The organism is Bacteroidota bacterium (assembly GCA_021300195.1).
Taxonomy (GTDB): Bacteria; Bacteroidota; Bacteroidia; order J057; family JAJTIE01; genus JAJTIE01.
On the sequence record JAJTIE010000003.1, the window covers coordinates 56,981 to 114,651 of the forward strand.

General features: G+C 57.2%; 44 protein-coding genes and 2 tRNA genes (1 of these 46 cut by a window edge). 25 read left to right on the forward strand and 21 right to left on the reverse strand.

Going from position 1 to position 57,671, the window contains the following annotated elements:
- A protein-coding gene (locus LW884_01035) for an ABC transporter permease (protein MCE3006921.1) crosses the window boundary here: on the reverse strand, nucleotides 1-152 show its beginning. Its footprint begins 955 nt before the window's first position; only the first 152 of its 1,107 coding nucleotides appear in the window; it begins with the start codon at nucleotides 150-152; its stop codon lies beyond the left edge, outside the window.
- Nucleotides 139-420: a hypothetical protein gene (locus tag LW884_01040; protein MCE3006922.1), complete on the reverse strand. Its 282-nt coding sequence runs from the start codon at nucleotides 418-420 to the stop codon at nucleotides 139-141. The genes LW884_01035 and LW884_01040 overlap by 14 nt, the downstream gene beginning before the upstream one ends.
- 166 nt (nucleotides 421-586) lie before the next feature.
- Here LW884_01040 and LW884_01045 point away from each other — a divergent pair.
- The 9 genes from LW884_01045 to LW884_01085 all read left to right on the forward strand — a co-directional run bounded on the left by LW884_01045 (nucleotide 587) and on the right by LW884_01085 (nucleotide 17,479).
- Nucleotides 587-663: transfer RNA gene (locus LW884_01045), tRNA-Lys, on the forward strand.
- A 197-nt stretch (nucleotides 664-860) separates the two neighbouring features.
- Entirely contained in the window at nucleotides 861-1,529 is a 669-nt protein-coding gene (locus LW884_01050) for a response regulator transcription factor (protein ID MCE3006923.1), read from the forward strand.
- Complete coding sequence (locus LW884_01055; GenBank protein ID MCE3006924.1) at nucleotides 1,526-2,965, forward strand: HAMP domain-containing histidine kinase; 1,440 nt, start codon at nucleotides 1,526-1,528, stop codon at nucleotides 2,963-2,965. Before LW884_01050 ends, LW884_01055 begins: the two co-directional genes overlap by 4 nt.
- Before the next feature lie 78 nt (nucleotides 2,966-3,043).
- Entirely contained in the window at nucleotides 3,044-7,423 is a 4,380-nt protein-coding gene (locus LW884_01060) for a CusA/CzcA family heavy metal efflux RND transporter (GenBank protein MCE3006925.1), read from the forward strand.
- The gene (locus tag LW884_01065) at nucleotides 7,420-8,574 is read left to right on the forward strand and encodes an efflux RND transporter periplasmic adaptor subunit (GenBank protein ID MCE3006926.1); all 1,155 of its coding nucleotides are present in this window, start codon (nucleotides 7,420-7,422) and stop codon (nucleotides 8,572-8,574) included. Before LW884_01060 ends, LW884_01065 begins: the two co-directional genes overlap by 4 nt.
- A gap of 76 nt (nucleotides 8,575-8,650) precedes the next feature.
- On the forward strand, nucleotides 8,651-10,918 hold the full coding sequence (locus tag LW884_01070) for an OmpA family protein (GenBank protein MCE3006927.1): 2,268 nt from the start codon (nucleotides 8,651-8,653) through the stop codon (nucleotides 10,916-10,918).
- Nucleotides 10,919-11,118: 200 nt separating this feature from the next.
- Nucleotides 11,119-15,924, forward strand: a complete 4,806-nt coding sequence (locus LW884_01075) for a gliding motility-associated C-terminal domain-containing protein (GenBank protein ID MCE3006928.1) — start codon at nucleotides 11,119-11,121, stop codon at nucleotides 15,922-15,924.
- 142 nt (nucleotides 15,925-16,066) lie between these two features.
- A complete protein-coding gene (locus LW884_01080) occupies nucleotides 16,067-16,831 on the forward strand; it encodes a 2-phosphosulfolactate phosphatase (GenBank protein MCE3006929.1) in 765 nt (254 codons plus the stop codon).
- 36 nt (nucleotides 16,832-16,867) lie between these two features.
- Nucleotides 16,868-17,479 (forward strand): hypothetical protein, encoded by a 612-nt coding sequence (locus tag LW884_01085; protein MCE3006930.1) that lies wholly within the window; start codon nucleotides 16,868-16,870, stop codon nucleotides 17,477-17,479.
- Between the two features lie 141 nt (nucleotides 17,480-17,620).
- On the opposite strand, the gene LW884_01090 is transcribed toward LW884_01085, so the two are convergent.
- On the reverse strand, nucleotides 17,621-19,813 hold the full coding sequence (locus LW884_01090; protein MCE3006931.1) for a glutamine synthetase III: 2,193 nt from the start codon (nucleotides 19,811-19,813) through the stop codon (nucleotides 17,621-17,623).
- A gap of 102 nt (nucleotides 19,814-19,915) precedes the next feature.
- Nucleotides 19,916-21,163, reverse strand: coding sequence for an ABC transporter permease (locus LW884_01095; protein MCE3006932.1), 1,248 nt, complete (start codon nucleotides 21,161-21,163; stop codon nucleotides 19,916-19,918).
- Between the two features lie 86 nt (nucleotides 21,164-21,249).
- Between LW884_01095 and queA the strand changes: the two genes are divergently transcribed.
- Nucleotides 21,250-22,296 carry a tRNA preQ1(34) S-adenosylmethionine ribosyltransferase-isomerase QueA gene (gene queA / locus LW884_01100; protein ID MCE3006933.1) on the forward strand — a complete coding sequence of 349 codons (1,047 nt, stop codon included), beginning with the start codon at nucleotides 21,250-21,252 and terminating at the stop codon, nucleotides 22,294-22,296.
- A gap of 47 nt (nucleotides 22,297-22,343) precedes the next feature.
- Nucleotides 22,344-23,090, forward strand: coding sequence for a 2-C-methyl-D-erythritol 4-phosphate cytidylyltransferase (locus LW884_01105; GenBank protein ID MCE3006934.1), 747 nt, complete (start codon nucleotides 22,344-22,346; stop codon nucleotides 23,088-23,090).
- Nucleotides 23,091-23,302: 212 nt separating this feature from the next.
- Here the strand turns inward: LW884_01105 and LW884_01110 are convergent.
- The 3 genes from LW884_01110 to tyrS form a co-directional block, all read right to left on the reverse strand.
- Nucleotides 23,303-23,391: transfer RNA gene (locus tag LW884_01110), tRNA-Ser, on the reverse strand.
- Nucleotides 23,392-23,467: 76 nt separating this feature from the next.
- Nucleotides 23,468-24,628: a lamin tail domain-containing protein gene (locus LW884_01115; protein MCE3006935.1), complete on the reverse strand. Its 1,161-nt coding sequence runs from the start codon at nucleotides 24,626-24,628 to the stop codon at nucleotides 23,468-23,470.
- A 61-nt stretch (nucleotides 24,629-24,689) separates the two neighbouring features.
- Nucleotides 24,690-25,976, reverse strand: coding sequence for a tyrosine--tRNA ligase (gene tyrS / locus LW884_01120; GenBank protein ID MCE3006936.1), 1,287 nt, complete (start codon nucleotides 25,974-25,976; stop codon nucleotides 24,690-24,692).
- A 438-nt stretch (nucleotides 25,977-26,414) separates the two neighbouring features.
- On the opposite strand from tyrS, the gene LW884_01125 reads away from it, so the two are divergent.
- The 4 genes from LW884_01125 to LW884_01140 all read left to right on the forward strand — a co-directional run bounded on the left by LW884_01125 (nucleotide 26,415) and on the right by LW884_01140 (nucleotide 29,761).
- Nucleotides 26,415-27,626: a tetratricopeptide repeat protein gene (locus tag LW884_01125; protein ID MCE3006937.1), complete on the forward strand. Its 1,212-nt coding sequence runs from the start codon at nucleotides 26,415-26,417 to the stop codon at nucleotides 27,624-27,626.
- Between the two features lie 87 nt (nucleotides 27,627-27,713).
- Nucleotides 27,714-28,214, forward strand: coding sequence for a hypothetical protein (locus tag LW884_01130; protein MCE3006938.1), 501 nt, complete (start codon nucleotides 27,714-27,716; stop codon nucleotides 28,212-28,214).
- Nucleotides 28,215-28,245: 31 nt separating this feature from the next.
- The gene (gene gcvT, locus LW884_01135; GenBank protein ID MCE3006939.1) at nucleotides 28,246-29,352 is read left to right on the forward strand and encodes a glycine cleavage system aminomethyltransferase GcvT; all 1,107 of its coding nucleotides are present in this window, start codon (nucleotides 28,246-28,248) and stop codon (nucleotides 29,350-29,352) included.
- 1 nt (nucleotide 29,353) lies between these two features.
- Nucleotides 29,354-29,761, forward strand: a complete 408-nt coding sequence (locus tag LW884_01140) for a DUF3806 domain-containing protein (GenBank protein MCE3006940.1) — start codon at nucleotides 29,354-29,356, stop codon at nucleotides 29,759-29,761.
- A 16-nt stretch (nucleotides 29,762-29,777) separates the two neighbouring features.
- Here the strand turns inward: LW884_01140 and dapB are convergent, their stop codons facing one another.
- The 5 genes from dapB to LW884_01165 all read right to left on the reverse strand — a co-directional run bounded on the left by dapB (nucleotide 29,778) and on the right by LW884_01165 (nucleotide 34,897).
- On the reverse strand, nucleotides 29,778-30,521 hold the full coding sequence (dapB, locus tag LW884_01145) for a 4-hydroxy-tetrahydrodipicolinate reductase (GenBank protein ID MCE3006941.1): 744 nt from the start codon (nucleotides 30,519-30,521) through the stop codon (nucleotides 29,778-29,780).
- A gap of 83 nt (nucleotides 30,522-30,604) precedes the next feature.
- Entirely contained in the window at nucleotides 30,605-31,225 is a 621-nt protein-coding gene (locus LW884_01150) for a hypothetical protein (protein MCE3006942.1), read from the reverse strand.
- 65 nt (nucleotides 31,226-31,290) lie between these two features.
- Entirely contained in the window at nucleotides 31,291-33,291 is a 2,001-nt protein-coding gene (locus LW884_01155; protein ID MCE3006943.1) for a glycosyltransferase, read from the reverse strand.
- Nucleotides 33,291-33,908, reverse strand: coding sequence for a recombination mediator RecR (gene recR / locus LW884_01160; protein MCE3006944.1), 618 nt, complete (start codon nucleotides 33,906-33,908; stop codon nucleotides 33,291-33,293). Before recR ends, LW884_01155 begins: the two co-directional genes overlap by 1 nt.
- Before the next feature lie 206 nt (nucleotides 33,909-34,114).
- Nucleotides 34,115-34,897, reverse strand: coding sequence for a shikimate dehydrogenase (locus LW884_01165; protein MCE3006945.1), 783 nt, complete (start codon nucleotides 34,895-34,897; stop codon nucleotides 34,115-34,117).
- A gap of 156 nt (nucleotides 34,898-35,053) precedes the next feature.
- On the opposite strand from LW884_01165, the gene LW884_01170 reads away from it, so the two are divergent.
- From LW884_01170 to LW884_01190, 5 genes are all read left to right on the forward strand, one after another.
- Entirely contained in the window at nucleotides 35,054-36,082 is a 1,029-nt protein-coding gene (locus LW884_01170) for a type IX secretion system membrane protein PorP/SprF (GenBank protein MCE3006946.1), read from the forward strand.
- A gap of 73 nt (nucleotides 36,083-36,155) precedes the next feature.
- A complete protein-coding gene (locus LW884_01175; protein MCE3006947.1) occupies nucleotides 36,156-37,409 on the forward strand; it encodes an SUMF1/EgtB/PvdO family nonheme iron enzyme in 1,254 nt (417 codons plus the stop codon).
- 205 nt (nucleotides 37,410-37,614) lie between these two features.
- A complete protein-coding gene (locus LW884_01180) occupies nucleotides 37,615-39,801 on the forward strand; it encodes an ATP-binding cassette domain-containing protein (protein ID MCE3006948.1) in 2,187 nt (728 codons plus the stop codon).
- Entirely contained in the window at nucleotides 39,785-41,131 is a 1,347-nt protein-coding gene (locus LW884_01185) for an HlyD family secretion protein (protein MCE3006949.1), read from the forward strand. The genes LW884_01180 and LW884_01185 overlap by 17 nt, the downstream gene beginning before the upstream one ends.
- The gene (locus tag LW884_01190) at nucleotides 41,112-42,548 is read left to right on the forward strand and encodes a TolC family protein (protein ID MCE3006950.1); all 1,437 of its coding nucleotides are present in this window, start codon (nucleotides 41,112-41,114) and stop codon (nucleotides 42,546-42,548) included. Before LW884_01185 ends, LW884_01190 begins: the two co-directional genes overlap by 20 nt.
- Before the next feature lie 84 nt (nucleotides 42,549-42,632).
- Here the strand turns inward: LW884_01190 and LW884_01195 are convergent, their stop codons facing one another.
- Nucleotides 42,633-43,406, reverse strand: a complete 774-nt coding sequence (locus tag LW884_01195) for a hypothetical protein (GenBank protein MCE3006951.1) — start codon at nucleotides 43,404-43,406, stop codon at nucleotides 42,633-42,635.
- A gap of 102 nt (nucleotides 43,407-43,508) precedes the next feature.
- On the opposite strand from LW884_01195, the gene LW884_01200 reads away from it, so the two are divergent.
- Nucleotides 43,509-44,756, forward strand: coding sequence for an endo-1,4-beta-xylanase (locus LW884_01200; protein MCE3006952.1), 1,248 nt, complete (start codon nucleotides 43,509-43,511; stop codon nucleotides 44,754-44,756).
- A gap of 24 nt (nucleotides 44,757-44,780) precedes the next feature.
- Here the strand turns inward: LW884_01200 and LW884_01205 are convergent, their stop codons facing one another.
- From LW884_01205 to LW884_01230, 6 genes are all read right to left on the reverse strand, one after another.
- Nucleotides 44,781-46,280, reverse strand: coding sequence for an acetyl-CoA carboxylase biotin carboxylase subunit (locus tag LW884_01205; protein ID MCE3006953.1), 1,500 nt, complete (start codon nucleotides 46,278-46,280; stop codon nucleotides 44,781-44,783).
- Nucleotides 46,281-46,352: 72 nt separating this feature from the next.
- Entirely contained in the window at nucleotides 46,353-47,165 is an 813-nt protein-coding gene (locus LW884_01210) for a C40 family peptidase (GenBank protein MCE3006954.1), read from the reverse strand.
- On the reverse strand, nucleotides 47,165-47,998 hold the full coding sequence (locus LW884_01215; GenBank protein ID MCE3006955.1) for a hypothetical protein: 834 nt from the start codon (nucleotides 47,996-47,998) through the stop codon (nucleotides 47,165-47,167). Before LW884_01215 ends, LW884_01210 begins: the two co-directional genes overlap by 1 nt.
- Nucleotides 47,999-48,044: 46 nt before the next feature.
- The gene (locus LW884_01220; GenBank protein ID MCE3006956.1) at nucleotides 48,045-49,496 is read right to left on the reverse strand and encodes an AAA family ATPase; all 1,452 of its coding nucleotides are present in this window, start codon (nucleotides 49,494-49,496) and stop codon (nucleotides 48,045-48,047) included.
- 37 nt (nucleotides 49,497-49,533) lie between these two features.
- Nucleotides 49,534-50,133, reverse strand: a complete 600-nt coding sequence (locus LW884_01225) for a hypoxanthine phosphoribosyltransferase (protein MCE3006957.1) — start codon at nucleotides 50,131-50,133, stop codon at nucleotides 49,534-49,536.
- Between the two features lie 23 nt (nucleotides 50,134-50,156).
- Nucleotides 50,157-50,942 (reverse strand): hypothetical protein, encoded by a 786-nt coding sequence (locus LW884_01230; protein ID MCE3006958.1) that lies wholly within the window; start codon nucleotides 50,940-50,942, stop codon nucleotides 50,157-50,159.
- A 345-nt stretch (nucleotides 50,943-51,287) separates the two neighbouring features.
- On the opposite strand from LW884_01230, the gene LW884_01235 reads away from it, so the two are divergent.
- The 4 genes from LW884_01235 (at nucleotide 51,288) to LW884_01250 (ending at nucleotide 55,151) form a co-directional block, all read left to right on the forward strand.
- On the forward strand, nucleotides 51,288-52,151 hold the full coding sequence (locus tag LW884_01235) for a hypothetical protein (protein MCE3006959.1): 864 nt from the start codon (nucleotides 51,288-51,290) through the stop codon (nucleotides 52,149-52,151).
- Between the two features lie 305 nt (nucleotides 52,152-52,456).
- Entirely contained in the window at nucleotides 52,457-53,980 is a 1,524-nt protein-coding gene (gltX, locus tag LW884_01240) for a glutamate--tRNA ligase (GenBank protein MCE3006960.1), read from the forward strand.
- Nucleotides 53,981-54,032: 52 nt separating this feature from the next.
- Entirely contained in the window at nucleotides 54,033-54,605 is a 573-nt protein-coding gene (locus tag LW884_01245) for a Crp/Fnr family transcriptional regulator (protein ID MCE3006961.1), read from the forward strand.
- 192 nt (nucleotides 54,606-54,797) lie between these two features.
- Entirely contained in the window at nucleotides 54,798-55,151 is a 354-nt protein-coding gene (locus tag LW884_01250; GenBank protein MCE3006962.1) for a nuclear transport factor 2 family protein, read from the forward strand.
- Nucleotides 55,152-55,433: 282 nt separating this feature from the next.
- Here the strand turns inward: LW884_01250 and LW884_01255 are convergent, their stop codons facing one another.
- Both LW884_01255 and dusB read right to left on the reverse strand, forming a co-directional pair.
- Nucleotides 55,434-56,489 (reverse strand): beta-lactamase family protein, encoded by a 1,056-nt coding sequence (locus LW884_01255; GenBank protein ID MCE3006963.1) that lies wholly within the window; start codon nucleotides 56,487-56,489, stop codon nucleotides 55,434-55,436.
- Nucleotides 56,490-56,542: 53 nt separating this feature from the next.
- On the reverse strand, nucleotides 56,543-57,580 hold the full coding sequence (dusB, locus tag LW884_01260; protein MCE3006964.1) for a tRNA dihydrouridine synthase DusB: 1,038 nt from the start codon (nucleotides 57,578-57,580) through the stop codon (nucleotides 56,543-56,545).
- Nucleotides 57,581-57,671 lie beyond the last annotated feature (91 nt).

Here is a 57,671-nt window from a genome sequence, read left to right on the forward strand (position 1 = left end):
AGCAGTAGGTAGCCCAGCAGGCCAGTAAGCCCAAACAGCAGCAGCACACCCAGGGCCAGTAGCGAAAGGGGGTTGTGCCGAAACCTGCGCCAGGCTATGGCCGTGGGCGAGCGGGTGGAACCTGGCTCGCCAGGCAGGTTAGGCCCGGCCATTATGCTTCATCAGCCCCTCCCGTGTGGCCAGGTAGTGGTAGGCGCCCATGTCGTCCGCATCGTGGAAAAAGGTGGGCAGGTAGTCTTGCGCCTGCTCGTCAAAGGCCATAACCTGCACCAGCCGCCTGGCAATCAGCTCCTTCAGCTCTGCACCCACAATAGCCGGGCTGGCTCCTGCCTCGGCCACAATGGTCTCGAAGGGCTCTACAAAATACAGGGAGTCCAGTATGCGAAACTGGAGCTCATTCAAGTCCGGGGCTGCTTCCATCTTGTGTGCAAAATACGGCGATACAACCCGTAACCAAAAAATGAATATCTGCCAGGGTGCGGAAAATAGCCGCGCGGACTAAAATATTCTCGATCAGAATTTGGTGCCTTCGTAGCCACTGTCTATCTTTGCCCCTCTTTCGAGCATTGTTCGATAAGAGGGAAATGACTCCGTAGCTCAGTTGGCTAGAGCATCTGACTTTTAATCAGAGGGTCCTGGGTTCGAATCCCAGCGGAGTCACCACACACAAAAGCCGATCTTTTACCGATCGGCTTTTTTTGTGCGAATCCTGTGTATGTGCCCGTACACGGCTTATGTTACAGAGATGTTCCCGGCTTTTGTACCGGGGCTTGGCAGGCTTTGTTTAAGGCGATTTTAAGCCTGGCTTCAGGTTCCGTTAAGGCAGTAATCAGATATTTGAAGCAAAATGGTACCCTGACATGAGGATCTTGGTAGTAGAGGACGAGGCAGGCATAGCTGCCTTCCTGAAACAGGGGCTGGAGGAAGAAGCCTATGCCGTGGATGTATACCCCGATGGCAGGCAGGGCCTGGACATAGCCCTTAGCGGGGTGTATGACCTGCTGCTGCTAGACTGGACCCTGCCCGGGCTGAGCGGACTGGAGCTGTGCCGCAGGTTCCGAAAGGAGTTTCCGCATACGCCGGTTATTTTCCTCACAGCCCGGGATACCGTGCAAGAGGCCATCCTGGGCCTACAGTCTGGGGCGAATGATTACATCCGAAAGCCCTTCCACTTCGACGAGCTGCTCGAGCGAATTCGTGTCCAGCTGCGCCCCCAGGCTGGCGGGCACCACTGCTTCAGCCTAGGAGACATCAGCCTGGATGCCGAGGCACACCGGGTGGAGCGCGGAGGCGAAGAGATTCGGCTTACCCGCAAGGAGTTTGCCCTGCTGGAGTACCTGCTGCGAAACAAGGGACGGGTGTGCCGCCGAACCCGCATCATGGAGCAGGTGTGGGACATACACTACGAGGCCAACACAGGTGTGATAGACGTATATATTAATGCGCTGAGAAAAAAACTGGGCCTTACCCAAGAGGATGAACGCATCCAAACCATACGGGGGGTAGGATATATGGCTGTAGAACCATGAGTATCCGGCTGAAAGACCGCGTGGCCCTGTACTATATGGCCGCCACAGCCCTGCTGATGGCGCTGGCATTTGTAGCGCTCTACCTGGGTGTACGGCACGCCGTTATCCGAAACCTGGATGAGCTGCTGGCCTACGAGGCAGAGAAGCACCTGGCAGAGGTGGAAGCAGGGAGCACAGGCCTGTACTTTCGCAACCGGCAGGAGCTGGAGGAGCGAGAACACCGCGAAATCCAGACAAACCCCATCTTCATCCAGCTGATGAGCACCAAGGGAAAGGTGATGGACAGATCGCCCAACCTGAAGGAATACTTCCTGAAACTGGACACCCTGGCACGGCAGCGCTACCGAAATGCCGAGCTGGGGCACACCGCCATACGCCAGATACAGGTGCCCGTGCTACAGCAGGGGCGGGTGCAGGGCTACCTGCTGGCGGCTCTGTCTCTGCAGTCTGCCCGATCTATCCTGCTGCAGCTGGGGCAGATACTTGTTTTGGCCTACGTGCTGCTGCTGCTGGGCTCCTACGCCGTCTCGCGCTTTCTGGCAGGCCGCAGCATCCGGCCTATACAAAAGATGACCGACACCCTCTCGCACCTTAGCCGGCAAGACCTGCAGCGGCGCGTGCCCCTGCCCGAGCACCGGGACGAGCTGTACCGGTTGGCCACCAGCTTCAATGACCTGCTAGACCGCATAGAGCAGGCTATGCAGCGCGAAAGACAATTCACCTCCGATGCCTCGCACGAGCTGCGCACCCCCCTATCGGTACTGCGTGGCACGCTGGAGGTGCTGATACGCCGACAAAGAAGCGCTACCGACTACGAAGAAAAAATACGCTACTGCCTGGGTGAGATAGACCGAATGACCAGAATAACCGATCAGCTGCTGCTGCTGGCACGGCTGGAGCAGGGGGAAGACCTGCGGGCGGAAGCGTGGAGCGAGCTGCCCAGCCTGATAGACGAAACCCTGTGCCTGCTGCAAGCACCTATCCAGGAGAAGGGCCTACAGGTACGCTACACCCTGGCAGAGCCGGCTGTGGGCCACCACATGGCTGTGCCGCACAGCTACACCCGCTTTATCTTGGACAATGTAATAGGTAATGCTGTAAAGTATGCCTACTCGGGCACGCCACTGACGATAGACCTGAGCCTGGCCGATACCGGCCCCGTGTGCCGCATCCAGGATGCGGGGGTAGGCATCCGCGAGGAGGACCTGAAGCAGGTGTTCGACAGCTTCTATCGGTCGGATGCGATGACAAACCGGCACATATCCGGCCATGGCCTGGGCCTGAGCGTGGTAAAGAAGTGTGCCGATGCCATAGGTGCCCGGGTAGAGATACAGAGCCGGCAGGGGCTGGGAACCACCGTGACGCTTTTTTTCACCAAATTGAACCAGGCAGATACAGGGCTTGGTGCCCATACACGAAGCCCGGAAAAGATTTAAGGAGATCTTAAGAGACCGGTAAGAAGCGGCTAAGCCTGTACCCCTACTTTTGGTACACCTAATTCAGGAAACCCGCTCATGCTAGACCAAATTATCCAATACAGCATCCGGAACAAGCTGATCGTAGTGCTCTTCTCACTGGGCATTGTGGGCTTTGGCCTGTATGCACTCAGCGAGATACCCATAGGGGCGGTGCCCGATGTTACCAACAATCAGGTACAGATCATCACCACCTCGCGCAACCTGGCTACCGAAGACGTAGAGAAGTTTCTGACCTACCCGGTGGAGCTGGAGATGGCCAACCTGCCGGGTGTGAAAGAAATCCGGTCTATCTCTAAATTCGGACTCTCTGTCGTAACCGTCGTGTTCGAAGACCGGATAGGCACCTACCTGCCCCGGCAGCTGATAGCAGAGAAGATAAAGGCCGCCGAGGAAAAGATCCCGTCCGGCTTTGGCAAACCCTTCATGGGGCCTATTACCACCGGGCTGGGCGAAATCTACCAGTATGTGATAGAGGTAGACAGCGCACACCGCAGAGACTATACGCTGAGCGACCTACGCACCATCCAAGACTGGACCATAAAGCGGCAACTAGCTGGTATACCCGGCGTGGTGGAGGTGAACACCTGGGGGGGGCACCTGAAGCAGTATGAGGTGGCCGTAAACCCCGAGAAGCTGCGAAGCCTCGATATTTCGCTCACACAGGTATTTTCGGCCCTCAGCCGCAACAATAGCATTGCTGGCGGCGGGTACATAGAGAAGACCGACCAGACCTACTTTATCCGAGGCGAGGGCCTGCTACGCACCACCGATGATATAGCGCGTATTGTAATAGAAACCCGGGCCGGCACACCGGTGCTGGTGCGCGATGTAGCCACCGTGGGCTTTGGACATGCCACCCGCTTTGGAGCTGTTACCGGCAATGGCAAGGGCGAGTACGTGCTGGGCCAAGTAATGATGCTGAAGGATGCCAACTCGAAAGCGGTGATAGAAGCCGTGAAGGCACGCGTGGCGCAGATCTCTACCTCGCTGCCCCCCGGTGTGTCCATCAACCCCTTTCTGGAGCGCAGCGAGCTGATCGGAAAAACCAGCTTCACCATCTTGGAAAACCTGATACTGGGCTGCCTCATCGTCATCTTTGTGGTTATCCTGCTGCTGGGAAACATACGGTCGGGCCTGGTGGTGGCTTCCGTTATTCCGCTCTGCCTGCTGTTTGCGCTCTCGCTCATGTACATTTTTGGCGTAGATGCCAACCTGATGAGCCTCGGAGCCATAGATTTTGGCATTATCATAGACGGTGCGGTCATCATCATCGAATACATAGCCTTCCGGATCAGCGCACAGCGTGCCAGCCTGCTGGGCCTGCCACGCGCACAGCAGCAGGCACGCATAGACGAGATTACCCATAGCGGAGCTACCAAAATGATGCACTCTGCCGTGTTTGGCCAGGTTATCATCATACTGGTGTTTATCCCCATCCTCTCGCTGGTGGGGGTAGAGGGGAAGATGTTTCGCCCCATGGCCCTGGTCTTCTGTTTTGCTCTGCTAGGGGCTATGCTTCTGTGCTTTACCTACGTGCCGGTCATGGCCTCGCTCTTCATCCGCCCTGCCGCATCCGAACGGGATAACCCATCGAAACGGCTGATCCGCTTTCTCGACCGCCTGTACCGGCCCTCCATCCTATGGGCGCTACGCCGAAAAGCCCTGGTGCTGGGGGCAGCAATAGGCCTGCTGCTGGGGGTGTTTTTCCTCTTCACCCGCATGGGTGGCGAGTTTGTGCCCACACTGGATGAGGGCGATTTTGTGATCCAGCCGGTGCTAAAAACCGGCACCACCCTCACAAACACAACCCACATGACTACACGAATAGAGAAAATCCTGAAACGCTTTCCCGAGGTAAAGCAGGTAGTGAGCCGCATAGGCGCTGCCGAGGTGCCCACGGACCCCATGTCGATGGAAGAGAGTGATGTGATTATCAAGCTGCTGCCTCAGTCGGAATGGACCTCGGCCACCAGCAAGGATGCCCTGGCGGATACCTTCAAGGCAGCCCTGGCGGAAATTCCGGGTGTGGACTTTGAGTTTACGCAGCCGATCGAAATGCGCTTCAACGAGCTGATAACAGGTGTGCGGGCCGACCTGGCCATCAAGATATTCGGCGAGGACCTGGACCTGCTGTACAAAAAGGCCCTGGAGGTAGAGCAAGCCATACAGGGCATAGAGGGTGCCGCAGACATAACCGTGGAAAAGGTGGCAGGGCTGCCCCAGATATCTGTGCAGTACGACCGGCAGAAGATAGCCAAGTACGGCCTGAATGTGGAAGACCTGAACCTGCTGGTTACCTCGGGCTTTGCCGGTGCCACGGCGGGCACCCTGTTCGAGGGCGAAAAGCAGTTTGACCTTGTGCTACGCTTCGACCCCGAGCACCGCCATGGGATAGAGGATATAGAGATGGCAAGCGTGCAGCTGCCAGATGGCGGGCAGCTGCCGCTAAGTGAGCTGGCCACCGTGCGCTATAGCACCGGCCCCGCCAAAATATCGCGCGACAACACAAAGAGAAGAATCGTGATCGGGGTAAACGTGCGAAACCGCGACCTGGAATCGGTGGTGGCCGATGTGCAGCAGGCCATAGCGCGGCAGGTGGTGCTCCCCCGGGGCTATAGCATAGACTATGGGGGGCAGTTTGAGAACCTGCGCACGGCGCGGGGCCGGCTCGCGATAGCCGTACCCATTGCCCTGGTTCTCATCTTCATTCTGCTTCACTTTGCGTTTGGCTCCCTGCGCGAGGCACTGATTATCTACAGCGCCATCCCCATGTCTGCCGTAGGTGGGGTGCTGCTGCTCTACCTGCGGGATATGCCCTTTAGCATCTCGGCCGGGGTAGGCTTCATTGCCCTGTTTGGCATTGCGGTGCTGAATGGCATTGTGCTAATCGAGGAATTCCGCGAGCTAAAGGCACATGGGGTGCATAATATCCACCGGCGCATCCTGCTGGGTACACGAAACCGGCTGCGGCCCGTGCTGCTTACTGCCAGTGCTGCCGCCATGGGCTTCCTGCCCATGGCCATCTCTACCTCGGCCGGGGCCGAGGTGCAGCGCCCACTGGCCACTGTGGTAGTAGGTGGCCTGGTATCGGCCACCCTGCTTACCCTCATTGTGCTGCCGGTGCTCTATGCTGTTTTCGACCAACGCGCAAAAAAGAAAAAACTGCTAGCCCCGCATAGTCTACCCGTGCTAGCTGCCCTGCTACTGGGCCTGGGCCTGGTGCTGCCCACAGGCACGGCACGTGCCCAGCAAACGGCTGCACCTGTAGCCGCGCATCGGGCCATCTCGGTAGAGCAGGCCATAGAGATCGCCCTGCAGCGCAATGCCGGCCTGGGCGCATCGGCCCAGCGGGCAAATCTGGGCCAGCAGCTAGTAGGCACCGGCATAGACATCGGAAAGACCGAGATCTACTACGGCCGAGACGAGAACAACATAGCCCCAAACAACCTGCCACTAAATGTGTGGGGCATCAACCAGGCCCTACAGTTCCCCACCGTGTACGGTGCCCAGCAGCGGGCGCTGCGGGCACAGGCCACCCTGGCGCAAGACCGCTATGCCATAGACCGGCAGCGCCTGCAGAAGGAGGTGACCTGGGCCTACTATGAGGTAGTGTACTGGGAGCAGATGCAGCGGCAGTACCGCCTGCTAGACAGCATCTACCAAAGCTTTCGACAGGGGGCCGACCGCAGGCAGGCAGCAGGAGAAACCAACTACCTGGAGCAGCTAACGGCCCAAACCAAGGCCGACCAGGTGCACGTGCAGCTGCTGCAGATCCGGCAGAATGTACAAGGTGCCTACAGCCGCCTGCAGCAGTGGATGCAGGCAGACACCGCCTACCGGGTGCAAGACACCGCCCTGGTGCGCCTGCTACCCACACCCATAGATAGCCTGACGCATCCGGTGCTGGCCTACTACCAGGATGCCATCCTGGCAAGCCAGGCGCAGTGGAAGCTGGCGCGCCAGCGGCTACTGCCCGACCTAAACCTAACCGCCTTCTACGGCACCAACAATGGAACCGGCAGGCAGGGCTACTCCGGCTTTCAGGTAGGCCTGGCGGTGCCCCTGTGGTTTGGTGCCCAGAAGGCCCGAATCGCCTCGACCCGTACGGAGCAGACTGTCCTGCAGCTGCAGAACGAAGACTACCGCCGGCAGCTGCTGGCCCGCTATGAAGCCCTGCTGGCCGAGCGCACCCGGCACGAGCAGCAGCTGGATTTCTACAAAAACACCGGCAAAGCCCTGGTGCACCAAACGCGCCTGCACGCAGGAGCTGCCTTCCGGGCCGGCGAGATAGACTACCTGGAATTCGTGCAGCTGCAAGAGCGTGCTGCCGAACTGGAGTTCTCCTACCTCACGTCCCTGTATCAATACAACCGGGCTGTGCTGGATGCCAACTATTTGATTGACTTTTTACCATGAAAATGCTTCCCATAAAACCTGCAACCCTACTCCTGTGCGGGCTGCTGCTAGCCGCATGCAGCTCGGGCACAGACTCTGCCAGCTCCGATGCAAAGAGTAAGGCTGCTGCCGTACCGGCTACGGTAAAGCTTACGGCCCGGCAGTTTGCATCCTCGGGCATGGCCCTGGGTAAGATAGAACCGCATGACTTCCGGCAAGTGGTGCGAGCAAATGGCGTACTGGATGTGCCGCCAGACCGGCGCGTAACCATTAGCTCCTACTTTGGCGGCACGGTGCGAGATATACCCAAACTGGAGGGCCAGTATGTGCGGCATGGCGAGGTGCTGCTCTCGCTAGAGAGTCCGGAGTTTGTGCAGATCCAGCAGGACTACCTGGAGGCGCAGGGCAGGCTAACGTATCTGAAATCGGACTATGAGCGACAAAAGGAGCTGGTAAAGGACAAAGTAACCTCCGAAAAAACGTATCTGAAGGCAGAATCAGACTACGCCGTAACCCGGGTACAGGTGGCCTCGCTGGCCAAAAAACTTAGCCTCATGAACATAGACCCCTCCGGACTTAGCGCAGAAAAATTGCAGAGCGTAATCTACATGCGGGCGCCCATCAGCGGATACATTACCCGGATAGACGTAAACCGGGGCGACTTCCTGAACGCCGCCGCCGCCGGCATACAGATGGTGAACACCGAGCACCTGCACCTGGAACTCAATGTATTCGAGAAAGACCTGCCCAAGATACAGGAGGGGCAGGCCATCCAGTTCAGCATTCAGCAGGACCCAGGCACTACCTACAGGGCCACCGTGCACCTGGTGAATAAGGCCATAGACCCGAAGACCCGTACCATACGCGTGCACGGGCACCTGGCAGATGCAGCGGCAGCACGCTTCAGCCCAGGCATGTATGTAGAGGCCGCTATCTCTACGGTATCTACCTCCAGGCCCGCCCTGCCCGCAGATGCAGTAGTGGCGCTAGGCAGCAGGAAGTATGTGCTGATGGCAGCGGGCCAGCCAGATAGCACCGGAACCCTGCTGAAGCGGGTGGAAGTAGAGACTGGCCTGGCCGACGAGGAGGCCATAGAGATAAAGAACGCCAACACCCTGCCCGCAGGTGCACAGTACCTGGTGCGGGGTGCCTTCGGGCTGATAAACGAGTAGCCCGCTGCAGAACCCGGCTGGTGCCAGCACCTGGGGGTTTCGGTATCCGCGCATTTTTGTCTACTTTTAGGCTGGGATGAAGTCTGGTCAAGTCTTGCTACGCCTTGCAGGCCTGCTGGCTAGCCTGATGCCTGTGGCCCCCGGGCTACAGGCGCAGGAGCTGAAGCTGATGCACAGCCGATCGGTATACCTGCGCTACAGCAATACTGAGCAGGGGGCTGGCAGTAGCGCTGAACCCTATCTGGACTTTGAAAACATCAACAAAATCCCCTATTACACGGACAAAGACAGCCGAAACCGAATACAGGACCTGACCCAGGAAGCAGCCACCAACTACCCGGAACTACAGCAAGAAATGCTGGACTATGTGCTGAAGTTTGGGATACAAAACTTTGGCCAGCAGTACGACCTGGACCTGATATGGCAGCTGGGCCAGCTGCACGAGCTGCAGCAAGACACCACTACCGCCATGCTGCTATACAGCATAGCCCTAAACAACCACAGCCAGCACTACCCACAGGTACGCAAGTACTACGAGGCCCTGTACGCCCCCGCCCACAGCGAGTGGGTAGACCTGGACTACTACTACCGGGTGGTGGAGGCACGCCGAAAGATAGACACCCTGATTCCGCCCCGGAAGGTATTGCTGCGCCTGGATAGCACCATCAACGCCGTGAACAAGCCGGACTATGCCCCCTACATGCACCCCTACGGCGATGTGCTGATCTACACCAGCCGCCGTAGCGAGCTGGACCTGGTAGCCGGGCCAGACGCACAGCCGGCCGAGGACCTGTACTACAGCCTGCCCGACCCCGTTACGGGCAAGTGGACCCCGAGCGAGCGATTCTCCGACAACATAAATTCGGCCTACAATGAGGGGTCGGCCTGCCTGAACCAGGAGGGCATCCAGCTCATCTTCAGCCGCTGCAATGCACCCGATGGCCTGGGCCTGTGCGACCTGTACATAAGCAGCTGGAAGAATGGCACCTGGACGCAGGCCGTAAACCTGGGGCCTAACGTAAACAGCCCCGACTGGGACAGCCACCCCTGCCTGAGCCCCGACGGACGCATACTATACTTTGTGAGCAACCGGGGGGGCGGCTTTGGCCGTACGGACATCTGGATGTGCCGCCGAAACAAAGACGGCAGCTTTCAACCTGCCGAAAACCTGGGCCCCGTGGTAAACACCATCGAGGATGAGGTAACGCCCTTTTTGCACCCCATCAATGAGACCCTGTACTTTAGCAGCACCGGGCACCTGCATGGCAATGGCGGCTTCGACATATACAAAACCCGCCAGGCAAACCGCCAGTGGGAGCAGCCCCGAAACCTGGGCCCCCTGGTGAACGGCCCGCAGGATGAGTACTATTTCTCCATCGACCGGAAGGGAGAAAACCTGTTCTACGCCCGTTCGAGCGAGCAAAACGCCCGCGATTTCGACATCTACTCCTTCCCCATGCCCATGGAGGCCAGGCCCGATGCCGTATACAAGCTGAAAGGCTACCTGATAGACAGCCTTACCCAAAAGCCCATAAACGGCATTGTGGTGGCCATAGACCTGGATAAGGGGGTAGAAATAGCCCCCGTACATATTAATAGCACCGGCTACTTCGAGTTCAACCTGGTGAACAACCGGCAGTACCAGCTGCTCATCCTGGGCGAGAATGCCTTCCGGATAGAAGACCAAAGCGGCCTGAGCCAAGACAGTGTCTTCGCCATCCTGGAGCAAAGCATTCTCCACCTGAAGCCCGTTGTATTCGGCCAGCTTACCTTTGCGGCAGACGATGCGGGCATCAACCCCGTGGTGAAGGAGAAGCTGGCCCCCCTGGTGGAATTTCTGAAGCGGCACCCGGGCAGTAGGCTGGAGATACGGGGCCACACCGACAGCGACGGGAAACCTGGCTACAACCTGAAACTGAGCCGAGAGCGGGCCCAGAACATAAAAACCTACCTGATAGAGCAAACAGGCATGCCCGACCTGAAGATAGCGGCCCAGGGCTATGGAGACACGCGCCCCGTATTCCCCAATGATAGCCCTGCCCACAAGGCACGAAACCGGCGGGTAGAGTTCGAAATCTTCCTGCCCGAGGCGGAACGCCAAAACATCCTGCGCAGGCACCAGCCACCCGTGCAGCTGAGCCTGAACCCCCAGGCGCTGGACACCCTGCCCGATGACCAGCTACGCAAGTACGAAGAAGAAATACTGAACGAGGGGCTGGATGACCTGGAAGCGCAGCTGGAAGCACAGACGGAAGACCCCCTGCCGGTGCCCGACGAACCTGCATTCCGGTTTATGAAACCCGAACTGGAGGCACCACGGGAAACCGAACCAAACGAAAAATGAGGACACCTGCACGATGCCCTACGGCACCGATACAGACGGCACAACATACAACTCAAACGGCATTTTGTACCGTCCAGCCCTATCGCGGTGGATTTAGAAATCCAAAGGCCTATATTTACGTTGTTTTATCAAGATCAGGCAAAAAAGTGTTTTTCTTCTTGTTTTGACTTAATTTCAAGCGTTTTTTTCTAAAATCCATTATGAGAATTCACCAAGTAGCTTGCTCCCTGCTATTCGTGGCGGTCCTCTTTTGCCTTGGGGCTCGTTCCGCATCGGCCCAGATACCGTGGACCGAGAACTTTAACGATGCAGGTGCGACAGCACGCTGGATAACCCAGGATGCGCCTGGTTCCAAAACCAACCCCACTCCGGGGGGCATCAGCGGGCTGGTGTACAACACTGCGGCAGGTGTGCTTACCAATGGCGTGTATCCAAACTACTGGATCATCAACAACCGGAATGCCTCAGACCCAGCTACCCGCACCAGCCAGGGCCAGCTGCGTGGGGCTAACTGTGGCGGGGCAGGCACCAACAATAGCCTGCACATAACTCACCCAGCCACGGACCCCGGCATAGTGAACCGGCCTTTTAGCGACCTGCTGCAAGAGCCAGTAGACGGGGGAGATGCCTACTGGCCCCTGTCGGCCTCCAGCGGCAGCGAAACCGTGGACAACTCCGCATCTTCCGACCAGATTGCCTACCTGAATCCGACCAGTGCCATCAGCACCGTAGGGGCCAAGAACCTGATCCTCAGTTTCGATGCCTTTATCTATGCGGATCTGGATCTACTGGGAGAACAACCCCTTACAAGCCAATCTGTTGTAGGATCGAGAGACGGTGGGACCACCTGGGTGGTAATCGCAGAAGACCTGGAGCAAATTTGGGTCCAACAAGGCCCCAACTGTGCTTCGGGCTGGCGGCGCATCAGCCTGGGCCTGCCTGCGGCCTTGTACAACAGTAGCAACGTGATTATTGGGTTCCGGTGGCGGAACAGGGGACTACTAGGCTCCATTGACGCACGCAACTTTTCGCCCCAGGCCGGTGGATTCAACGTAGACAACCTGCGCATAGAGGAAGGGGCTGACCCGGTGCTGGCATCGGCACAAGACATTGTTTCCCCCTGTAAAAACCAGACCCAAACCTTCTCTAACACCACCAATACTCTGGTTCGGGGCATTACCTACCGCTGGGACGTATCGCCCACCGGAAACTTCACGGTGGTAGCGGGGCAGGCGAATACCAACCTGGTGGACAACTTTGGCAACCTGCGGCTCCGCTTTACGGCCAATGGTACCTACAATGTGGTACTGCGCGGCACCACGGCCACTGGCCAGGTGCTTAGCCCGGTTAGCTATACGGTAACGGTAGCCAACTGCCCGCCAGATGTAGACTTTACCACCGCACAGATATCTCAGGTAGTCTGTTCCACCTCGCCCTCCCCCGTTAACGGCAGCAGTACACGCATCAAGTTCAAAAACCTCACTACCTCTTTCCCTGCACTAGGCACCTATAGCTGGAACATACCCGATGCTGTGTATGTAAACGGGACCAATGCCAATAGCCCGGAGCCCGAAGTAGAGTTTAGCACCGTGGGTGCCAAAACCGTAAGCCTGACGGTAACCAACGCCGAGGGCAACGCCACCGAAACCAAAAACAACTACATAGACGTGCGGGACTGCCAGTGCGAGCTGATTACTACTCCAAGCAACGTAACCCTGCTGAACGAGAATTTCCAGACAAATAATACGAATGCCCTCTTGACTGGCGGGGGATGGCAGTTTACGGATGTAGCATTCAATACTGGTCAGTTTTCTGGCACACATGCCTGGCAAGTGAACAGCGATTATGGGCCAACGTCCATTGGGGCTGGTGGTATAGCACTGTGCTTTGCACTTGGCACAAATACGACTCCGAACCAGCCAATGGCCATTACGGGTGCACCGCAAAGCAACTACCTGCATGTAACGGCACCCGGTCTGACAGCCGGTGCTGGATTTTGCTTCACGGGTTCTGGCCAGAACGCACTTCACTTCACTACCACACCCGGGCAGAACATACGGGCACGCACGCCCCTACTAGATGCCACGGGGTTGACCAATATTCAGATTGATTTTCAATACTTGGCCTGCGATGCCACAAATGCAAGGGTTCGCTACCTAAACCAAACGGGCACCCAGATAGGTGCAACGGTAAATCTGGCAACAGCCGCTACCTGGACTGCAAGAAATATAGCTGCAGCGGCACTAGACGGACAGATATTCCGGGTAGAGTTTGAATGGAACACGACATCGGCCTGTGGCCCGGCTTTTTCCATAGACGAGCTGCTTATCCGCAGCGTAACCGGTGGTGCGGCAGGCCCCGCTACCTTTGTGTGCCCGGTGCCCACCACCCTCTGCCCCGGCCAAACCTTTACGGTGCCCTTCAATGCCGCCGGTACCTGGGCTGCCGGAAACAACTTCCTGGTGCAGCTGTCTAACGCCAGCGGTTCCTTTGGCTCCCCTACCCAGATAGGCAGCCTGAACAACCAGGTGGGCACCAACCTTACTGGGCTGAATGCCACCGTTACCATCCCTGCTGGCCTGGGTGCAGGCACGGGCTACCGCATCCGGGTGGTGGGTAGTGCACCACAGGGCGGCGCCCAGACCAACAATGACAATGGCAGCAACATAACGGTGGCACTCCGCCCCGCTGCCAAGGCCGTTAGTGGGCCCACGAGTGTATGTGTGGGCAGCCTGGCCCAAACCTACAGCATCCCGGCGGGCAGCACCTCCTCCTACACCTGGGGTGTGACTACCGGTGTGGAGGGTACCGACTGGGAGATCGTAAGCGGCCAGGGCACCAACAGCCTGCGGATCCGCTGGATAACTACCTCCAACCGCACCCTGCGCGTAACCGAGAGCAACAGCTGCGGAGACCGGGTGAATGACCTGGCAGTGGCTGTTACCGGTGGGCCGGTGATACCCGACCTGCAGACGGGCGATGTGGCGGTGTGTATCAACACCTCGGACACCTATGCCGTGCCTGCCGACCCCAGCATCGTAACCTGGGAGTGGACTGCCACAAACGGCACCATCACGGGCCCCAATAACACCAATAGCGTAAACGTAACCTGGGCGGCTACCCCCGGCCCGGCATCGCTGCGCCTGCGTGCCGTAAACAGCTGCACCGAAACCGTCCGCACCTATAGCGTGGATATCAGCAGTGGTGCACCCACCGGCCCCTTTACGCTATCGGGCCCCGCCAACCCCTGTAGCAACCAGATCTTCAACATCATTGCCACACCCAGCACAGGCTTCACCTACGACTGGGAGGTGAATGGCCCCGGCCTGGGCGGCTTTACCGATGTGGAGGATGCCGTAACGGCAGGCGTAGCCACCGTACAGGGATCCACAAACAGTGGCCTGCTGTCCATTGCCTTCGTAAATGCAGGCACCTATGAGGTGCGCCTGAATGTGGACAACGGCTGTGCCCCGCTGAACAATGCCGCCAACGGCACCTATACGGTGCTGGCTGGGCCCACGCCAACCCTCACCAGCAACGGTGGCACGGCACCTATTACGTACTGCCAGGCCGACAACACCACCAATTTTGCGGTTACGTTTAGCCCTTCGACTGGCGTGGTGGTAGATAGATGGGAGCTGAGCCTGGATGGAGGCAGCACCTACACCACAGTGCCGAGTAGCGCTACCCTAACCAGCCTCACGGTGAATGACATAGGCGAAGCGCGACGCTACCGCGTGCGGTACAACGCTGGCCTGTGTACAGACCTGCTGGCCAATGCCCCGCTGATAGACTTTGAGCCCCTGCCCAACCCGCAGGCCAGCGTACCCACAGAGGTGCAGAGCGGTGAGAGCATCACCACCGCTACCGTAACGGCGCCCACTACAGGCACAGGCCCCTTCGAGGTATACTTCCGCCCCACCGGGGGGGCCGATACCCTGAGTAACAGCCTGAATGAATTCCCCAGAATTCCCTCTCCGGGGGGCACTATCACCCTCCCACCCTTCAGCTACACCACCAGTGTAGACGGAACCAACTTCATCTACAGCCTGAGCATGCGAGACCTGGGTAGCCCAGACCGATGCGAGACCGATGTGATAGGCCAAACCGTGCTGGTGCGCGTGCTGGGCCTGGGTGCACCGGTGGCAGACAAGGCGACCTACTGCACAGACGAGCTAGTCCGCATCAGCTTCACCGCACAGGGCACCTACGACCCCGGAAACCAGTTCTCCGTAGAGGTGATTAACAACTTGGGTACCACCGTGGCTACCCTGGCTAATGTAACCAGCCCTGCTACCCTAAACCTGCGGACAGCCGGTATCCGTGGCGGCGTGTACAACCTGCGTGTGCGCTCCAGCTCGCCTGTCCGCTCCGCCGACGGTACAATCAGCTTTACGGTATTGAATCTTCCGGATCCCGTATTTGAGCTGCGCGATGAGAATGGACAGGCCAGCACGGTGTTTCTCAAGGTGAATGACTTTGTGCAGGTAAACGGCCCCTTCTATACCGGTACTACCAACATAGGTAACCCCAACATCAACTGCCGATGGGTGATCCAGCATCCGCTGGGGAATGTGGTATGCGAGGAGTGCGATTTCCTGGCCAACTGCGTACTGCCCCCCTACACCGGCCCCGAGGGACCGCGCACCTACACCGCCATCCTGGTGATGGACAACCAGGGCTGTGAAAGCTCAGACACCCTGCTCTTTGAGGTGCGCCCGGATGTTACGCCCATTGGCCTGCCCACCTTCTTCTCGCCCAACAAGGATGGCGTAAACGATGTGTTCCAGGTAGATCCCACCCGGTTCCAGTCCTTTACACTCGAGATCTTCAGCCGAAACGGACAGATGGTATTCTCCACTGGCCTGAATGGATTTAAGGCTTGGGATGGCACCTTTGATGGCGGAGGCGATGCGCCAGAGGGCGTGTACTTCGTTCACTTCAAGGGAGTAGACCAGTTTGGAAAATCCTTCGATAAAACATCCACGCTAACGCTGCTCCGCTAGGGCAGGCGGTGCGGCAGAAAAGGGGGATGACCATAGGTCATCCCCCTTTTTGTTTGTTTAAACGAAGCCTGTAGGACATTACAAGAGACTGCCACACGAGATGAGGAAGTAGTTGTATCTTTGTGTAATAACCAAGCTGCCATTGGAGAAACGAAGACTACATGTATGCCTGACACCCGCGCTGCTTCCCACATTCCGGGTAGAGGAGTATGTGGTGGTGGTGATAGACATACTACGTGCCACTACCAGCATGTGTGTGGCCTTTGGGCACAAGGTGGCCAGCATAGTACCGGTAGAGACGGTAGACGAATGCGCCGCATGGAAGGAGCGCGGCTACCTGGGTGCTGCCGAGCGGAATGGTGAGATGATACCTGGCTTTGATTTTGGTAATAGCCCATTCAGCTACATGCGCGACGACATTGCCGGGAAGCATATAGCCATGACCACAACAAACGGCACCCAGGCCCTGCACCAGGCCCACCGCCTGGGTGCACAGCAGATCATCATCGGTGCCTTTAGCAACATGAGTGTGCTGAATGAGTATCTGCTATCAGTAGAGCAGCATGTACTGCTGCTATGCAGTGGCTGGAAGCAGCGCCTGAATATGGAGGACACCATCTTTGCAGGTGCCATAGCCCGCACCATCGGGGGCCAGTTTGATGCGATGGACGATGCCGCCCAGGTGGCCCGCACCTTCTACTGGAGTGCCAACCTGCAGAAGCGCAGATTTTTTGAGCGCAGCAGCCACTACAACCGCCTGGTACACCTCAACCTGCAAAATGATGTGAAATACTGCCTGCAGCGCGATACGCAGGCTGTACTACCTATGTACCGGGATGGACGGATCCTGGATGCACTGGCCCCAAACTATACAAGCCTCTTGTCGGAACCGGTTATCGCTTCGTAGCGATGCACCGGGGCAGCCTCGAATACAATACTCGCCATGCACCACCTGATCGTCCTGCTCACACTGCTGCGCTGTGCGTACGCTGGCGGTGTACCCAGTGTGGATCTGGGTTCATTTGTGGCAGAGGTGGTGGATGACCAGGTGGTGTGCAGCTGGATGACTACGGAAGAGAAGCTCCAGGGTCATTTTTACATCCAGCAGAGTGAAAATGGCTATCTGTGGGAAACCATAGGCAGGGTGGAGGCAAAGGGCCCCGCCCAGTCCAAGCAGTACTATCATTTTAGCCACGTGGGCAACCACCGGCTGCCCTATTATCGCCTGGTTTTTCAGTCGCTCAGTGGGCTGCAGGATATTCTGGCTACAGAGAAGGTCGATTTCTATGCGCACATTCAGTTCCATACAGCCGAACTGGACCGCGAGACCGGCGTTTTCCACCTGGGGTATCTGATTGACAAGAACAAGCGGCTGCTGATACGGCTATACGACAAGATAGGCCAACAGGTGTATACAGACCACCTGCCCAGCGGATCGGCAGGTACGTATGCCTACGACCTGAACCTGCGGCGACTCGGGCGGGGCTCCTTTCTACTCGTTGTTACCCAAGAGGAGTACAACCTGAACGTAGCGGAATATCGATTTACGTACTAGGCACCTGCTGGGGTGTGGGCGCCCGCGCTACCTCCGGCAAGCCGTGCTGTACACACCCGCTGAACGGGTGCACCAGGCCACTGGCCTACATCGTGCAGGGCGGGGGGACGGGGCAGCCGTGCCCATTGCCGGCAGGGGGGCTTAGCGGATAAAGAGGATCTCGCGATACTTGGGCAGCTGCCACAGGCTGTCGTCCACCAGGTTCTCCAGCTGGTCGGCATGCTGGCGTATACGGTCGTATAGGGGCTTTACTTGTTCAGCAAAGGTATGCGCCTGTTTGAAGGTATCCGGCTCGGCATTCGCCTGTGCACGTACTGCACGCATTTCGGCTATCAGCTTGCGTATGGCAGAGATGTGGCTGCTTATCTCGCGTGCCTGTTCCTTCAGTTCATCGGCCTCCGTACTCAGGCCCATTTCCTTCAGTCCGCGGTAGGTATCGGCCAGCTGTTTCTGATAGCGCTGGGCACTGGCCACTATGTGCGTATTGGCCAGCTCCTCGGCCAGCAGGCTCTCTATCTCCACTTTTTTGATATAGTGGTCCAGTTTGATCTCGGCCCGCGCGTGCAGCTCGCTTTCGGCCAGCACCTTGGTGGCACCAAATACCGCTACGCTCTTTGGGCTGATGTAGGCCTCCTGGGCTTCTGCGGCGTTTCGTATGGTTTTCAGGCCCCGGCTTTGGGCTATCTGTAGCCATTCTTCGCTGTAGTTGTCTCCGTTGAAAATAATCGCCTTGCTGGCCTCGTAGGTGCGGCGTAGCTCGGCTATCAGGGCAGCTTCCTTCGCCTCGCCCTGGGCTATGCGCTGGTCTACCGCCACACGGAACTGCTGCAGCTGGTGGGCCACAATGGTATTGAGCACAATCATGGGCTCGCTGGTATTGGCACTGCTGCCGCAGGCGCGAAACTCAAACTTGTTGCCCGTGAAGGGGAAGGGGGAGGTTCGGTTTCGGTCGGTATTATCTCGCTCCAGGCTGGGTACGGCAGGCATATCCATGGGCATCTTGCTCTTGTTTGCCTTGCTGCTATCTGCCTCCAGCCCCTGTGCCATAAAGGCCTCCAGCACCTCCTGGATCTGCTGGCCGGTGAATACACTAATGATGGCCGGTGGAGCCTCGTTGGCACCTAGTCTGTACTCATTGCCCGCACTGGTGATGCTGGCCAGCAGCAGATCGGCATGCTGGTATACGGCGTGTATGGTATTGATGAAGAAGGTGAGGAACTGCAGGTTGCCCATGGGGTCTTTGCCCGGACTTAGCAGGTTTACGCCTGTATCGGTGGCCAGGCTCCAGTTGTTGTGCTTTCCACTGCCATTTATGCCGGCAAAGGGTTTTTCGTGCAGCAGTGCCCGCAGGCCGTTTCGGCGGGCTACGCGGTCTAGCACATCCATCAGCAGCTGGTTGTGGTCTACGGCCGTATTCACGTCTTCAAAGTGGGGGGCACACTCAAACTGGCTGGGTGCCACCTCGTTGTGGCGGGTTTTTACGGGGATGCCCAGTTTGTAGCACTCAGTTTCAAAGTCTACCATAAAGTCCAGCACCCGCTCGGGGATGCTGCCAAAGTAGTGGTCCTCTAGCTGCTGGCCGCGGGCTGCAGGCAGGCCAAAGAGGGTGCGGCCAGTCATCACCAGGTCTGGCCGGTTGTTGTAGAACTTTTCGTCTATGATAAAATACTCTTGCTCCCAGCCCAGGGTGGCCGTTACGCGCTGCACCCGGGGGTCGAAGTACTGAGCTACGGCCGTGGCTGCCTTGTCCACACGGTCCAGGCTCTTTAGCAGCGGGGTTTTGAAGTCGAGCGCCTCGCCGGTGTAGCTGATGAAAATAGACGGGATGCAGAGGGTACGGCTCTTGCCCGTCTCCATGAGGAATGCGGGGCTAGAGGGGTCCCAGGCGGTGTAGCCGCGTGCCTCAAAGGTATTGCGCAGGCCCCCGCTGGTAAAGCTGCTGGCATCGGGCTCTTGCTGGATCAGGCTCTCTACACTAAAGCGCTCAATGGCCTGGGTATTATTGCCCGAGGTAAGGAAGCTGTCATGCTTCTCGGCTACCTGGCCGGTGAGTGGCTGAAACCAGTGTGTATAGTGGGTTGCCCCTCGGTCCATGGCCCAGTTCTTTAGGCCCAGGGCTACCTGCTCTGCCACCTCATGGCTCACATTGGTGCCTTTTTCGATGGCATTTACTACACTCTGGTAGGCCTCCTGGCTCAGGTACTCCTTCATGGCAGGCCGGTCGAACACATTCTTGCCAAACAACTTGGAGATGCGGGTCTCTTCGGCCAGGCCCAGGGTCTGGCCGGCAGATTTTACTTTGCGGGTAATAGAGTCGATGATACTGCTACGCATGGCTACAGGAAAAAAAGAATGGGCGGATAAACCTGGCGCGAATATCGGCAATTCGAGTCTATTCGCATCGCTTGCGCACAATAATACCGGAGGAAATGGAGCCTAGTGCCGCATGGCCTCTACAGGGTCCATACGTGCCGCCAGGTAGCTGGGTATCAGGCCACTTATCAGGCCAATGAGCACACTGAGCAGCAGGCCCAGGGCCAGATCCCAGGGGGCTATCGCCACACTGAGGCCCAGGGCCAGCCTGCTAACAATGAGCTGGGCTACCCCCGCCAGCACAAACAGGAGCAGGATACCCAGCAGGCCACCCAGCAGGCACAGGCTTACACTCTCTAGCAGGAACTGCAGCAGGATAAAGCCCCGTGTGCTACCCAGTGCCTTCTGGATGCCAATCTCGCGGGTGCGCTCCTTCACGCTTACAAACATGATGTTGGCTATACCAAAGCCCCCTACGAGCAGCGAGAGCAGGCTAATAAACACGCCGCCGGTATTGAGCACCTCAAAAATCTGGTTCACACTCTGCACCAGGCTCTCCTGCTTGTTGATGGCAAAGTCGTTCTCCTGGTCGGGCCGCAGTCCGCGGGCAATGCGCATCTGGCCCATCACCTGGTTTTCCAGTGCTTGCAGCTCCTCATAGCGGCGGGCCTTTACGGCAATTACTTTATCGATGGCGCGCTGCTCAATCTGATAAAGCTGGGCCATCAGGGCATAGGGGATGATCAGGTCCTCGTCTGCACTACTGCCAAAGAGGCTAAGGCCCGCCTGCTCCAGCACACCGATGACGCGCAACTGCTGACCACGAAAACGCAGCGTGCGGCCCAGGGCTGGCTGGCTGCCAAAAAGGCTGCGGGCCACCTGCTGGCCCAGGATGCATACCTTTCGCCCGCTCTGTGCCTCGTAGGGCGAAAAGTCTCGGCCACTGGCCAGCCTGCTGCCCGATAGGTACAGGTAGTCCTGCGTTACCCCCCTAAGCTTCACACCCGTGGCTGTACGGCCCTGCTGGCTCAGCTCCACACCGTTCAGGTCTGCCTGAAAGTACAGGGCATCGGCCAGGCCGCCGAGGCTATTGCGCAGCCTTACATAGTGCGTGTAGCGCATCTTGTCGCGGTTCACGTACTGGTACCAGTCTTCGCTATTGTCCTTCCAGGGCCAGTGGTGTACAAAAATAACCGTGTTACCAAGGCTGTTCAGGTTGGCACTCAGGCCCTCCTTCATTGTGTTCACCAGGGTGAAAACAAAGGTGATGGTGAAAATGCCAAAGCTGATACCCAGGATGGTGAGTAGGGCACGCAGCCGGTAGCCCCGTATGCTGCGCAGGGCAAAGCGCAAGGCCTCGATGAACTTCATTTGCGTTTCCGGCTGAAAGCTTCCAAATTAGCACGCTTTTTTGCATACGCGCAGCACCACTTTTATTTTCCCTATCGGAATACCGCATGAAGCTTTCAGAATTTGACTTCTCCGTACCAGAAAAACTGGTAGCCCAATATCCCGCCGAACCCCGTGACGCGTCTCGCATGATGGTGGTGCACCGCGAATCGCAAACCATAGAGCACCGGCAGTTCAAAGATATTCTGGAATACTTTGGCGATGGGGATGTGCTGATTATGAATGACAGCAAGGTATTTCCGGCCCGTCTGTATGGCAGCAAGGAGAAAACCGGTGCCAAGATCGAGGTATTCCTGCTGCGGGAACTGAATGCCGACAGCCGCCTGTGGGATGTGGTGGTAGACCCTGCCCGGAAAATACGGGTGGGCAACAAGCTCTTCTTTGGCGACAATGACCTGGTGGCCGAGGTGGTGGACAACACCACCAGCCGGGGGCGCACCATTCGCTTCCTCTTCGACGGTACGGAGGAGGATTTCTACAAAGTGGTGGACAAGCTGGGCGAAACCCCCCTGCCCGACTACATTAAGCGGCCGGTAGAGCCAGAAGACCGCGAGCGCTACCAAACGGTGTTTGCCCGGCACAAGGGGTCGGTAGCGGCACCCGAGAGTGGGTTCCACTTCTCGCGCGAGGTGCTGAAGCGCCTGGAGCTACAGGGGGTGGAGCATGGCTTCGTAACCCTGCACACGGGCCTGGGCAGCTTTCGCGAGGTGGAAGTGGAAGACCTGAGCAAGCACAAAATGGACAGCGAAACCTACATCATAGGCGACGAAATAGCCCGCCTGGTGAATGCCGCCAAGCAGAAAAAGAAGAAGGTATGTGCCGTAGGGGCTACTACCATGCGTGCCATAGAGAGCAGTGTGAGCGCAGCCAAGCTGCTAAACCCCAGCAAGGGCTGGACAGACAAGTTTATCTTTCCACCCTATGATTTTTCGATCTCCAACTGCTTCCTTACCAACCTGAACCCGCCTAAAAGCACGGTGGTGATGATGGCGGCGGCCTTTATGGGCTATGAGTTCATGCTACATGCCTACCAAGAGGCCGTGAAGGAGAAATACCGCTTCTACTGCTATGGCGATGCCATGCTTATTCTATAGCCTGGGTCTACCCCCCGTTTGCGCCACCTGCCCTAGCCCGCTTGGCCGTGGCTAGGCTCCCTGTGCTGGCGGCCCTGGTAGTTGCCGGGGGCGTAGGCAGCCGTATGGGCCTGGATCGGCCCAAGCAGTTTGCCCTACTAGGGGGCGTACCCATCCTGGTGCATACACTACGCACACTGTGCAGCTATGCCCCTGGGCTGGATGCCATCCAGCTGGTAATGCACCCCGACTGGCACAGCCACACAGCGCACCTGCTGGACACCTATCTGCCAGGGGAGGGCGCACGCATCCAGCTAAGCAGGGGAGGAGCCACCCGTACCGAGAGTGTAGAGAATGGACTGCACGCCCTGGCCGATAGACTGAACGACCGGGGGGATGACACGGCCCACTGCCTGGTGGCCATCCAGGATGGGGTGCGGCCCTTCCTGAACCACCGCCTGCTGGCCGACAGCTATGCCAGTGCACAGCAGCACGGCAGCGGGGTGTGCGCCGTACCGGTAAAGAGTAGCCTGCGCCTGCGTACCCCGGGCGGTAGCCAGGCCGTAGACCGCAGCCTGTACTATGCGGTACAGACCCCGCAGACCTTTCGGCTAGACTTGATCCGGAAGGCCTATGCACAGCGTAACACCGCCCCCACCCAGCCCTATACCGACGATGCCAGCGTACTGGAAGCCCATGGTACCCCCGTGCACCTGTGCGCGGGCGACTACGACAACCTAAAGATCACCAGCCCGGCCGATATAGAGGTGGGCGAGATGATACTGAAAAGGGAGCAAGTAAGAAAAGACAACTAACTATACATCTAATTTAAATCGGACTTATTTTCTGGGGGGGGGACGTCACCTGCCTTTGGCCCTCATAAATCGGGCGGTAGGCTATTGGGTGTTCTGGTCTGCGGCATGTGCGCCCCCTGACAACCGGAAGAGACAACCGGAAGATCAGGCCACGCCCCCCGGCTGTAGCGGCAACGCTGGCACGGATTGGTGCCGGGGGTGGGCAGGCGCTGCAGAGAGTGAGGGATTCGAACCCTCGATTCAGCGTGAACTGAATACTCGCTTTCCAGGCGAGCCCGATCGACCACTCTGGCAACTCTCTGTGGTTATGGAAACAAAAGCCCCCCGGGCGACGGGCGGGGCAAAGATAACAGATTCGGCCCAAGTTTAAAAGTCTCTCAGGGCTGGGGGGCCGTTACCCTGAGTTTCTTATAGAATCGGCCCTCTTCCGTGCTGGCCACAATCCAATAGGTGCCCTCGGCTATGTCTGTGGTAAGCTCCAGCAGGTTCTGCACGGTGGCAAAAACGGGGCCCTGAAACAGCAGGTGAATCAGCTGGCCCTCCGCTGAGAGGAGTGCAATATTCACCTCCTGGCTATAAGCGCTGCTAAACCGGATGCCTACCTCCTTGGGCAGCTGGGTACGGGCCGGATACACCTCTAGCCAGAAGGGTACGGGCACTTCTCGGGTTACTACCTGTACCACTTTGCTTTCTATCAGTCTTCCATCTCTATCCTGTGCCTGTAGCCGGTAGTACCATATACTGTCCTGCCCGGGCAGCTGGCTGTCTGGGTAGGTGTAGCCCGTTACCTGCTGCGTTTTGCCCTTTTGTGCATCCAGTTTGGCAATCGTGCGGAAGGTGCTGCGGTTGGCGCTGCGCTGTATTTCTATCCGCGTCAGCTGGTCTTCAAAGGCCGTGTTCCATTTCAGGGTAACCACTTCGTCCTGATAGCGGGCCTTAAAGTCGATGAACGCTGTAACGGGATAGAGGTTCAGGTCTTGGGTGGCCGATATTACCCGCCACTCGCCGCGTATGCGCTCAAAGCCGATTGCCGGATCTTCTCCCAGTGGAAAGTAGCCCCACACCGGGTGTGCATAGCCCGGCAGCCGGTAGGGGATCACCGTCCGGTTGCCCAGAATAAAGCGGCCACTATCGGGCAGAAAGGGGGCATCGGGCCGCTGGCAGTGATAAAAGGCCGATATGGGCTGCAAGCGGGCATTGAGGAGGGCTACAAGGTTTCCCTCCACTTTCTTTTCGTAAAAGCGAATCAGAAAGTCTGGCGCCTGGCCCAGCTCCAGGTCTATATTAGGCTTACCCCGCTTATACTTGGCCATGCGGTAGGTGGTGCCCGGGTAGAGCCGGGTGCCGGAGGGGAAACGCAGGGTATAGTCGCGCGTTACCAGATAATACTGGTCTAGCAGGATGGTACGCCCCGTGCCATTATATAGCTCCACCTCATGCAGGTTGTTTGCCAGGTAGTCTCCGGGGATGAAGCGGGTAATCTCCAGCCCAGCCTGCCCGTGGGCCACAGGGCTCAGGAGTGCAATGCACAGGCACACGAGGGCACTCCAGCGCCTGCATGTACACAGCACATGCAAGACCGGGCTGTGCTGGTGCCTGCTAGCCCTGAAACACCGCAAGGTGGTACTTTTTTTTGCCGGTTTGCAGCAGCAGATAACGGTTTCCGAGCAGGTCGTTCAGCCCCAGGGTTTGGGTCTCGGTTACAGCCTGCTTGTTTACCCGTATGCCGCCGCCCTTCAGCAGCCGGCGGGCCTCGCTCTTGCTGGGCACGGCCCCGGCATCAGCCAGCAGGTCGGCTATGGCTATAGGCTCCTGTAGCTTGCTCAGGGGGAGCTGGGTGGTAGGTACCCCCTCGAAAATCTCATGAAAGTCGCGTTCGGACAGGGCCTGCATCGTTTCCAGGCTTGCCTGGCCAAAGAGCACCTCGCTAGCCTGTATGGCTTTCTCCAGGGCAGCATCCCCATGGATGCGGCGGGTCATCTCCAGGGCAAGTGCCCGCTGGCCGATGCGTGCCCCGGGGTTTTGTGCCTGCTCACCTATCAGCTGTTCAATCTCGGCACGGGGCCTTAGGCTAAATACCTTGAGGAGCTTGCCAACCTCATCATCTGCCGCATTCAGCCAGAACTGGTAGAACTTGTAGGGCGAAGTGAGCCGTGCATCTAGCCAGATATTCCCCTGCTCGCTTTTGCCAAACTTGCTGCCGTCTGCGCGTGTAAGCAGGGGGCATATAAGGCCGTGGGCCTCGGCACCATCTATCCGGCGGATCAGCTCGATGCCACTGGTAATGTTCCCCCATTGATCGCTGCCCCCCATCTGCACCCGCACGCCGTGGTGCTTGTGCAGGTAGTAGAAGTCGTAGGCCTGTAGCAGCTGGTAGCTAAACTCGGTATAGCTGATGCCGGTTTCCAGCCGGCTCTGCACCGAATCTTTGGCCAGCATATAGTTCAGCGTCATGTGTTTGCCCACGTCTCGCAGGAAGTCCAGGAACCGGAAGTGCTCGAACCACTCCCGGTTATCAACGATGTGGGCGGCCTGGGTGCCATCAAAATCCAGAAAATGCTGGAGCTGTAGGCGGATACACGCCACATTGTGCTGAATCTCCTCTGCCCCCAGCAGTTTTCGTTCACTCCGTTTGCCACTCGGGTCGCCTATCATGCCGGTGGCCCCCCCCACCAGCAGCAGCGGACGGTGGCCACTGCGCTGCAGGTGTACCAGCAGCATCAGGCTGGCCAGGTTTCCCACATGCAGGCTATCGGCCGTGGGGTCAAAGCCCATGTAGGCCCGGGCACCGGGCTGCACAAAGGCCGCGACAGCCCCCGGGGTTTGGTCTTGCAGCAGGCCACGCCAAGCCAGTTCGTCGATGAAAAGTGACCGGTTATTTTGCATTTGATGGTTTCTAAAGATACAGGGGCCTTTTGACCGGGTAAATTAGCAGCTTTGCACACAATTTTACGATTTTCCCCCGAATCACAGTTCCCTACCCCATCGTCCCCGCACTCCTGCGCCCTGCATAGCCAGCACAAAAGCTGCCATCGGCAAAATAGCGTAGCCCATTATGCGGTATAATTATTCGAAAATAGTATTTACAAATTCAGAAAAATGCACATATTGCATCCTATAAAATCACGGTACGTTCCTATCTTCACTACTACAGCCTTCACTGCCATGGCATATTCACGCTTACTTTCACCTAGCCTCAAGCGTATGTTCCGCATAAGACCTGCATTTTGCTTCTCTGTTTTTGTCCTATTCATTAGCCTGTGGGCCCCGGGGCGGCTGCTAGCACAGCCAGGCGCAGCTTTTGCCAAAGAGGGAATCGCCGCCATGCGTGCCAAAAATTACGATCAAGCTGTAGGGAAGTTTGACCAGGCTATTCAGGCCGAGAGCTCAAATTACCGCTATTATGTACTGAAGGGCCAGGCCCTGGTTCGCCTAAAGCGCACGCCCGATGCCATACGTGCCTATGAGGGTGCCACACGTGCCAATCCGGGTTTTGCCGATGGATACAAGATGATTGGCCTGCTCTATATTAAGCAAAAGGACTACGGCAATGCCGTTACGAGCTTGAACAAGGCCTTTGATGCAGAGACCGACAAGTCGAAGAAGCTGGGCTACAAACTGATGACGGCCAAACTGCTGCTGCAGCTGAATAAATACAACGAAGCCCTGGCAGAGCTGAATCAGGCAAAGCAAATACAGCCAAACGATACCCGAATAGCAGCTACTGAAGGGCAAATCCACATCAAAAACAGCAACTGGCAGGCTGCCTACGATACCTATGGCCAGGCGGAGCAGATGGCCCGAAACCAACAGCAAAGCGGTTGTGCCATTGGTCAGTTTCAGGCAGGCAAGGCCGTAGCCGCCTCCAAGCTGGGGCGCGAGGCCGAGTTTAAGAGCACGGTAGAGGCCCTTAAGCAGTCTTGCCCCAAGATGGCCAGCTATGCAACGAACATGGTACGCGCTTCTGGTTCCGGTCGTTTCCTGGCCACAGCCAACGGCTACCTGAAGGCTGATGCCTACGAAGAAGCCATTCAGTGGATCAACAAAGCCATAGAGTCTGGCGACAACAAGGCAGCCGTGCACAAATTTGCCGCAGTTGTATACTACAAGGCCGGGCAACCCTCTGTTGCCATCGATCACTTCAAGAAATCGGCCGAGGCCACGCCAGAACCCGAAAAACGCCTGGCTATATACGCTCAGCTTGCCAAGCTTCAGTTTAACTCGCAAGATTATAGCGGTGCTATACAAAGCATAGACCTGATTACGGCTAGCAAGCCCAACCCAGGTTTGTCCTTTATGAAGGCCCAAGCCCAATACAACCTGGGGCAGTATGCCGCTGCAGTTCAAACCGCCGAGGCGGTGTATGCCAAAGCGGAGACTGCTGCTCCCGCCCTTAAGGCCAAATACCAATTCTTCATCGGCCTGGCAAGCAAAAAAGCTGGTAACACAGAAAAAGCACGTGTCGCATTCAAAAATGCTGCCGTAGGCCCCTTCAAGCTGGCTGCTACCGAAGAAATGAAATCTATGGCCCAATAGGCCTACCGTTATCCGCTTATACAGGGCATCTGGCGATGCCCTTTTTTTATACCATCCGCCCCATTCTCGCTCTTCATCCTCCGCACCATGCAGGCCCCCAGCCGCTTATCCGTTGCCTACCTCGCTAGTCTTCTCTTGCTCATACTGCTGGGCATGGGTTGCAAAAACCAGTACCTGGTGGGCTATATGGACACCGAAACGTTTGCTGCCAGGTGCAAGTGGCGGCATACCCTGGACTACGACTACAAACCTCGTTTCCCCGAATATGTAGACAGCTTGCGTGCACTGCCCGACAGCTTCTCGGCTACCATTGTACTGGGCACCTGGTGCAACGATAGCCGAAAATGGGTGCGCCGCTTTTTTGCCCTACGGCAGGCCATGCCCCTACGCGAGGTAGAGATTGTAGCCGTAGACACCACCAAGCGAGACGAGCGGGGCTACTACCAGCGCTACAACTACGATTCTATCCCGGTCTTCATATTCCGGCGCGAGGCAGAGATAGGCCGCATCTACGTGAAGCCCGTTCGGCCCCGGCGCTCTATCGAGCGCGATATTTATCGAATTGTAAAGCCTGGGGGTACGCACTAGTCCGTTAGTCTTTTTTTCGCACCTTTGCACCATGCTCAAGACCCCCATGCACGCCTGGCACCTGGCCCACGGTGCCTCTATGATGCCATTTGCCGGCTATGACATGCCGGTACGCTACACCAGCGACAAACAAGAGCACCTGTGTGTGCGCGAAAAGGTAGGCATCTTTGATGTAAGCCACATGGGCGAGTTCCTGCTGCGTGGCCCCCATGCCCTGCAGCTACTTCAGCAGCTTACCTCCAATGACGTGAGCAAGCTCGCCGTAGGCAAGGCACAATACAACTGCATGCCCAATGAGCAGGGCGGGATTGTGGATGACCTGATTGTATACCGGCTGGAGGAACAGCTATACCTGGTGGTGGTAAATGCCGCTAACATTCAAAAGGACTGGGACTGGATCTCTGGCCGAAACAACCTGGGTGTAGAGATGGAGAACCTATCGGACCAGACGGCGCTGATGGCTGTGAGTGGCCCCCTGGTGCTACAGACCCTGCAGGGGCTAACCGACCTGCCAATCGGCGACCTGCCGTTCTACGCCTTTACAAAGGGCAAGATAGCGGGTATAGATAATGTACTGATTGCCACTACCGGCTACACCGGCGAGCGCACCTTTGAGCTGTATGTGCGCACCGAGCACGCACAGGCCCTGTGGGATGCCGTGATGAAGGCCGGTGCACCCTATGGCATTCAGCCCATTGGGCTGGGTGCGCGAGACACGCTGCGCCTGGAGATGGGCTATATGCTCTACGGCAATGACATTACCGACACCACCAGCCCGCTGGAGGCTGGCTTGGGCTGGATTACCAAGCTGGACAAAGGTGTGGATATGACCCAGGCAGACTACCTGCGCCGGCAAAAGGAAACAGGAATACAAACCCGCCTGGTAGCCCTGGAGCTGCAGGAACGCGGGATACCGCGCAGCCACCTGCCCATCCTGAAAGATGGCAAGACAGTGGGTGTGGTAACCAGTGGCTCCTTTAGCCCCAGCCTGAATAAGGGGATAGGCCTGGGCTATGTGCCCAAAGAACTAAGCAGCCTGGATACCGAGCTGGATATCCTTGTGCGGGAAAAGCCCCTGAGGGCTAAGGTGGTGAAAGCTCCCTTTCTGAAAGAAACCAGTTTGTCTCAACTCAAGTAATATGGAAAAGCAAAGAGATCTACAGCCTGAGGATCAGGAAGTGATAGAAAGCTACCTGCAGCTATTCGAGGAAATGATGGCCGAGGAGCAGGTAAACCGCACAAACTACGATGCGGCCCTGCTGGAAGACCTGTATCAGGCCCTGCTGGAAGACACTGAGACAGACGAAGATGTAGACTACCTGGTATATCAGGTGGGTGTACTGCTGGGCCACCTGCTGGCACGCGACCATGGCTACCAATGGCAGCACATTACCGATGAAGACGGCGAGACGCTCATTTTGGTGCGCGGAGAGGATGAGCCTGTTTATGTCTTTGACCTGGTGTACAACCTGCTGGAAGACGAGTCTAGCGAGACCGAAGAGCCCGACCTCTTCTTCGAGGCCTTTATAGAGAGCGTACGGGCCTAGTCGGCTTGCCCGGCTTCTACACCGCCTGGGTATCCCACAGCAGTTCGTCGAAGCGGAAGAATCCCCTGCGCCCAATGATCTTCTCGGCAGCAACAACTGCCCCCAGGGCAAAGCCCCGCCGATTATGCGCCTCGTGCGTCAGGCTGATCGTATCCTCGTAGCCGGTATAGCTCACGGTATGTATGCCTACAATCTTGCCCGCCCGCACACTGCCTATACTTAGTTCGTCGGCCATGGGTGCGCGCTTGGCCAGGTCGGCAGGGGTTGCGTAGCTGCGCTTTCGTTCCAGCCGCTCCACTATCTGCTCGGCCAGGCTAAGGGCTGTGCCACTGGGGCTATCTTGCTTGTGGGCATGGTGGCGGTCCTCTATAAACACATCGTAGCCCGGATGGGCGTTCATGATCTCGGCCAGCTGCTTATTGAGCCGGAATAGAATGTTCATACCCAAGCTAAAGTTGCTGGCATATACCAGGCTGGTGCCCTGGCTCAGCACCCGTTCCCGGATATTTTCGCGCATTTCCTCCCAGCCTGTGGTGCCAACCACCAGGGGGATAGACTTGGGTATCAATCGCTCCAGATTGACCCGAACAGCATCGGGCTGTGTAAATTCAATAACAACGTCCGTGTTTCCCTGGCTAATGGCCTGTAGGTCTTCCTGATTGTCCGCGTGGATCTTGTACACAATTTCGTGTCCGCGCTCCAGAGCAATTTCTTCTATCTCGCGCCCCATCCTTCCATATCCTACAATCGATATCCGCATGCTTCGAAAATACGGCTTTTAGCTGGCATCACAAGCTGGGCTTGCCCCCACGCATTTCGGCTGCCAGCAAGTGGGCCCAGCCCCTACTCTGTCGCTGGTGGGCTCTCTTCTCGGTGCTTTCCGTCGCCCTTTCGATGGTAGTACCACTTTACCGGCTTGCTGTACAGCTCGGTGCCTGGGTTCCGGCGGATCCAGAAGCCCAGGCGGATTTGCGCCATGGGCAACCAAAACTGTCCGCTTGCGGGGTCGGCTTCAGCGGCACTTGCGGCCTTATATTTCTCCATGGCGTAGAGGACACCCAGGTTTACATCCAGGTACATCAGTCCCTGGGGGCGCAGGTCTATCCGCAGGCCGACCAGTAGCTGGTACAAATCCAGGTCTCTAACCCGACTGTTACCCGCTCTGTTTGCCGCTGTAAGGCCCCAGTCATCGTGCCAGGAGGCCTCTAGCATGGCTGCGATATAACGATTGCCGGGGTCCAGTCGCTTCAGGTAAAAGAGCTTTTGGCTTAGCCCAACCGACAGATACCCCAGGCCCGGTGCCAAATGCAGGCTTGTGCCGCGGAAGCCCAGATCTGCGCTAGCCTTGCCGTACATATACGTCCCGCCCAGCCCTAGCGACCCACCCAGCTGTAAACGAGGCCGTGTGTTGAACTGCGCCTGTAGCCGGTAGGGGGGCAACAGGAGCAGGGGCAGCAGGAGCAAGAAAAAAAACCCTGCCCACCTGTATGGCCCGGAGTATGTAGTGACACGAAGGGGCATGCTGTAGCCTACGCAGCCTTGGCCGGTGAAACCCCTATGCTGCGGATCCCGCGCACCAGAATCTCCCAGTCCATGGACAGACTATAGTGGTGGGCATAATGATAGTCCAGCTTATTTTTCTCTTTCCGGCTCAGAATACGGCCCTTGGTGCGACTGCTAAGCAGCCCCTCCAGGGTCAGCACCCCGTGCTTAATGCGCGGTAGCTCAGGCTGTGTTCCGTCTATGTAGCCTACCAGGTGCCGCTTGCCCATCAGCACAGACACAAGTGCGCGGATGGCGGACCCTGGGGCTCGATATAGCCAGGCCGTAAGGGGAAAGCACAGCAGCAGCAGCAGGCTGGCGGCATAGTCAAACACCTGCTTGCGAAAACGAACCTCTGGGTGCTCTAGCCGAGCATGCAGGGGCTGGCTGGCGGCACTGCTCAGGATCACGTTAGGCCCAATCAGATAGTCGGCCTGGTGGGGTACAATCTTGAAGTGGATGTGCTGGCTAGCCAGGCTCGTCATATGGCGGATGATCTCGTGTGTACTGAGCGACTGATTGCAGAACACAACTTCTTCTATCTTGTAGTAGCGGATGATCTCGTCCAGCTGGCCCGCCACGCCCAGCACATCGCCCTGGTGCATCTGCGCGTCCTTTCCCGTGTCATTGGGCAGCACGATGCCCACGCATACATGGGGGTAGTAGATCTGCTCGGCCAGCAGGTATTGCACCCGCTCGGCCTCTTGCCGGCTGCCCACTATCAAGTAGCGGCGCTGCGGAATCTGGTCCAGGAATAAACTGCCGCCCCGCATAAAGGTGGCGATGGCGCGCAGCAGGATGGTACTTAGCAGGGTGGCAGCCGCAATCAGCAATACTGTGCCCCGGCTAATATTGAGGTCCTGGAAAATAAAGTTGAGGGTGGCTATTCCGATAAAGCCAAACAAAGAGCCCAGTGCTGCAAGGCGAAGCCTGTAGGGCCTGGCATAAGCGCCCACGGATAGGAGCAGCAGCACAAAGGTGGTGGCATAGATGGGCGCCAGTATGGCCAGGTAGAAACGGTCTGACAGCAGGCTTGTATCCTGCTGTAGCACCTGCTGGTCGTAGAGCATACCCATGCTGAGGCTTATGCCATAGATGACGATCCACTCCAGCAGCGGGAAAAGACTGCGGCTAAGCACGCGGCTGCCGATGGACAACGAGGCGCGGAAGTAAATGGCCAGCTGAATGAGGAGCATAAAAAGGCGCCGCCGCCCTTTACTGAAGTGCTTTTCGGCAAAAATCAGCATGGCGCGGTAAAACACCAGCACATAGTTCAGGCTCCCCTTCCGGGTACTCTCGCCCTTGTAGTGTATAATCTGCGTGCCGCTGAAGTAGTGGTTTTCGTATCCGGCCTGGGTAATGCGATAGCTCAGGTCTATATCCTCGCCATACATAAAGTAGTCTTCATCCAGGTAGCCGATCTCCTCCAGCATCTGCCTGCGCAGAAACATACAGGCGCCCGACAGTACTTCCACGCGGTGGTTTTTATTCGGGTCCAGGTACGAGAGGTGATAGCGACCAAACCGCCTACTGCGTGGAAATAGACGAGCCAGGCCGAACACCTTGTAGAACGCTACCCAGGGCGTGGGCAGTGCCCGCTTGCTCTCGGGCAGGAACTCGCCCTTTCCATTCACCATCTTTACGCCCAGCCCGCCTGCCCTTGGGTGGGCATCCAGGTAGGCCAGTACCTTAGTAAAGGTGTCTTCCTCCACAATGGTATCGGGATTCAGCAGCACCACGTATTCTCCACGGCTCTGTGCAATGGCCTGGTTATTGGCTTTGCTGAAACCCACGTTGTCTCGGTTCGCAATCAGCTTTACCCAGGGGTAGTGCTTGCGAAGCATGGCCAAGCTGCCATCTACCGAGTTGTTGTCTACCACAAACACCTCTGCGGGCAGATGCTGAATAGCCCGCTGCACCGACGTGAGCGCCTGTGCCAGAAAGTGCTTGACATTGTAGTTTACAAGTATGATAGAGAGTTTCAGCATCAGGCTTCGGTGGGTAGCAGGTAGTCGGTTCGGTGCATAAGCGAGCGGCCCAGGGTCAGCTCATCGGTATAGGCCAGGTCGCTACCCATAGGTATGCCCCGGGCGATATTGGTCATGCGAATGGGTACACCCCTCAGTTTTTTTACGATATAAAAGGCCGTTGTTTCGCCCTCCATGGTGGAGCTTAGTGCCAGGATCAGCTCCTCGGTGCCCTGGGTATGCACACGCTGCACCAGGGAATCTATATTTAGGTCTGAGGGGCCGGTGCCGTTCATCGGGTGGATCAAACCACCCAGCAAATGATATTGACCCTGGTACTGGCCAGTACGCTCTATGGCCATCAGGTCTCGTACATCCTCCACTACACAGATTTGCTTGTCGTTTCGGCGTGTATTCAGGCAGATGTTGCAGCGCGGGCCGTCGCTTATATTAAAACACTGCTGGCAGTACTGGGTACGCGTCTTCAGCTCTATCAGTGCGTGCCCTAGGGTCTCGCTCAGGCCATAGGGATCCTTCAGCAGCTGCAGGGCCATGCGCAGGGCTGTCTTCCGCCCAATGCCCGGTAACTGGGCCAGGGCTTCCACCACTTTTGCTATGGCATCCGAGGGGTACTCCATGTACGCATGCAATGAAAACGACGCACAAGTTGGCACTTGCAGTTAAACTTGTGTACCAAGATAGGTAAAGCCTGTGTTATCTGGGCATGGTACTGGCCGGGCCGACTCATCTTCATGGTTATTTCATTTTTCGATCCGCTTTTTTTCAAGTACTGCCCGGGCACCGGCTTGTTTACAGCCTATTCAGAATCTGCACGTAATGTTCTCTATATGTGGGGATTTTGCTGCCATATCTGCCAGGCTGCCTCGGCCTGTAGCTCCAGCATTCGCAGTCCATTCTGCACCTGTGCACCCTGGCTGGCACCCGCCTGCATAAAGGCCGTGTCTGCAGGGTTATACACCAGGTCCATCAGCAGATGGTGCCCAGTAAGTACTTGATAGGGAATGGGGGGCCTGCTACCCACATCCGGATGCATACCCAGGGGGGTCGTGTTGATGATCAGGGTGTGTGCCCGAATCAGACCGGAGTCCAGGTCGGTGTAGGCCAGGTGGTTGGCCCCAGCACCCAGCGGTGTACTGCGGCTTACTAGCGTAATGCCCCTACAGCCGGGTAGCTGATGCAGGGCATACTGAACAGCCTTGCTAGCCCCACCACTACCCAGTACCAGTGCGTGGAACGCGTCTGGCAAACTAAACGCTTCCAGTAGTGCCTGCCGGAAACCGGCCCAATCGGTATTATGCCCTCTCAGTCGCCCGTTGGGCTGAAACTCGATTGTGTTAACTGCGCCAATCCACTCGGCTTCCGGGCTCAGACTGTCCAGGTACGAGCGGATCTCCTCTTTATAAGGTATGGTAATATTTAGGCCCGAAAGTCGGGGCTCGGCAGCTACCCACTCGCGAAAGCCCACCAGACGCTCCCGCTCAAAGGCCTCGTACGCATAGGGCAACCCCAGCTGCTCGAACTTGCGCTGGAAGTAAGCCGGAGAAAAGCTGTGTCCCAGCTTCTTACCAACGAGCCCATACAGTCGCACTATTTTCTTATGTGGCATGAAACTAAATAGCTATCGTACAATATTAGCCCCTGTCGAGTAGATTTTTTCCGGCAAAGACAATATTTATATGAAATAAATTTAGGAAAGTATTCGTACAGATTTCTATATTAGCAACCCGAATAGAGTCTGTCCAGCCCTTTGGATCTCGCACCTATGAAAAAACTGAAGCCCTGTCTACTAGGTTTGCTTGCCCTTGTATATGTTCTGCCAGCTTCGGCCCAGGATCCGCAGTTTTCGCAGTACTATGCAAACAAGCTATGGCTCAGTCCTGCTTTTGCCGGTTCTGGCATTGGTCCCAGGTTCATCACCAGCTTTCGTTCCCAGTGGTCTGGCATACCGGGTGCATTCCGCACCTTTTCCGCCAGCTTCGATGCCCCCATCTACTTCGGGAACGTACAGAACGGCATCGGCTTCTCCGTACTGGCCGACCAGGCAGGCGATGGTGCCCTCACTACCCTGCAGCCGCTGTTTAACTATGCATTTCTGGTTGAGCTTTCCAATCATAGCGGGCTTCGCTTTGGTCTATCGGCAGGCCTGAACATTACCTCGATCGACTTTTTTGCCTTGCGCTTCCCAGACCAGCTACAGGCCGGGAGTGGTGGCGTAAGCCAGGAGTTCACCGGTGGGGGCGGGCTGTCCAACATCTCGAACAACAACCGGGTGCGTGAAGAAGTGGGTGCCGGTGTCATCTACTACAATCGGTACCTCTTTGCCGGTGCTACCATAAAGCACATTACGCAGCCTGAGCAGCGGCTGCTGGATGGTGCCCGCGTAAACAGTGTGGGCACCGAGCGTGTAGACACCCAGCTGCCCAGGATGATCAGCGGCTTTGCCGGCGGCAACATACCCCTGGACCCCCAGCTGAAAGGTACGATCATGCTTACCCCCACCGTGCTCTATCGTGTTCAGGGGCCCTTTAGCCAGGTGGATGTGGGTACCTACTTCAAATTCGATTACCTGTCCATTGGTGCCTACTACCGCGCCCTGGGCAATGACGCAATCATAGGCATAGTAGGCATAGACTATAACAACCTGCGCATAGGCTATAGCTATGACTACACCACCAGCCAGATAACCAACCGAGTAAGCGGTGGCTCGCACGAAATTTCGCTCAGCTACGAGCTGGAGCAGAAGCGCAAACGGCGTAAGCCAAAGCCAAAATTAACTTGCCCCAATTTTTAATTTACCGGGCATTCACTAAATCCGCTATCTTTGCCACACCTGATCCAAGATTAACTCCTATATGCTGAACGTAATGAAAAAACCATTACTCCTTCTGGCTGTTGCCGCGCTGCTTGCAGGCTGTGCTACAGATATTGAGCGTGCCCCAAGCCAAAGCTCGGTTACTGGCCGGAATACCGAAGAAATTGCAGAACACGCCTACTTCAAGCTAAGAGATCTGAAGTATCAGGGTCAGGAGGCGCCTCCAGGCATGGTCTTCATCGAGGGCGGTACCTTCCACATGGGTGGCGGTGAGCAGGACATTGAGTTTTCGAGCAATAACCGGGAACGCCAGGTATCTGTAACGAGCTTCTATATCGACCAGACAGAAATCACCAACCTGAGCTGGAAAGAATTTATGGCAGGGCTGGGCGGACAGCAGCAGTTTGAGGCCATGATGCCCGACACCACTGTGTGGTACAGGGAGCTTTCGTATAATGAGCCCTATGTGCTGTATTACTTTCAGCACCCCGGCTTCCTCCAATATCCGGTAGTGGGGGTAGACTGGTATCAGTGCATGGAGTTTTGCAAGTGGCGTACAAATGTGCTGAATGAGGACCTGGCTGCACAAGACCCCGAAAGCGTAGCCTACCCGGCTGTGCGCCTGCCAACAGAGGCCGAGTGGGAATATGCGGCACGTGCCGGATATGAGCAGGAGAATTACCCCTGGGAGGGCAAGAGCCTCCGCGAGGCAGAAAGCCGGTTTTCCGGAGATTTCAACGCCAACTTCAAGCGCGGACGTGGAGACTATGCGGGCCGTAGCAACAAAGGCGGTTCCTTCCTGATAGAGGGGCTAAATGACAAATACATGATTCCAGCCCCTGTTACCGCATACATGCCGAACGAGTTTGGCCTGTATGAGATGGCTGGTAACGTAGGAGAATGGACGCTGGACGTATACCGTGTACTTTCCTACCAGGATGTGGAAGATCTGAACCCATTCCGCCGCCGCGGTAGGGTAACTGACCCCATGCAGCAGGACATCAGCTATGGACAGGATGGTGGCTCTGCCACTCCATCCGCACAGAACGGTCGCCTGTCGCTTCTGTATAGCAATCAGGCCGTGAAAGATTATGAGCAAAGCTATATATCCGCTGTGTTTGACCCCGCAGGCTTCGACAATTCCTATGACGACTACGACAACACCCGCGTGTATCGTGGTGGCAGCTGGAATGACCCGGCCTATTACCTCACCTGTGGCAGCCGCCGCTTTATGTATGCGGACAGTTCAAGCTCTACCATCGGCTTCCGCTGTGTAATGACCCGTGTAGGCAGCCCGAGCGAATAGGCTACCCACCACCCTGGTAAGAACCTTGGATAAAGCCCAGATAAAAGAGGCCGGTAAGACATACCGGCCTCTTTTGCATGAAAAAGGATCTTGCTGTTTTCTGTCTTAGGTTGGCGCTTATTTTTGAAGGCTTAATTTTTGTTAAACCCCGAACTCAATAGCCGCCCCATCTGTTAGCGGCAAGACTGCATCTAAGCACACGCACGTGAAAATTCCGCTATCGGTAAAAATAATCGATCATCTGTCTGATCGCCTGCAAAAGAAGTTCAACCCTGCGGAGGTTTCGGATCTTTACCGCTCATTTAGCGAGTACCCAGGCGAAGCTAGCCCACAGCAGCTCTTCAACGAGCTAAATGATGTTGGCTCGCATGTGCTGCTGGTTTTTCAGGAGCAGGGGGTGCGCGAGGCAGAGTTTCTGCAGATGCTGGATATGCGCGTACTACCCATCCTGGCTTTTCGCGGCCAGGATGCGCCCAAGCCCATTTTGGTATTTGCCACCAGCCCACAGCAGGTAGAGGTGCTGGCTGTGGGAGAGCCCGGGGCCAGCCCCGAATGGATGGACCCGAGAGAACTGGCCAGCGAACTGTACCGAGAGGAAGACCGGCTGTATGTTGTTACCCACGTGCAGGTAGACCCTACCTACAGCCAGCCCGACGGCCAGCATCTCTCGCCCGTAAAGCGCCTGTGGCGCCTGTTTTTTGCTGAGCGGAAGGATATCTTCTTCGTATACCTGTATGCCATTGCAGTGGGTCTGCTCAGCCTTACCACCCCCCTGGGGGTGCAGGCCATCATCGGCCTCATCAGTGGAGGCTTAATTCTGGAGCCGGTTGTGGTGCTCATCGGCTTTGTAATTGTGGGCACGCTGCTAAGTGGCGTGCTGCAGGTGCTACAGGTCAGCATCGTCGAGTCCATCAAGCAGCGGGTGTTTGCCAAGGCGGCTTTTGAGTTCGCCTTTCGCATGCCGCGCATCCGGACGGACAGCCTGAAGGACAAGTATGCACCCGAATTGATGAACCGCTTCTTCGAGGTGCTGACCATACAGAAGGGGTTCAGCAAGATCCTGACCGATGTACTGAGCAGCCTGCTACAGGTACTCTTTGGCCTACTGCTTCTGGCATTTTATCACCCCTTCTTTATTTTCTTCGGAGCGCTACTCATCCTGCTGCTCTACCTCATTTTTCGCTCTACTGGCCCGCGTGGGCTAGAAACCAGCCTACTGGAGAGCAAATACAAGTACAAAGTGGTGCAGTGGATAGAAGAGGTAGCGCGTACGGTAACGACCTTTAAGCTAGCAGGGCATACCAGCCTGAATATCCAAAAGGTAGATACCGAGGTAGCTCACTATCTGGATAAGCGCAAGGCACACTTCCGGGTGTTGATGGTACAATACGTCAGTGTAGTGGCCTTCAAGGTGCTGATTACGGGCGGGATTCTGATTTTGGGTAGCCTGCTCGTTATCAATAACCAGATTACGCTGGGGCAATTCGTTGCCAGCGAAATCGTAATCATCTCCGTGCTACTAGCCGTGGAAAAGATCATCCTGAGCCTGGACGTGATCTATGATGTGCTAACTGCGGTAGACAAGATCGGGCACGTAACAGATCTGCCACTCGAAGAGACGCACGGCCACATCATTCAGGAGCCAGCCTGCGGCACCGATACCCGTCAGATTCCCGGCTTCGCCATCCAGCTGAAGGACCTGCACTACCAGTACGAGGGCCATGTGGCACTGCAAGCTATCAACCTGGACATTGCCCAGGGCCAGATTATCGGCATTACGGGGCCTGCAGGCAGCGGTAAAACCACCCTGCTCAACGTAATCAGTGGCCTGCTGGACGACTACACGGGGATAGTGGCCTATAATGGCTTCAGCATGCGCGACATCAACCTGACGAGTCTGCGCGACAACATTGGCGATGCCCTGGGCACCCAAGACATCATCTACGGCACCATCGAGGAGAACATCAGCATGGGCAAAAACCGCCTGAGCTTTGACCAGATACAGTGGGCACTGGAACAAGTGGAACTTTCCGACTGGGTAAACCGCCAGCCCAAAGGCATACGCACCGTACTGCTCTCGGGCGGAAAGAACCTGGAGGCCACCACCATCCGCAAGCTGCTCCTGGCACGCAGCATCGTAGAGATGCCGCGCCTGATTGTGCTCGATGAGTTCTTCAATAACCTGGACCCCGACTATAGCCGGCGCATGATGCAGTTCCTTACGGCCCGGCAGCATGGCTGGACCCTGATTGCCGCCACGCGCAATCCCTATTTCCTCTCCTGCTGCGACGTGGTGGTTATGCTGGACCAGGGTGAAATCGCACTCGGTGGTAGCTATAAAGAGGTAAAGAAATCGGCTCGATTCAAAGCATTCTATGGAGAAGAAGCCTAGCTACTTTCACACCGAGGTGGAGCGCATGCATGTAGAAAAAAGATTCTACAGCTTTCGGCTCCTTACCATCAATCGTTCTACCCGGGTTATTGCATACGGTTTGATCGGGCTGTTTGCCCTCGTACTCATCGCCATGTTTCTGCCCTGGCAGCAGAACGTGCGCGGCCAGGGCTACGTAACCACCCTGCTACCCGGAGAGCGCCCCCAGCAAGTAAATACTGCCATCGGCGGCATCATCCAGCGCTGGCAGGTGCGCGAGGGCCAGTATGTACGGCGGGGAGATACCCTGATGGTGATCAATGAGATTAAGGAAAAGTTCTTTGACCCCAAGCTGCTAGACCGCACTGAGCAGCAGGTGCAGGCCCAGAATGAGGCGAACCTGAGCACCCAGGACAAGGCGCGTGCGCTGGACAACCAGATACAGGCCCTGCAGGATGCCATGACCTTTAAGCAAGCCCAGGCGCGAAACAAGGTGGTGCAGAGCCAGGCCAAGCTGCAGAGCGACAGCCTGAACTTCCTGGTAGCCCGCCAGCAGTTTGCGCGCTACGAAGAGCTGTATGCCCAGGGCCTGATCAGCCTGACGGATTATGAAAAACGACGTGTCAAGTTTCAGGAAACACAAAACTACTACGAGGTGGCGCAGCAGGAGCTGGAGAATGCCCGCATTGGCCTGCTGGGTGTACGCGCGGAGTACATGGACAAGATTAGCAAGGCCCTCAGCTCGCGCAGCGAGGCACTGGGCAAGCTGAGTGAGGGCCAGGGCAAACTGGCCAAGCTGGAAAACGAGCAGAGCAACCTGGAGATACGCGCCGGCTTCTACATCATCCGCGCACCCCAGGATGGACTGGTGGTAAAAACCCTGAAGGCCGGCACCGGCGAAACCATTAAGGAAGGCGATGCCATCTGCACCATCATGCCAGCAGACTACCACCAAGCGGTAGAGCTCTATGTATCGGCCACCGATGTGCCCCTGCTAACCCCCGGCCGCAAGGTACGCCTGGAGTTTGACGGCTGGCCCGCCCTGCAGTTTAGCGGCTGGCCGAGTGTGAGTGTGGGCACCTTTGGCGGCGAAATAGCCGTGGTAGACATGGTAAAGAGCACCAATGGCAAATACCGGGTACTGGTAAAGCCCGACCCACAAGAGGACCCCTGGCCGCGCCAGCTGCGGATAGGCAGCGGCGTGTATGGCTGGGCCATGCTGGATGAGGTGCGAATATGGTTCGAAATATGGCGCCAGCTGAACGGCTTCCCGCCTAGCCTGCAGATGCCTATGGAGTACGAGCAGAAGGACCAGAAAAACATGAACGGGGATGCCCAAAAAACTAAGTAGCCTGCTAGCTGCGTGGCTGTGCCCCTGGCTGATAGCCGCACAGCTGCCTACAGCGGCAGACAGCCTGCCCCCCCAGCTGCTGCTGGAGCAGGTGTATGAGCAGGTGCTGCTGCACCACCCCCTTATCCGCCAGGCCGAGCTGCTGGGCGATATTGCCGAGGCCGAAATCCGCCTGGCACGCGGCGGCTTTGACCCCGGCCTGGATGTCCACTGGAACCAAAAAATACTGAAGGGCACCCAGTACTATACCAACTGGAACAACTTTGTGAAGATCCCCACCTGGTGGGGCCCCGAGATAAAAGCCGGCTATGAGCGCTATGTGGGCATTAACGTAAACCCGGAGAACTTTACCCCAAAGGAGGGCCTCATTTATGCCGAGATCAACGTGCCCCTGGGCAGGGACTTGCTCTTTGACATGCGGCGGAACGTGCTACAGCAGGCCCGCCTATTGCCACAGATGAATGAGGCCGAGCGGCTAAAGACGGTAAACAAGCTGCTGCTACAGGTGGCCAAGGACTACTGGGACTGGTACTACACCTACCGTGCCCTGGCTGTGTATGAGCAGGGTTACCAGCTGGCAGCCCAGCGCTTTGCCTTTACCCAGCAGGCAGCGCGCATAGGCGAGGCGGCGGCCATAGACACCGTGGAGGCACGCCTGGAAATGCTGGACCGGGAGATCCTGCAGGCCGAGGCACAGATAAAGTACCGGAATGCCGCCCTGGCACTCAGTAATCATCTGTGGACAGACTCGGGCCTGCCCCTGGAGCTACAGCCGGGCATAACCCCCCTGCGCACCGACCTGCAGGCACGCATACCCGAAGGGCTGGATAGCCTGCAGCAGACTGCCCTGAGTGCCCACCCCGAGCTGCTGAAGCTGAATGTAAAGATGCAGCAGCTCGCCTTTGAGCGCCGGTTCCAGAGCCAGGCACGCCTGCCCCAGCTCAGCGTAGACCTGAAGCCCTACCTGATACCCGGTACCGACCCCTTTGCACAACCCGGCATTCGATATTGGGAGGACAACTTCAAGGTAGGTGTCAACTTCTATACCCCCCTCTTCCTGCGCAAGGAACGCGCCAAGCTGCAGCTAACAGACATAAAGCTACAGAGCACCCAGTGGGAAATAGATGCCACCCGGCGTGAGATACAGGTGAATGTGCAGAGCAGCTGGAACGACCTGAATAACTACGTGCGGCTGGTGGGCGTGCAGATCCGCGCAGTGTCTTATTCTGGCACGCTGCTGGATGCCTCTCAGGTAAAGTTTCGTGCAGGAGAAACCAGCCTCTTCCTGGTAAATAGCTACGAGCGAAAACTGCTGAAGGAACAAGTGGGCCTTGCTGAGCTGCAAGCAAAGTACGCCAAGAGCCTGGCCGCCTATTACTTCAGCTCTGGCACACCCCTGCGCCAGCTGCAATACTAGCCGGGGCAGGGCCGAAGAACAACAGCCGTATCTCGGCATCCTGTAGTAGCCTGCCCGTCGCCGTGTTACCCCTGTCCCGGTAGTCTAGTCGTAGATTGTTTTGACATAGCCTACCTGGATCAGCTTCTCCGCCTTGGTATAGAAGCTGAAACGGAACAGCCCGGCCTCGCGAAACAAGTAGGGGAAATGCACAAAATGATCCTCCGGATCTATATCCAGGTACAGGGTTTCCACCAGTTCGGTAAAGGCTTTGCCCTCCCGTTTCCATATATCCACCACCAGCTGGTTTGTGTAAAAGGGGCTGGGATTGGACACAAAAACAGTAACAGAGCTACCCCTGGGGCCTATGCCAAACACCTGGGCTACCTGGATGGCCTTGTCACCTTCCACCCGCTCGCAAAAGCCCACCTGCGCTTGTGCAAATGCCGGTGTAGCCTCTGCACCCGGCGTACCCCCGGTCTTTTGCAGGCTTAGCTGCACGGTCTGCCGCGCCAGCACGGTGCCCCCGTTGTTTACAATACGGGCTTCGTAGGCACCCGCCTCGCCAAAAAAATAGTCGATCACCACAAAACCTTGATCGGCCGGGTATTCCAGCGGAATCTTGTCTGAAAAGGTTGCGCCCTTCTTCTCGATCTCAAAGCGGAGGTTGGCCCCATCGGCCACCTTGCCCTGGCCCCGGAACAGGATGTAGAGGCTGCTGCCCTCTGTGCCAATCTGCCACTGGGTAGCCACGCCCTTGGGGCTACCGTCCTCGGTGTAGCTGCTGCAGAATACCAGCGTTTGCCCCACAGCCTGTGGCAGCAGGTACAGCCAGCCAGCCGTTATCAGGCCTATTGTATAAATCCTCCATGGGTGCATACGCGCAAAGATACAAGCTTGTATTCGCCGATTAGCGGGCAAAGGGCTACAGACCCGCCTTCCCGCTGCATTTCTTTATCTTGCAGCTCGAGCGCAAAATACATGCCAAATTTCCTGATCTCTGGGCCGATCTTCCTGTTTTTTATATGCCTGAATCTGGCAGCCTGCCTGCCAGGCCTGTGGGCCCAGCCTCTGGCTTCAGACTTTTGGGGCATGCATGTGCATGCGGGGGCACACTTCCCCACCCAGGCGCCCTTTGGCAGCCTGCGGCTGTGGGACAGCCAGGTGTGCTGGTACCAGCTGGAGCCTACCCAAGACACCTGGAACTGGGCTACCCTGGATGCGCGGGTGAGCCAGGCCGAGGCGCAGGGGATCTCCATCACCTACGTACTGGGGCAAACTCCCACCTGGGCCACTGCCAACCCCCAGGATACCATTAGCCCCTACTGCCACGGCTGCAACCACAACCCCCGTGTGCTGGCCGACTGGGAGGACTATGTGCGCCAACTGGTGCGCCGCTACCGGGGCCGCATACAGGCCTATGAGCTGTGGAATGAGCCCAACTACCGGCTGTTCTACAACCAGCCAGCAGACAGCTTTATTACCCTGGTGCGGGCTGCCGCGCCGATCATCCGAGCCGAAGACCCCGCAGCGCGCATCGTAAGCCCGGGCATTATAGCCAACGACTGGAAGTGGCAAAATACCGACGGCCCCACCTGGCTGCGGCAATACTTTGCCCGGGCGGAGGGCCGAAACTGCGATGCAGTGGGCATACACCTGTACACCCGCGAAGAACGGCCCCTGGAGCAGGAGCTGCTGCCGCTGATAGATACCGTACGGCACTGCCTGCAGGAGCTGGGGATGGGCAGCTACCCAATATGGGACACAGAAACAGGCTATGGAAATGCCGAGACGGCAAACCAGAGCAAGGTGCTGTATTATCGGGGCGACTCGGCCCAGGCCTGTGTGGCCCGGGCGCACCTGCTACGCTGGATGTGGGGTATACAGCGCTACTACTGGTATATGTGGGATAACCTGGGCTGGGTGGGCCTATACATGCTGCAGCCCGACTATGAGGCTCCTACGGCTGGCCAGCTGGCCTACCGCCGGCTGCGGCAGTGGCTGCTGGGGGCGCGGCTCATCCGCCACGAGCGGCAGGATGGGCGCTGGATGTGCGAGATAGAGAAAGACGGCCTGCGCAGCTACATCCTGTGGCACGAAAGCAAAGCCACCGAGTGGGCGGTGCCCGCGGCCTGGCGGGTGCACCAGCTGCACCACCTGGATGGTACCGCAGGCCCACTGCCTGCTGTACTCTCGGTAGGCCCTGTGCCGATACTACTTACCCCCTAGCGGGTTTTCCACCAGGCGTAGAGCCTAGGTGCGGCGGCTACGCCATGCGCTGTAGTGGTGATCCCCCTCCTCGGCCAGGGCGGGTACCGGCCAGGGGTTTCCGGCATCGTGCGCGGCCAGCAGGGCCGGGGCGGCACTGGCTGCCACGGCAGCCTCAGCAGCCGTGGGGGGCTCTGCCAGCAGCTCGGGCCGGTAGTACTGGCCCACAAAGCCGGTATCGAACTGGCCGCTGACAAAGGCCTCGTGCTGTAGCACAAAGCGGCAAAAATCCAGGGTGGTCTCCACCCCTACAATCTCGTATCGGCGGATGGCCTCGATCATTTTTGCAATGGCGGTGCCTCTATCCGCAGCGTGTACAATCAGCTTGCTCAGCATAGGGTCATAGTAGATGGGGATGTCCATCCCCTCGGCATAGCCATCGTCTACGCGTATGCCCGCCCCCTCGGGTGCCCGGTATACAGCCAGAGTGCCAATATCGGGCAGGAACTGATTGCGTGGGTCCTCGGCATACACCCGTACCTCAATGCTGTGGCCCTGTATATGCAGGTCTTCCTGCCCGAAGGGCAGCCGCTCGCCCCGGGCAATGCGTATCTGCCATTCCACCAGGTCCAGGCCTGTAATCATCTCCGTTACCGGGTGCTCTACCTGCAGGCGGGTGTTCATCTCCAGGAAATAGAATTTCCGGTCGGCATCTACCAGAAACTCTACCGTGCCGGCATTGGTATAGCTACAGGCCTTGCATACATTCACTGCGGCCTCGCCCATAGCCTTGCGCATCTCGGGAGTCAGGATGGCACTGGGTGCCTCTTCCACCACCTTCTGGTGGCGGCGCTGCACGCTACACTCTCGCTCAAAGAGGTACACCGTATTGCCCTGCTGGTCGGCCAGCACTTGTATCTCGATGTGGCGGGGGCCCAGGGCGTATTTTTCGATAAACACGGCACCGTCTCCAAAGGCGCTCTCGGCCTCGTGCACGGCCCCCTGCATCTGGGCCTCAAACTCGGCCTCGTTTTCTACAATGCGCATGCCCTTTCCGCCCCCGCCGGCACTGGCCTTTATAAGCACCGGGAAGCCAATTTCTCGGGCTATCTGCCGGGCAGCAGCCACATCGGTTATGGGCTCGGCCATGCCGGGCACCAGGGGCACCCCATAGGCCTGTACAGCCTGCTTGCTGGCTATTTTGCTGCCCATCAGCTGCATACTCTCTGCGCTAGGGCCTATAAAGGTGATGCCCGCCGCCTGGCAGGCAGTGCGAAAGGCTGCATTCTCGCTCAGGAAGCCGTAGCCGGGGTGCAGGGCATCGGCCCCTGTTTTTTTGCACAGGGCCAGGATGTCGTCCCCCCGCAGGTAGCTGTCTCGGCTGGGGGCTGGGCCTATGCAGTAGGCCTCGTCGGCATAGGCTACGTGCGGGCTGTGGGCATCGGCCTCGCTGTAGATGGCTACCGTTTGTATGCCCATGCGGCGGGCGGTCTTCATTACCCGCAGGGCTATCTCGCCGCGGTTGGCTACCAGTATCTTTTTCATGCACCACAAAGGTACGCAAAGCCCGATATGGGCGTGCACCCCCGCCCCTGCCAGGAATGCACGGACGGCGGCTCAGTGCCCGGGCACCGGGTGGTCTGTGCCCGGTTTGGGTGGGCGGGCCACCGTGGCTAGCCTATGTGTAAGGTGCTGGGTCTCGTAGGCAAAGATGCCCTCGGGTGTCAGTTGGTCTATGCGCACGCGCTGGCTGGCATGCAGGATTTCTCCGTTCTCCAGCACCATGCCCACATGGGTAATGCGCCCCTTGTCGTTGCAAAAGAAGGCCAGGTCTCCGGGCTGCCGCAGCTCATAGGCAATGGGGCTGCACACCTCCGCCTGCTGCCAGGCATCGCGCGGCAGCCACTGCCCGCACAGGCGGTATGCCATCTGCACCAGGCCAGAGCAGTCTATGCCTGCCTCGGTCTTGCCCCCCCACAGGTAGGGTGCATTTAGGTAGCATAGGCCTGCCTCTATGGCCGTGCCATAGGGAGATTCGGGCAGGTGGACCGCTGGCAACTGAAACTGCTGCTGCCCCAGCCGGAAGTGCTGAGGCAGGCCCGGCGGCAGGGCTGCGCCGCACTCCAGCAGCACCGGTGTGGCAGGCTGTGGGCTGTGGGCCAGGCTGCGCAGCACGGGTAGCGTGTGGGGCACCACCCGCCAGGTAGAGGCCAGCCAGGGGTCTGCGGCTTCCGGCTGGCCCAGCATGGGTGCAGGGGCCCAGCCCGTGTAGTCATCCCACAGGCTACGCAGCTGTAGCCAGTCGGGCACCTGGGCCAGCACCACCACAGGCTCGAATAGAAAGAGCTGAGACACCAGCTCACTTGCGTGGCGTGCCTCAGCCCGTAGGGGTACAATTCGCTCGGTGGCGATGCGTAGATCGTATGGCATTAGCGCAGCGGGATCTGCCCACTAAAGCGGCCGATGGTAACGGTGGCAGTCTTGCCAGTAGCGCAGCCCTCGCCGTAGTTTATGGTTACGTCCTGCGCATTTTGTGGCTGGGCCAGCAGCACCCCCTTGTAGATAAAGGGGCAGTCTACGTGAATCTCCAGCGGCTGCTGGATGGTGAGTGTATAGGGGTTGCCATTACGGCCGATGCCCGTGGCCGATCCGGTAATGCGGTACACATCATCGTAGATATTGAGTGCTGTAGTGGCGCCTGCCACCCACTCGCGCGTGCGGTTGCTGCTCCAGTAGATTACCCCACCGTTATTTTTCAGCGTTACCGTGTCATTCTCCACTACTGCGAAGGTGATGTTCCCGGCGGCATTGGCACCCTGGTTGGTTACCACCCGGCGAAGCTGGTGCCGGTTGTCATTCACGTAGTAGTTTTCGGTGGTGGTGGTAATTACGGTGTTTGCATCGCGGTAGTTTCCTGTCCAGCTGGCGCGGATGATGCCCCTGCGGGTGCGCAGGTCATTGCACAGGATGCCTGTGCTGCCAAAGTTGATGACCAGGGTACGGGGCGTGGCGGAAATGTCCAGGGTGGCGGAGGCCCCATTGGGCAGCTGCCAGATCAGTCCATCCTGGGTTTTGCCCGATCCGCCATTCACCTGGGCATCCACCAGGTTGCGCACATTGGCGGTCTCGCTCTCAGATAGTTCACTGTCTTGTGCAAAGGTGAGGTCTACCGTCTCGGGTTTATCGTCCTTATCCCGGTTGCAGGCAGTGATGAGCAAGCAGACAAGGGCCAGGAGCAGGTTTTTGGGGGTAAAATACTTCATGATTAGGCGTAAAAAAGTATGGTGTACGGACAGAGATAAGCAAAGTTTATGCCAATTGTGCCGAGATGCGAAAAGGTGATTGGTACAGATAGAGCGAGCGCGCTGCGCGGGTAAGGGCGGTATAGCTCCAGCGCAGCAGTTCGGTTTCCTGCCCTTCTCTAAAGAGCCAGGGCTCAAAGAGTACCATCACATGGTCCCACTGGCCACCCTGTGCCTTGTGGGTGGTGATGGCATAGCCGTACTTCAGCTGCAGGCACTGGATGTAGGGGTCGGTGCGCAGGTCTTTTTTTCGGGTGTTTTTGCCCTCGGCCCTCAGTTCTTGCATACGCGCCTGCCACACCTGGTTTGTCTGTGTTCGGGTTAGGGCGGGGCTGCTGCTGCCCAGTAGCGAGGTGGGCACCTTGCCCGTTATCTCGTGCTCTGTGCCCTCCAGGTCCTGAAAGCCCACTTGGCAGCTGCACCATTCCAGGCCATATTTTTCCTCGCGGCTTCTGTAGTCAATATGGCGCAGCACACCCAGGTCGCCATTGGCAATAAAGGGCAGCTCGTGGTACTGCTGCTGGTAGTAGTTCTTTACCACCAGCACGCTATCCCCCTGCACCAGGTAGTCCGGCTCGTGGAAGAGCTGTGCGCGTATGGCCTGGTTGATCTTTACGGCCATTCCATTGCTGTGGCACAGGATAACACAGGCCTCGGGCCTGTCGGGCTCATACAGCTCGCAGAAGCGCTCCACCAGCTGCTGTCCACTTTCCAGTACATGCACGTCTTCTGCGGTATGCAGGCTTAGGTCTGCCAGGGCACGTTCTCCATCCAGTGCCTCGCGCAGGCGCGTAGCGTTGTAGAGTATGCCAGAGTGTAGCGCCTGGCGTTTTACCTCGGTCAGGGTGGTGCGTCCGGCGGTCAGGCCCAGCTGCTCCGTCAGGTAGCGGGTGCTTAGCGCCGGGCTACGGTTGCTGCCCACGGGGGGTAGCTGGGCAGGGTCGCCCAAAAAGAGCATGCGCTTGCCTGCCGCGCCGTCGTAGGCATACTGTACCAGATCGGCCAGTAGTGGGCGGTTTTCCAGGCCATTCCCCTCGGGGGTGTCTCCGTCTCCCAGCATGCTGGCTTCGTCTACAATATAGACCGTTCGTGCCGGGTCGTCATTCTTGTTCAGCCGGAAGCGGATGCTGCCACTGGCATCGCTCTCTGCCCGATAGATGTATTTGTGTATGGTGCTGGCATTGCGCCCGGTGCGGGCTGCCAGCACCTTGGCGGCCCGGCCTGTGGGGGCCAGTAGCACACAGCGGATGCCCTGGTCGGCCAGCCAGTGCACCAGTGCCTGCATCATAGTGGTCTTGCCCGTTCCGGCAGCCCCCTGCAGCACCAGCAGGGGGCGCAATGCCCCGGTGCCTAGCCAGCGGCCAAGGGCGTGGAAGGCCCGCTGCTGGTGGCCGGTGGGCTCCAGCCCGAAGCAGGCTAGCAGCTCGGCCTCTATCTGTGCGGGGGGGATGGACAGCATGGATGCGTGATTGCGGCGGTGCGAAAAGCCCGATGTGCTACGTGCGCTGGTATACGCCATTCAGGTGGCGGCCTTGCTCGTCATAGTCCAGCCCGTAGCCTACCACAAAGGCCGACTCAATCTCAAAGCCCACGTACTCGGGCGGCTGTGCGTAGGCATGGCAGGTGGGCTTGTACAGCAGGCTGGCCACGCGTATAGGCCCGATACCCGCCAGCTGCTGGCGCAGGAAGTGGAGCGTGTGCCCGCGATCTACAATATCCTCCAGGATGAGTATCTGCGCACTGGGTGGGAAGGGGGGGCCTAGCTGAAAGTGTGGGCTACGCTGGGCCTGCTGCGCGCCTCCATAGGTGCTAATCTTTACCGGATGCAGCAGGTAGGGGAACTGCAAGTAGGGCATGAGCGCACCGGCAAACCGAAAAGCCCCGTTCAGTACGGGCACCAGTAGCACGGGTGCATCGGCAGTAGCCCCTGCGTAGTGCAGGTTCAGCATGCCTGCCAGCACCTGGATGCGGGCCTGCAGCTGTGTGTGCGAGAGGAGGAGCCGAAAGGTATGGCCATTTAGCCGATATAGTGCCGGAGACGCTGCCGGGCTGCCTGCCTCGGCAGGGTATGGGGGCGAAGGTTCGGATGGAGACATGGCCTGTGTGGTATACCGGTTGCCTAGTACAAGATGGGGTTCTCGGTGAGGTACATCAGCACATCCTGGGGCTGCTGGCCTATGTCGGGTATCTGGGTGCCCGGCTCTATGCGCATGGCCTCCCAGATGATGCGGTGGGAATAGGGGAACTCCAGCGAGTAGCGCAGGAATACGCTTTGCATCTTGCGCATCACCATATTGAACTGATTCACCGTAAAGTCTTCGAATGCTACCGGGTTTAACGGCAAATCTGGGCAGTACCAGTAGCAGCTGGTGTAGGTAAAGGCATCTGAGCCGGTAAAGCCCTTTACCACACACAGCTTGCGGCAGCTGCGGTTCAGGATGCTGTCTTGCGTAGCGGGTAGGCTCATGCCCACAAAGGGGAGCGAAAACTCGTTGCCATACTGCCAGTACAGGGTGTCTTCGTGGGCGTATTTCAGGAATACTTTGTTGTATCTGCCCGAGAACCACAGGTAGTCCAGCGATCTGGATTCGCCATAAAAGCAGATGTACATGTCTTCGGGGCTAAACTGAACTGTGCAGCTGTCTCCATGCATGCGGATCGGAACCGTGAGGTCCAGGGCCTCGTACTGTATCTGGTAGTGCACGGTGTGGCCTACGGCTTTGTGTACCGGCACAGCTGCCTGGCCTGCTACCGGCTCGGCAGGCTGGGCCCAGGCAGGCTGCACGCCTAGGCCTGATAATAGCCCCCACAGCACCAGCAAGGCCAGGCTGCCGCGCAGCAGCCCAGCTGGCTGGCCAGGGGCGCAGAAAGGAGGGTGGTTAATCCGTGTACACAAGGCATGCATGACCAGCGCGCATCTTCTCACAAGATCGGAATTTCCTGGACGCACTTCTACTTTTTTGCACAGCAATACCACCTGGGCAGACAAAATGACAGTTCGAACAGGCCGTACAACACCTGGCACGCATTATGCGTATTCCTTGTGTGGTGCGGTTTTGGGTTCCAGTTTTTTGGGCAGGGAACCGAGCAGGGCCAAGCACAGACTAGCAAGGCACGCGAACAGGCTCGGCCGCGTTTATTAAATAAATCAGGGAAGGCCACCGGCCAGAGAGCCCGATGAAATGACGGAAGGCAGGGCCTACACCACAGACTAAAGAGACGAAAGATGGAAAAGCCAACAGGAGTACCGATGGAAAGAAACACCTTTGATGCACTGGTGAAGCTGCTGGATGACACAGACCCCCGCGTGGCCCAGCATGTAGAAGCTGAGCTGATGAGCCTGGGCACAGCAGGCATAGCCCTGCTAGAGGAGGCGTGGGAAAGCACCCGGGACGAGCAGATCCAAAAACGGCTGGAAGAACTAATAGCCCGGATACAGACCGAACACAGTACGCGCGAGCTATACCAGTGGCGGCTGGATGGGGGTAGAGACCTGACAGAGGGCTGGCTGAAGCTCACACAAATACGCTACCCCACCCTGAATGAGCAGAAATACCAGAACGAGATAAAGAAGCTGGTCAGCAAAATATGGCTACAACTCAGCCCGGGCATGAACGACCTGGAGAAGCTATGCGTCATCAACCGGCAGCTGTACAATGTAGAGAAGTACATCGGCAACTTTAAGGAGCCAGAGAAGATTGAGAACGCCTTTCTGGGTCAGCTAATGGATACACGGAAGGGCAATAGCCTCTCCATGAGTGCCTTTTACTACATTGTATGCGCCGAGCTGGACATCCCCCTGCAGGTGGTAAACTTCCGGGGCTACTACGCACTGCGCTACATTAGCCGCACCAGCCATTTCTATATAGATGCGTACAACAAGGGTATGTTCTTCACCCCCCAACAGGTAGAGGACTTTCTGGCCAAGCTGAAGGCGGACACGAACGTGAACACCTATAAGCCGCTGAGCAACATCTACATCCTCATCCACCTGATCCAGAACCTCATCCAAAATCTGGACGAGCAGGAGCGCACCGAGGATGCCGAGGTGTACCGCCAGCTGCTAAAGGATATCGATATCCAGTGGGATAAAACGGATGGGCTAGACCTATAGCTAAGCAGTGCCGGGGTATCACACGGTGGATAGATTGTGCGGCTTGGTATGGTGGGGTACGGATGTGCTTACACCCTTTTGGGAACCCATGGAAAATCCGGGCAACGGCAAGCTTCGAAGGCGTCCATCCCGTGTAGTACACGGGCCACACGCAGTGGATCGTATAGTGGCACCATCCGCTCAGCGCAAATGCACCCGCCAGGGCCTGGCCAACAAGCATAAACTCGCAGGTGGCAACGTGTGACCAAAATACCGCACTCACGGTAATTGCCGCCAGCTAGGGCCAAATGGTGTATCTTTGCACCATGTCCGTACGAGTTCGTTTTGCCCCTAGCCCCACCGGCCCCCTGCACGTGGGGGGTGTGCGCACCGCGCTGTTCAACTACCTGTTTGCCCGCCACCACGGGGGCGAGTTCCTCCTCCGTATCGAGGATACGGACCAAACCCGCTATGTGCCCGGTGCCGAGGCATACATCCTGGAGGCACTGGCCTGGTGCGGCATTACGGCAGATTATGGCCCACACACACCCGAGGGGCCAGATGCCCCCTACCGCCAGAGTGAGCGCAAGCCCATGTATAGGCAGTATGCCGAGCAACTGGTGCAGGCGGGCTATGCCTACTACGCCTTCGACACCCCCGAGCAGCTGGAGCAAATGCGCGAAAATGCCAGCCAAGCCGGCATGAAAAACTGGCAGTACAACGCCATAACCCGCCAGAGCATGCAGAATAGCCTGACCCTGCCTGCCGACGAGGTGCAGCGCCGCCTGCAGGCCGGAGACCACTACGTGGTGCGCATGGCCATGCCCCGCCACGAGGAGATCCGCTTTGAAGACGCTGTGCGCGGCTGGGTAACCGTGCAGACCAACCAGATAGATGACAAGGTGCTGATGAAGGCCGACGGCATGCCCACCTACCACCTGGCCAATGTGGTAGACGACCACCTGATGCGCATAACCCACGTAATACGGGGTGAGGAGTGGCTGCCCAGTGCCCCCCTGCACGTGTATATGTACCAGTGTTTCGGCTGGCAGCGCCCCATTTTTGCCCACTTGCCCCTGCTACTCAGCCCCGATGGAAAGGGTAAGCTGAGTAAGCGCGATGGAGACAAGCACGGCTTCCCCATCTTCCCGCTAGACTGGCGAAACCCCGAGACCGGCGAGACCGCCAAGGGCTACCGCGAGGCCGGCTACCTGCCCGAGGCGTTCATAAACTTCCTGGCCCTACTGGGCTGGCACCCTAGCGACGACCGAGAAATCTTCAGCATGAAAGAACTGATTGAGCTTTTCTCGCTCGAGCGGGTGGGGAAGAGCGGCGTGAAGTTTGACAAAGCAAAGAGCGTATGGTTCAATGCCACCTATCTGCGCCAGCAGGCACCCGAGGCCCTACTACCCCTGCTGAAACAGCAGCTGGCGGCCGAGGGGCTACCCAGCCCCACCGATGAGCTGCTGCTGGCACTGCTACCCGGCCTGCAAGAGCGAGCCGAGTACCTGACAGACCTGGCCCCGCTGGCACGCCCCTATGTGCAGGCACCCGCTGTGTATGATGCCGAGCTGATAGCCAGCAAATGGAAGCCCGAAGCCAGCCCCTTCCTAGCCGGACTGCTGCCTAGCCTGGAGGCACATGCCGACTGGACAGAGCCCAGCCTGGAGGCCCTGGTAAAGGAGGCCATAGCACAGGCGGGCCTGGGCCTGGGCAAGGTAATGCCCGCCCTGCGCATAGCCCTCACCAACACCACTCAGGGGCCGGAGTTGTTCCGCATATTCGAGCTACTGGGTAAGGACGAAACGCTGAGGCGGCTGCGCCACGCCCTAAGTGCTGTGGCCGTGTAGAGCAGCCTGTCGTTCCCCCCCACCGGGGCTGGGGGAACGCCACTTTGATCCTATGGAGACACTACGCGCCCATATAGAGCAGCAAGTATCCTTTACCGCTGCAGACTGGGACATTCTGCAGCCCTACCTGAAGCGGCGCACCTACCTGAAGCGGCAATACCTGCTACAGGCAGGCGATGTATGCCAGTACGAATCATTCATTGTGCGGGGCTGCATGCGGGCTTTCCAGGTGGATGCAAGGGGGCATGAGGCCGTGCTACAGTTCGGCATAGAAAACTGGTGGATTGCCGACCTGAACAGCTATCTAACAGGTGAGCCTGCACGCTTTCATGTAGAAGTGCTAGAGGATAGCGAGGTGATACAGATAGACCGTACCGACCTGGAAACCATATATACCCGCATACCGGTGCTGGAGAGCTACTTCCGGCGGCTATTTCAAAAAGGGTTTGCGGCTGCCCAGCTCCGCCTTATCGATATGATTACCCACAGTGCGCTGGACCGCTACCAGCAGTTTCTGCGGCAGTACCCCACACTCAGCCAGCGTATCCCACAGCGGCACATAGCGGCTTACCTGGGCATCACCCCCGAGCACCTGAGTAAAATCCGCCAGCAGCTACGTAGTTAGGGGAGCACGCCCCCCATGTGGGATTTTCGCAAGGACGATATTGAAACGGTAAGCTACTGTTCGCGATAGTTGCCCCCCGCCAGGGCCTGGGCCAAAGATAGGTTTAGGAGTTTTATTAATCCACGTTAATGTGTGGGGGTGCAGGCCGCTGCATCTTTGTATCATCACATTTTACTTAAATTCTAAAAAGTCATGAGTACGATCAAAGAAAAAGTAGCCCAGCTAAACCAGATGATCCTAGGCGGCCAGATCATGGAAGCCTTCGAGCAGTTTTACCACCCTGAGGTAAGGATGCAGGAGAACGATGCCCCCATAGTAGAAGGAAAGGATGCAAACCGTGAGCGCGAGAAGGACTTTGTTTCCAAGATTATCGAGTTCCGTGGAGCCGAGGTGAAAGAGGTAGCCGTAGGCCCCGAAAGCAGCATGGTTGTTTGGCACTACGACTTTACCCATGCCGACTATGGCGTGCGAAATTACACCCAGGTATGCCTACAGGACTGGAAGGATGGCCGGATCATTAGCGAGCGGTTTATCTATGTAAACTAAGGCCTGTAAGCTTGCCCTTTCATCTTCATCTAGCATTCAGGGCCCTGTATTGCTGATATATACCATACAGTGTGTGTATAACGCCCCTATTCCGGTTCGGAAGGGGCTTTTTTTGCCGTTTCTCCCCCCATTTTAGAGCCATTATGTAAGCTTATACCCAAATTTAGGGGAGAAAAATCGGGGATAGCCCTGATTTTCAATGGTGTATAGAGCATTATGAATAGGGAAACACAGGGCGCTTGGACGTACTTTCCATATTAAAAATGTCAAATTCATAAATTTCTAGGCCCTATTGCTTAACAATATCTTTGTCAATCTTAGCATAATTCTGAATGAGGTACTTGGATTATAAATCTGATTGACAGTACCTGTAATGGATAAATTTTCTTTCGGACTATAAAATGCCAATGCTCCAGATAGTCCCGAGTGTCCAATAAAATAGGGCATTGTTCGAAATGGGTCAAATAAAATTGGAAGTTGAAATTTTTGCAAGCCAACCCCCGATTTAATCGGGAAGAAAATTGAATTCCACTGCTGTAGCTCTTCTATGTATGAACGTGGAAACAACTCCCCATTAAAGAATGACCTAAGAAATATTAATAGCTCTTTAGAGGTAGATACGATCCCCCCGTCTGGGCCGAAGGAGCTCATTTCCTTGAATATACGCAGAATGTTTGACTTATAGTAGAAAGGTATGGGAGTCAGATCTGTTTCATCGGTGTACAAGTAAGTTTGGGTTAGCTCAAGCGGATTAAAAATAATTTCTTGACAGCTATGTTCGAAACTACTTCCTGTTATTTCCTCTATTATAGCAGACAAAAGTTGAAAATTTGTATCTGAGTAATGAGCCATTTTTCTCTTTCCAGGAGCAAATTTTTGCCTCATTTCCTTTGATCTCTCTATTGCCTCCTCTCTTGTCCAGCTCTGATCATTCCCCTTCTTTAGCTCACTTTCCAGACAGTATCCTGTGCTCATTTTCCCCTGGAAATAATCTGGTATTCCGGATGTATGTGCGAGCAGGTTTCTTATGCTGATTTCGGGCACATAATTACACCCATTCATTGTGTGTAAGTTCAGCAGCATGTCTGCACTCAGGATATTTTGTATTTTTTGTTCTAACTCAAGCCGACCCTTGAACCTTAAATTTAGAATGATGGCCAGGGTAAATAGTTTGGTTACGCTGGCTACAAAAAAAGACGTATTGCTATTAAGATTGCCTGATTGCCCCAGCCATGTTTCTCCAGCATGATCTATGGCAAAGGAGGTTCCAAAAACATGCGGAGCACCTGTGGCTTTGTCCAGAACGGCCTGTAGGAGGGCTTCCTTTTTGCTATTCATAACATAAAAAGGCTATCCTCTGGCAGAAACAGTCTGGGAGATGTACGGCATAACTACCAATTCAATGAGATCTCAGACGTCAGTTCATAGTCATCCGCATGAGATGCTTTCAGGTTCAGCTCTGCTATCTCGCTTAGCAGACCGAACACCTGCTGCGGGTCCTCAGCTTCCACCAGGCGCGTGCGCCAGGGCTTGAAGTGCGCCAGGCCTTTGAAGTAGTTGGCATAGTGGCGGCGCATTTCATACAGGCCCACACGTTCCCCCTTCCAGCGCAGGCTTTGTTCCAGGTGGGTGCGCACCACGGCCACCCGCTCGGCCAGGCTGGGGGGGGGCAGTAGCTGGCCGGTGGCCAGGTAGTGCTTGATCTCGCGAAAAATCCAGGGGTAGCCTATGGCCGCGCGGCCTATCATCAGCCCATCGGGCCCATACTGCTGCAGATACTGCTGTGCCTTCTGCGGGCTGTCTATGTCGCCATTGCCAAAAATGGGGATCTCTATATCGGGGTGCTGCTTCACCCGCTGGATCCAGCTCCAGTCGGCTGTGCCCTTATACATCTGGGCCCGTGTACGGGCGTGGATACTCAAGGCCTGTATACCCGCATCCTGCAGGCGCAGGGCTACCTCTACAATACGTATGGAGTCTTGGTCCCAGCCCAGACGCGTCTTTACGGTTACAGGCAGCGCTGTGGAACGCACGATCTCGCGCGTCAGGGCCTCCATCTTCTCCGGCTCCCTCAGTATGGCGGCCCCAGCCCCCTTACACACCACCTTCTTCACCGGGCAGCCAAAGTTGATGTCAATTATGTCTGGCTGTGTTTTTTCTACAATGGCCGTGGCCTCTCGCATGCTTTCCAGCTCGGCACCAAATATCTGTATGCCCACGGGGCGCTCTTGCTCATAGATGTCCAGCTTCTGCAAGCTCTTGGCGGCATCGCGTATCAACCCCTCGCTACTGATAAACTCGGTGTACAACAAGTCTGCCCCCTGCTGCTTGCACACGGCACGAAAGGGTGGGTCGCTCACATCCTCCATGGGGGCCAGCAGCAGCGGCTGTGGCGGCAGCTGTACGGGGCCTATCTGTACCGGCTTCATACCACAAAGATACGGCAGAATGCAGTACTCATAGGGCTGGCATGCCCATGCAAGAAATAAGCTGGCATAAGATGGTACTGCTTATCACACA

Bases quoted from the DNA above. Each gene is read 5' to 3' on its own strand.
- LW884_01125 (MCE3006937.1), top strand. From the start codon at position 26,415: ATGCGTGCCAAAAATTACGATCAAGCTGTAGGGAAGTTTGACCAGGCT.
- LW884_01225 (MCE3006957.1), bottom strand. From the start codon at position 50,133: ATGTCTCCATCCGAACCTTCGCCCCCATACCCTGCCGAGGCAGGCAGC.
- LW884_01235 (MCE3006959.1), top strand. From the start codon at position 51,288: ATGGAAAGAAACACCTTTGATGCACTGGTGAAGCTGCTGGATGACACA.
- LW884_01210 (MCE3006954.1), bottom strand. From the start codon at position 47,165: ATGCCATACGATCTACGCATCGCCACCGAGCGAATTGTACCCCTACGG.
- gltX (MCE3006960.1), top strand. From the start codon at position 52,457: ATGTCCGTACGAGTTCGTTTTGCCCCTAGCCCCACCGGCCCCCTGCAC.
- LW884_01220 (MCE3006956.1), bottom strand. From the start codon at position 49,496: ATGCTGTCCATCCCCCCCGCACAGATAGAGGCCGAGCTGCTAGCCTGC.
- gcvT (MCE3006939.1), top strand. From the start codon at position 28,246: ATGCTCAAGACCCCCATGCACGCCTGGCACCTGGCCCACGGTGCCTCT.
- LW884_01130 (MCE3006938.1), top strand. From the start codon at position 27,714: ATGCAGGCCCCCAGCCGCTTATCCGTTGCCTACCTCGCTAGTCTTCTC.
- LW884_01205 (MCE3006953.1), bottom strand. From the start codon at position 46,280: ATGAAAAAGATACTGGTAGCCAACCGCGGCGAGATAGCCCTGCGGGTA.
- LW884_01065 (MCE3006926.1), top strand. From the start codon at position 7,420: ATGAAAATGCTTCCCATAAAACCTGCAACCCTACTCCTGTGCGGGCTG.
- LW884_01090 (MCE3006931.1), bottom strand. From the start codon at position 19,813: ATGCGTAGCAGTATCATCGACTCTATTACCCGCAAAGTAAAATCTGCC.
- dapB (MCE3006941.1), bottom strand. From the start codon at position 30,521: ATGCGGATATCGATTGTAGGATATGGAAGGATGGGGCGCGAGATAGAA.
- LW884_01040 (MCE3006922.1), bottom strand. From the start codon at position 420: ATGGAAGCAGCCCCGGACTTGAATGAGCTCCAGTTTCGCATACTGGAC.
- LW884_01255 (MCE3006963.1), bottom strand. From the start codon at position 56,489: ATGAATAGCAAAAAGGAAGCCCTCCTACAGGCCGTTCTGGACAAAGCC.
- dusB (MCE3006964.1), bottom strand. From the start codon at position 57,580: ATGAAGCCGGTACAGATAGGCCCCGTACAGCTGCCGCCACAGCCGCTG.
- LW884_01190 (MCE3006950.1), top strand. From the start codon at position 41,112: ATGCCCAAAAAACTAAGTAGCCTGCTAGCTGCGTGGCTGTGCCCCTGG.
- LW884_01245 (MCE3006961.1), top strand. From the start codon at position 54,033: ATGGAGACACTACGCGCCCATATAGAGCAGCAAGTATCCTTTACCGCT.
- LW884_01230 (MCE3006958.1), bottom strand. From the start codon at position 50,942: ATGCATGCCTTGTGTACACGGATTAACCACCCTCCTTTCTGCGCCCCT.
- LW884_01070 (MCE3006927.1), top strand. From the start codon at position 8,651: ATGAAGTCTGGTCAAGTCTTGCTACGCCTTGCAGGCCTGCTGGCTAGC.
- LW884_01175 (MCE3006947.1), top strand. From the start codon at position 36,156: ATGAAAAAACCATTACTCCTTCTGGCTGTTGCCGCGCTGCTTGCAGGC.
- LW884_01085 (MCE3006930.1), top strand. From the start codon at position 16,868: ATGCACCACCTGATCGTCCTGCTCACACTGCTGCGCTGTGCGTACGCT.
- LW884_01185 (MCE3006949.1), top strand. From the start codon at position 39,785: ATGGAGAAGAAGCCTAGCTACTTTCACACCGAGGTGGAGCGCATGCAT.
- tyrS (MCE3006936.1), bottom strand. From the start codon at position 25,976: ATGCAAAATAACCGGTCACTTTTCATCGACGAACTGGCTTGGCGTGGC.
- LW884_01170 (MCE3006946.1), top strand. From the start codon at position 35,054: ATGAAAAAACTGAAGCCCTGTCTACTAGGTTTGCTTGCCCTTGTATAT.
- LW884_01155 (MCE3006943.1), bottom strand. From the start codon at position 33,291: ATGCTGAAACTCTCTATCATACTTGTAAACTACAATGTCAAGCACTTT.
- LW884_01075 (MCE3006928.1), top strand. From the start codon at position 11,119: ATGAGAATTCACCAAGTAGCTTGCTCCCTGCTATTCGTGGCGGTCCTC.
- LW884_01050 (MCE3006923.1), top strand. From the start codon at position 861: ATGAGGATCTTGGTAGTAGAGGACGAGGCAGGCATAGCTGCCTTCCTG.
- LW884_01060 (MCE3006925.1), top strand. From the start codon at position 3,044: ATGCTAGACCAAATTATCCAATACAGCATCCGGAACAAGCTGATCGTA.
- LW884_01195 (MCE3006951.1), bottom strand. From the start codon at position 43,406: ATGCACCCATGGAGGATTTATACAATAGGCCTGATAACGGCTGGCTGG.
- LW884_01140 (MCE3006940.1), top strand. From the start codon at position 29,354: ATGGAAAAGCAAAGAGATCTACAGCCTGAGGATCAGGAAGTGATAGAA.
- LW884_01200 (MCE3006952.1), top strand. From the start codon at position 43,509: ATGCCAAATTTCCTGATCTCTGGGCCGATCTTCCTGTTTTTTATATGC.
- LW884_01055 (MCE3006924.1), top strand. From the start codon at position 1,526: ATGAGTATCCGGCTGAAAGACCGCGTGGCCCTGTACTATATGGCCGCC.
- LW884_01215 (MCE3006955.1), bottom strand. From the start codon at position 47,998: ATGAAGTATTTTACCCCCAAAAACCTGCTCCTGGCCCTTGTCTGCTTG.
- recR (MCE3006944.1), bottom strand. From the start codon at position 33,908: ATGGAGTACCCCTCGGATGCCATAGCAAAAGTGGTGGAAGCCCTGGCC.
- LW884_01165 (MCE3006945.1), bottom strand. From the start codon at position 34,897: ATGCCACATAAGAAAATAGTGCGACTGTATGGGCTCGTTGGTAAGAAG.
- queA (MCE3006933.1), top strand. From the start codon at position 21,250: ATGAAGCTTTCAGAATTTGACTTCTCCGTACCAGAAAAACTGGTAGCC.
- LW884_01095 (MCE3006932.1), bottom strand. From the start codon at position 21,163: ATGAAGTTCATCGAGGCCTTGCGCTTTGCCCTGCGCAGCATACGGGGC.
- LW884_01250 (MCE3006962.1), top strand. From the start codon at position 54,798: ATGAGTACGATCAAAGAAAAAGTAGCCCAGCTAAACCAGATGATCCTA.